This is a genomic window from Ruegeria sp. C2 (assembly GCF_056537765.1).
Genome location: NZ_JBQFRZ010000012.1, coordinates 1 through 55,431 on the forward strand (window position 1 = coordinate 1; position 55,431 = coordinate 55,431).

Consider the following 55,431-nt stretch of genomic DNA (forward strand, 5'->3'; position numbering starts at 1 on the left):
GCTCAACCAGAAAAGATCAGACATGTTCACCGCTCGTTTTGAACGCGATGAATCACGCAGCCAAACGGAAATCAATGGGTCCTGAGCCTAGAATTTCTTTTATTAAGATTTGGTTAACCTCAACTCGCACTGGTATTGAAGCCTTGTACAATAGACGGCCAAGAGCCACCTACTCAGATAACTCATTTGGTATTTTGAGAGGCAATCGAGATGGGCAAAGTATCATTAGTCTGCGCGTTTGGAATTTCACTGTCTCTGGCTGCATGTGGAGCACCGACGACGCCAACTCAGGCACAGGTACAGCATGATGCTCGCTGTGCTGCAGGTATCCTTGGTGGCGCTGCACTCGGGGGAGTGGTTGGGAACAGGTTCGGTGGGGGATCAGGCAAAACACTTGCGACCGCAGCGGGCGCGGGCGTAGGGATGTATGCAGGGCAATCAGCCTGTAACTAACAATCTCCCAACAGTTGCTTGCTCGGATCTTCGAGGCACTGGATGACTAAGGGCGGACTCCAGAATTCAAAAAAACCTGACCTGTGTAACGTACATCACTGACTGCCCCACTGAATCTAGCCACATTGGAAACAGTTGAAGAGTTAGCGCTCATGTTGTGTTGAGAGCGCAGGTTTATTCACTTTCCCCTCTGTTCCTGGGGCGCGCCTGTGGTGGGTGCGCCCCTTTTCTTTTTGGCGGCTCCTAAATCTTGAAGTAGGCTTTCCATACATACTACTAAATTTCAGACGCCTTTCGAATTACTGAGCTATGTCGATCAAACCATTTCTTCTCGAAATTCTTGCACTGCTTGCATATCTTTGCCTGCTCGTTTTCGGAAGAGACATGACGAAAGAATGGAGAGGGCGGGGGTCTATCTTCATAGCTGTGTCAGGATTCTTCATTGTCATCGGGCTTACATCGCTCGGTGAGTATTTGTGGGACAGGTTATTAAATCGAGACGATCCGACCATAACTGAGCTACAAAAACAGGTAAGTGAATTATCTGAGCAAATGGAGAAACTGCGCCAATTTGAACAACAAGCAAGCAAGGCGATAGAACAGGCTCCTGATGTGACCCGAACCCAAACAGAAGTGGTTGTTCCATCTTCCGAAGAAGCCGAGCTTCGAACGAGCCCTCAAAAAGAAAGCGCGGTAATCTTCGATGTTAACGCTAGGGGTCAACTGCCAGAGTTGACAAGGCAATTATGGGACGAATTGCAAGAAAAACGTCTCCATATTCCCAAGTTCGCGGTTCAGGAGTATTTCCCCGTTCCACATGTTGATCTCACCGCTCTAAAGCGGGCTGCCGAGAGAGAATATGGTAATGTTGTTACAGTTACCGACGATGCTGGGGGCAGCTACCGAGGGACCCTACTAGACGACAAACGACAGGGATACGGGGAATACGTACTGCCAAATGGCTACAAGTACTCAGGGCAGTGGCAAGAAGGTGAAATCACTGGGCTGGGGCGTGCAGAGTTTCCAAATGGTTCCATATATGAAGGGCAGTTCTTGGACGGGGTGCCTGACGGATATGGCCAAATCGTGTTTGCAGATGGCGCTAAGTATCAAGGCGAATGGGTAGATGGTGTTATCTCCGGCAAGGGCAAATCGACTTATGCAGATGGGAGTCGGTATGTTGGTCAATTCGCAAATGGTGAGCCCGAAGGGTTAGGTCGGCTAACGTCGACCAGTGGCTATATCTACGAAGGTAGTTGGGTGAACGGGCAATCTTCAGGATTGGCGCATGCTATCTATAGCGATGGCGCTGAATACTACGGTGAAATCAAATCAGGCGAGCGAGATGGTGAAGGCACATATTGGGCCCCGGATGGTCTGATTTACGATGGTGGCTGGTCAGGAGGCCAGATCAACGGTCTAGGTTCGTTGATTCAGCCGACTGGCGACCTGTACGTTGGTGAACTAAAGGACGCCATAAGAGATGGGGAAGGACGTGCTCTTTATCCCGATGGAAGCTTTTATGAGGGGACATTCTCAAACGATAAGAGACAGGGTGAAGGGACATTCACTAGCACGGACGGGTTCAGCTACACGGGGGAATGGAAGGACGGAAAAATCGATGGCGAAGGTCGCGTCCAATATCCAGACGGCGCTGTCTATATCGGTAGATTTCAGAACGACCAGCCAGAAGGACACGGAAAGATAACCTACCCGGATGGTTCCACCTACGAAGGCGATTGGTCTAACGGAGAGATAGAAGGCAACGGAACGTCCTCATATCCAAACGGTTATAGTTATTCCGGAGCATATAAAGCCGCGGAATTCGACGGATTTGGCATTATGACGAATAGCGCTGGATATCGTTACGAGGGCAATTGGCTCAAAGGGAAGCGTCACGGTGAAGGTTCTGCGTACTACCCTGATGGGTCGATATATTCTGGGCTATTCTTTGAAGGAAAACGACATGGAACCGGAACAATCACGGTAGCTAACGGATTCGAGTATTCGGGAAACTGGGTCAACGGGGAGATTGAGGGATTTGGAGCGGCGACATACAATAGCGGCGATAGATATGTTGGAGAGTTTTTAGATGGGAAACGCCATGGCAAAGGTACAATGACCTATGCCAATGGAGCTATTGAAGACGGACTTTGGGAGAATGGCATCCTGGTCGAACGCGCAGACTAGGTGCAGCAATCAACGTACCGTTTCTGTGCCTTGGAATATGACAATTCTGAACACTGCTGCGGAAACCTGGGTAATCTAAGCCGCGGCCTTTACAGGCGGTGTGCCGATGTCCATGTTGTGGGTATGACTGTCGCGAATCTGACTATTTTCCAACTGTATTGCGTGGTTGCGGCTTCCGGCCTGATATTCACGTTTATTGCTTGGGCTTTGTGGAGTGTAGTTTCAAATGTCGACAATCAGCTTTCGTTGCTCGGATATGCCTTTGTTGGGCTGGGGACCCTTGGGGGTATAGTTGGCCCCGCGCTGTACGGGGCCTATATCCTTTACTCAGGGCTTAATTGAGGCCCGGTGAAGTTCATCATCAAGGCGCGGATAATTATCTGCTTGGTCTTGTCAGGTGCTTTTTGAATAGCCCCTTGAAGATTGGCAGGCACACCCGCCCGTGTCAGCATTTCAGCGATGACGGAGCCAACCTTGGCCTCTTTGCCAGCCGACATATGCCGTAGAGCCGCAGCACCTCCTTTGCGGGCGATCAGTGCTGCAGCCACGCCACCACCGGCCCCGGTTAAGTCACCTGTGGCTGCAAACCCTGCACCGCCGCCAGCGCCACCTATCAGGCTTTGCTCAATCAACTGGCGGGCAGTAGTGGAATTGCCGGTAAGCGCCCTATGGGTGTCTGCAAAGGTGCGTTCATTGGCAATCTGATTGCGAACCGTGTTTGCGCCTTCCGGCCCCAGAGCGGCTTGCATGGCGTCCTGCTGGCGACGTGGCCCGAATAAGGTATCAACAGCGCCGGGGGTGTCTCTGCGGTTCTGAAGGGCGTCAATCTTGCCCGAGGCGTAGCCCTGAGCAACTTCGTCAGGGTGTGCAATTGCTGCTTTCTCAGCGCGTCGGGCATAGTCAGCCGATACGCGGGGCTTAGCGCCCTCCGCGCCGATATTGACGGCGCGCATTCGATTATGAGCGCTTGCGGCCAACTCACGTGCGCCACCATATTCCGGCATCAAGTCATCGATGCGTTGACGCACCTGCTTGGAAAGCATTCCCGCGATAGACTGCTCATTGTTTTGACTCTGGCCCAGAGGGGCGCGCGCCATGTCGTCCAATGCCTTCTTGGCTTCATCCAGCACCGCCAGCGTGGACGGCTCCCCGGTAACGCCCTCCGCAATCATCCGGTCACGCGCGAGACGCTGACCCTCTTGCAGCGCCTTTTTCCCCATATCGCTCTGGAACAAATCATCAAAGGCAGACATATCGATATCGTGCCCCAAAGACCGGGCCTCGTCATAAGCGGCGTTGATACCGGGCCGGGTGCGTTTGCGAATGGCGCTCACCAAGTCATCAACAGACTGCGGCTGATCCATGCGTGAATGGTGCGACCGGCGCGCACGAGCGGGGTTCTTGACTACAAGAGAATGCCAATTCTGGGCTACGCGGACTTGATGTTGGCCGACCGAAACGTTGCCAGGACGTTAAGATGCTTGATCCCCACCTCGAATGGCGACACGATGACTAAGCGGGGGCCAAAACGAGGAATCCCGAATGAAGAAAAACAATGATATTTGAAGGATGGATCAAGACAGATGAGTGCCGGAATAGTTGAGAGAATTTCCAGTAAAGTTGGTACAATTAGTAGTATTGCAAAGTTTTCTAGATTACCTGAGGCGAAACAGCATGGTATTAGCATGCGCCAAATGCTGTCTTTGGCGATGAAGATCAGAAAAGCAAGTCGCGTACCTGAATGTGCTTCGACCTTTGCAGAGCAGCTTGTGCTGGCTCGGGAGGTCATAAGAATTCCACGTTCGGAAACTGGAGATGTGGCGGAATTTGGGTGCTTTAAAGGGTTGTCTACCGCAAGTCTTTCGCTCGCATGTAAGTTGGTAGGTCGTAGATTGATTGTGTTTGATTCGTTTGAGGGTTTGCCTGAAAATGAAGATAATATTACTCAAATCTCAACTGGTATGCCCGTTGTGTATGAGAAAGGTGAATTATTAGCTGGGCTTGAAGAGGTAAAGAAAAACGTTGAAACATATGGGGAAATATCTGTTTGTGAATTTGTCAAAGGATACTTTGATGATACGTTGCCGCACAGAGCTGATGACAGTTATTCATTGATATTTGAAGATGCAGACCTTCCCTCATCTGTTCGGACAGTGTTGATTCACGCGTGGCCAAAGTTAATGCAAGGCGGCAAGTTTTTTTGCCATGAATCAAGGGACTTGGAAGTTGTTAGTATTTTCTTTGATGAGAGTTTTTGGTCCGAAAATCTCAGGCAATCTGCGCCAGGAGTGGTCGGTTCGGGCACTGGATTGGCATTGGACCGGGACAATCATTCGACAGTAGTCGAGTGGGGGTCATGTTTATGCTATACTGAGAAGAGAATGCATACCGCAGAGTGTTGAATCGTAAGCGTAACCTACGCCCCACATTGCTGATCTACCGTAAAGGTTCGGCATCTGGTCTGGGTAAACTCCAATCGACGGCACCCTTTGCGAAAGTCGAGCTAGCCAAGTAAGCAACAAGCTCTCTGCTAAACCTCGTCGTCGACGAGCCGCTCCAAAGCGCGTGCCAGACGCACATGTTCGATGATGTCTTTCCTCATCTCCTGAGCCACTCTGGTGCGCATACCGTGCTTGTAAGCCGGGTTGGCCTTGCCAGGACCATGACCGCCACGAGCGCCGTGCATCCGGCAAACTGTCCAGCCTTTCACCGCCGGGTTCTTACAAGGCAGGCCTGTGCGTTTGGACTTCGCTGTGCATCGAGGCGCTGCGTGAGCCTTGTGCATGGGGTTGGAGGCATGTTTCATTTTTTACCTCCCCCCGTCTCGACGTTGCCGACAATAGCCTGACCGCCGTCTTCAACGTTCACGTGCTGAACGGTGACCGTCTGTTTGCCACCGTTACGGTGCTTACGCAGCGTCTCAACCTGGGCAGCAAATGTGCGTGCCAGCTTGTTGAAGCTGTTGCCGCGCCCGTCGAACTGCATCTGGTTTTGTGATTGCGCGAACCAGCTCGCCAACCGGATTGCAGCGACGTGCGTAGCAGCCATCTGTACCGCCATCATTCGCTCGATTGCGTCTTTCGGAGCAATGTCGGCGACAATTGACATCATGAAGGCACGTTCGTCGTTTCCTTCGGGACCGTCACCGGATTCAGCATCGCTCAAGACCTTAAGGCAATGGCCGGTAAGGGACGCTGCTAACTCGCTATCTTCTGTACCGAAAACCTTAGATAGCGCGTCTTCAAGATGAGAGATGACCTGTCCATCCTTTTTAGACCCTGAGAATTTGACACCAACATCCGGCATGTCCGTGACCAATGTTTTTGAGCTGTCTGATCTTGTCATTTCACTACTCGATTTCGATGGGTATCTCTTTACTGATTCATCCGTCATGCTCGTTCCTCACTGTGTTTGATTGTTGGTGCAGAAGGTGTCCGTTTCCCCCAGACCCCCTGGTAGATTAAGGATGTCTCAAATATTGCGACGTGCGAGCGCTGAAAGTGGCCGTTTACGTCTTCAAAATTGCGACGGCAGGTCTTCATTTTTGCGACGTCCTTTCCTTACACGTCTCAAAATTTAAGACGGTCACGTCTTCAAAATTGCGACAGGGTTTTGTTTTTGAGCTTCTGCCAGTGGGGTTGTGCGCGGCAGCTTTGTGGACGCGGAAATCATTACCGAGCGCCCACTTGCGATAGAGCATTCGTCCGCCTCTGCGGTCAGCATGGGGTAACTCGATTTCCGTCAGTTCGTAGAGGGGTGAGCGTGCTTCACCACCCAAGCCGAGCTGAGCGGGTTTTGTAACAACGAGGAAACCTTTGGCTTGTAGGTCGTGGAAACCGCGCGCTGCGGTATTGAGCGAGGCCACCCCCAAAGCCTCTGCGGCTTGCCTGACGCTGAACTGAATCTTGCCGTTATTATTCGCCTGTGGGTCGCGCCACTCCAGCTTAAGCCAAGGATACAGCGCCTGAGCAACGGGTGAGAGAGCCCGCCAAGCGGGCTCCTCCATCATGTTGCGCACGAGCTTAGTGAAATGCTCTCCGCGCCTTTCGTTGCGCCGATCCCGTCCCATCTACGCAACCTCCGCCTTGCTGAGCGCGTCAATAAACTCGGGCAGCAACTCAGCCTTGAAGGCGACGCCTTGCTTGCCCGGCAGCATTTCTCCGTCTTTCGATATGAAGAACACACGGATGTTGATGAGGTCATGCCCTTGAAAGTCATCCCGGCTGACGCGGAACTCTTCGCGGCTGTTTTTGGGGATCTGGGTGATGAGGGCCATTAGCGGCCCTCCCCGTAATACAGCGTTGCGACAATGCGAGCAGCGGCCTCAGTAAGGCCATGCTTGCGACGAAGCGCGGATACTTGCAGGTCAACGGTCCTCATGCCGCCACCTCGTTCGCCTGGATCAGCTCAACTTTGCTGACGAGGAAGTAGATGCCGAACTTCTGGCGTCCGGTGTCTGAATCATTGCGATACAGCTTGCACTCGATGTTCACGCCATCATCGCGGCGTAGGGGCAGCACCTGATCCGACAGGCGGCAGTAGCTGGCCGCATAGAGTGGCGACCGCATCAGGCCCTCAAGAACTTGGCGCTTGTGCTTAGATGTATAGATTTCGCGTGGTTCTTGGCGTGGATCAGTGACCCGATAAAGCGCAGGCGCTGTTAGGTTGGGAAGGTCTGCCCAGTGATATACGCGCAGTGCGTTTGATGGTGGGAGTTCGACACTTATTGTTTTGCTGTCTCTGATAATGTCCATGGATTACCTTTCTTTTGTTGAAAGGCATCGGGCCATCGGCTATACTTTCAGTACCACCTAAAAGAATTTGCCTCCGCCCGTGCCTCGGGTGGGGGGTTTCTTTTAGGCAGCAATTGCCTGCTCTAATGCGGCATCAATATCAGCTTCGTTCCAATACAAACGAGAACCAAGTTTTACTGGCTTCGGAAGGCGTCCATTCTCAACGTCACGATAAATAGAGGTACGGCCTCGACCGCCTAGTTTGTCCTGCAGTTCGCGAAACGAAAGATACTTCATTTGCGTCCCCTTGGATTGGGGTGCGCGGCCTTGTGAATCACCACTATGCGCACCGGAGAGCCGTGGTGCACACAAACTGATGTGTCTTTAGTCAGAAGTCGTTTGCAATTAAATGTCTCCTATTTTTTCACAAACTTCTGAGTTCCAGAATTCGTCTATTCCGTGCTTTGTTTTGCCTCGTGAAACGGACTGCTCCAGGTTGTTTGAATGCGGAAACGCCCTTTCTTGCAATGGCAGTTCTTGGATCTCTTCAAGTTGCCTCGCAATCGAAATCAACTCTCGGTTTGAAAACTTGGCGCGTTTTTCTGTTGGAAAGTTCTGTGCAATTGCCCAGAGTGTATAGGCTCTCCATCCATCTTTGTCCGCGCCAGTTTTTGGCCGCCCTCTCGGCTTTTTTGTTTCAGCCTGCCGAAGGAGGCCTTGTTCAGTCAGGTAGCCAAGAACCATCCAGCGTGTTTGATTGTCTTTTATTTCTAAAAGCTGCTCCGCAAGCTTTCGGATTTTCTTATTGCTCATTTTACCAACCTCACAACCGGGGTCGATTCAGTCGCTAGAAGCAACGCCCATCGTTCCATCAATGCTCGTCGCTGATCCAAGAAATCTGTCCGCTTGTATGAACGTACTACAGCACCTCCGACCATGTGTCCGAGGCATGTCTCAGCAACCTCAAATGGCACACTCTGCGTCTCCGCCACCCAATCCCAGAACGACGACCTGAACCCATGCGGACGCTCGACCAGTTTGCGCCGTTTCATAAACGACCCCATGGTCATGTCCGATATCACTCCGCGCCGAACGCCAGGGAAGAGCATTCCGTCTCGCGCCATCGGTTTGGCTTTCTCGATAACGGTGAGAGCTTCGGCTGATAGAGGCACTCGAAATTCCTCTGTCGCATCTCTGCGCCCTTTCATCGCCTCTGCGGGTATAGTCCAAACGTCCCCATCAATCTGATCCAAGTGAAGATTGCGCAATGGATAAGAACGAACCGCAGTGAGTATGAGCAAGCGAAGCGCTAGCTCCGCTGTCGTCCCGCCGTCTAGGCTTTCGTAGAATGCCGGAACGTGTTTCCACGACATTGCCGGGATATTCTTCGCTTTGTGGCGCTGCTTACCCAATAGTGCTTTCGCTTTGTCTGTAGCCTGCAGATCCACATCAAGCCCAAGGGCAGCAGCGTGGCGCATTACGATAGACAGTCGGTTCATAGCCTTTCGTGCGGTGTCGGCCTTATCGTGCCAAATAGGAGCAAGGGTGTCCCGGATGTCCTTTTGGTCAAGCTCAACAACTGGCACCTTGCCGAGCTTGGGCAACACATGCAGTTCTAGTGGCGAATACCAGCGACCTGCTTTGCCATCGCCCTTCAACTCGGCCTTACGGCTTTCAAAAGCGTCTTGAGCTACGTCTTTCAACAGATGCAACTTGCTCGCTTCCTCTCGCTTGAGGCGTTCCCGCTCCTTGATCGGATCAGTACCTTTCCGAGCAACAGCGCGCCAGTTCTCGGCCTCCTGACGAACTTCCTTGAGCGACACCTCAGGAAATGAGCCCAGTCCCATTTCACGCCTGCGACCGTGGACAGTGACACGCAGGAACCATTGCGCCCCACCATCCTCACGGCGATGGAACCACAGCCCGCCACCGTCAGAGTATTTCCCCGGCGGGGCAGCCTTTAGCGTCGAAGCGCTGAGCTTGTTCAAAGGGCGTGACACTCGTCCACCTCTCTATCCACCCTCTATATATAGTATACGGTGGGGCATAGTGGAACACGGTGGTACAGTTAAATTACTGAAAAACAATCAATCAGTAGTTTTCTGGGGCATGTTGAAACGTCCTGAAACAAGTATTAGATGCCCTCTTGAGGCACCACTCTTCTCAATCCAACCAAGTATCGCCGGATTCGTCGGGTACAGATCCCGGTATTCTATTGTAACTGTCAGGAAATGGTACGGGCGGTGGGACTCGAACCCACACGGCACTAAGGCCTTCGGATTTTAAGTCCGATATGTCTACCATTCCATCACGCCCGCAGACCTGTTTGCGCGGCAGGTAAGGCCGAAACCAACAGGATCGCCACACACTTACAGCCAACCATTTGGATTGAAAAGACGCTCATTCGGATGAGCTGCAGCGAAAGGGAAAGCAGGACACGCTTGACAGTGCTTTCCGGTTTCGGTCACGTCGGCGCATCAAGAAAGGGAGCGTGCGATGAAGACGGTCAGAAACCCGTATCGGAATGGGGCAAAGCTAGCGGATCAGGCGCCATATCCGTCGGTAGATATATCTGGCCTTGGGCGGCATCGTCTGTTTTGCCCTGAATTCGAGGAAACTCCACTGGTGGATGCAACGGCTCTGGCACCGGTTGCAAAGCTCTGGATCAAGGATGAACGGCCCCGCATGGGGCTTGGGTCCTTCAAGGCGCTGGGCGCGGCCTATGTCATTGCCTGTCAGGCGGATGAAGCGCCCGATGCGAACCTCAAGGGACGTACATTTGTCACCGCCAGTGCGGGCAATCACGGGATGAGCATGGCTGCAGGCGCGCGAGTCTTCGGGGCCGATGCGGTGGTCTACATCGCCGAGACTGTGCCTGAAAGCTTTGCCGACCGTCTGCGGGCGCAAGATGCGCAGGTGGTGCGGGAAGGGGTCGACTATGCTGCCAGCATGGAGGCCGCCGCGCAGGCGGCGCAGCAGAATGGCTGGACCCTGCTGTCTGACAGCTCGTGGGAGGGGTATACCGACCTGCCTCATCTGCTGATGGAAGGCTACCTGCAAATGGCGTTGGAGGCGGCCGGGCAATGCCCCGAAACGCCGACACACATCCTGCTGCAGGCTGGCGTTGGCGGTATGGCGGGGGCGGTGGCTGCCTATGCGCGCGAGGTCTGGGAAGACGCGCCGCAGATCGTCGTGGTCGAGCCCGACGCGGCCCCGGCCTTGCAAGCCAGCATCGAGGCTGGCCACTGCGTTTTCGCTGATGGCCCGGACAGCATCATGGGACGACTCGATTGTAAGGAGCCTTCACTGATCGCCCTGAATGGATTGGCGCGGGATGCGGATCTGTTTCTGACGATCAGCGATGACGAGGTTGCCGCGCAATTGCCCGCGATGGCCGAAGCCGGGTTAGAGACCAGCGCTTCGGGCGGAGCAGGCATAGCGGCGGTGATGAATGAGGCGGCACGTCAGGCCATGGGAATCGGGCCGCAATCCCGTGTCCTCTGCATGTTGAGCGAGCAGCCCGCATGACCGGCTTCGCGCCGCAGGAATTCGAGGCACGGGTTTCCCGCGCACAAGCGCGAATGGCCGAAACAGGTCTTTCAGCCCTGCTGCTGACCACCGAACCTGAGCTGCGTTATTTCACCGGCTATCTGACCCGGTTCTGGGAAAGCCCGACGCGCCCCTGGTTCCTGATCGTGCCTGCCTCGGGCAAGCCGGTGGTCGTGATCCCGTCGATCGGGGCGGCCCTGATGGCGCAGACATGGATCGACGACATTCGCACTTGGAGTGCGCCGGATCTGGAAGATGACGGCGTTTCGCTGTTGGCCGATACGTTGACCGAGCTGACGTCGGACGGGTCCGCGATCGGTTGTCCGGATGGGCATGAGACACATATCAGGATGCCTCTGGCCGATTTCAGACGCCTTCAGGACGGGCTCGGCGCTCGTCGACTGACCGGTGATCACGGCATCCTGCGCGCCCTGCGCATGGTGAAGTCCGAGGCCGAGGTCGCCAAGATTCGCACCGCCTGTCAGATCGGTGCCCGCGCCTTTGCGCGTGTGCCGGAAATCGCCGCAGCCGGAACGCCGCTCGATCAGGTCTTCCGACGGTTCCAGATGCTCTGCCTTGAGGAAGGGGCCGATTGGGTGCCCTATCTGGCCGGAGCGGCCGAGCAGGGCGGGTACACGGATGTGATCTCACCGGCAACGCAGACCCCTCTTGCGCAGGGCGATGTTCTGATGCTGGATACCGGCCTCGTTCGCGACGGGTATTTCTGCGACTATGACCGCAACTGGTCGGTCGGGCCCGCCAGCACCCCGGTCCGCGCCGCCCATGCGCGGCTGATCGAGGCCTCGGATGCCGCCTTTGAGCAGGCCCGGCCCGGCACCACCGCAGCGCAGCTGTTTCACACCATGAGCGCGGTGCTGACGGATGGTGGCGAAGGCACGGATGCCGGGCGGCTGGGCCACGGGCTGGGGATGTCGCTGACCGAATGGCCCTCGCTCATCCCCGGTGATCACACCGAGCTGCAGCCCGGCATGGTGCTGACGCTGGAACCGGGTATCGCCGTCGATGGCAAGATCCTTGTACATGAGGAAAACATCCTGATCACCGAGGGCGCGCCCGAATTCCTGAGCCCGCGTATCGGACCGGAGATACCGACGCTATGACGACACTGCCCTATTCGCTCGACCCCGACGATCCCGCCGCCGCGCCGATGGGTCTGATAGTTCTGCAAACTGATGAGACCATCGAGCCCGAGTTCCGTCGCCTTTTCGCCGATGATCCCAGCCCTCTCTATATCAGCCGCATCCCCAGCGGGGCCGAAGTCAACACTGATACGCTGGCGCAGATGGAAACCGATCTGCCCGCCGCCGCCGACCTGCTGCCCAAAGCGCGGCCCTATAAGGTGGTGGGCTATGGCTGCACCTCGGCCAGCTCGGTGATCGGTTCGGATCGGGTTGAACAGATGGTGAAACGGACCTGCGATGTTCAGACCGTGACCAACCCGTTGCGCGCCGCCGCAGCCTGCGCCGCAGATCAGGGCGTGTCGAAATTCGCGCTGCTTTCGCCCTATATCGAAGAGGTGAACACACCGCTGCGAAGGGCCTTTGCGGAACAAGGTATTTCGATGGATGTGTTCGGCACCTTTGGCGAGGCGGAAGAGGCCAAGGTTGTACGTATTTCGGCCGATTCCGTGGTTAATGCGGCCATACGTCTGGGCGCTGACAGGGCTGTTGAAGCGGTGTTTCTCAGCTGTACGAACCTGCGCACACTGGCCGCCATCCCCCGGATCGAGGCGCAGATCGGAAAGCCGGTTCTGTCAAGCAATCAAAGCCTGGCTTGGCACATGAATCACCTGAATGTGTCGCAAATTTAGGCAAAAGTGACGTAATAGCGGGTTCATTTGCTTTACGGGCTTGCGACCATTTGTTAGCCTCGGCTTCATTGCACGAGAAGATCAATGAAATCCGGACCAACCGGGTAATCATTTGACGCAACAGGGGGTCTTGTGACCGACACAAATACTGACGCCGCGTTTGTCGAATTTGAACGCGTTCAAAAATCTTATGATGGCGAGAATCTCGTTGTCAAAGATCTCAACTTGGCGATGCCAAAGGGCGAATTCCTGACCATGCTCGGACCGTCCGGATCAGGCAAGACAACCTGTCTGATGATGCTCGCCGGATTCGAAACAGCCACCCACGGTGAAATTTTGTTGGATGGGAAACCCATCAACAACATCCCTCCGCATAAACGTGGCATCGGGATGGTGTTCCAGAACTACGCCCTGTTCCCGCATATGACCGTGGCCGAGAACCTGTCGTTCCCGCTGGAAGTCCGCAAGCTGGGCAAGTCAGAGCGCGAGGAGAAAGTCAAACGCGCGCTGGACATGGTTCAGATGGGCGCCTTCGGTAATCGCCGCCCGGCGCAGCTTTCGGGTGGTCAGCAGCAGCGAATCGCGCTGGCCCGCGCGCTGGTGTTCGAGCCCGAGCTGGTGCTGATGGACGAACCGCTGGGCGCGCTCGACAAGCAGCTGCGCGAACACATGCAGTTCGAAATCACCCGACTGGCGCATGAACTGGGCATCACCACCGTCTACGTGACCCACGATCAGACCGAGGCATTGACCATGTCCGACCGTGTTGCGGTGTTCGACGATGGCCGCATCCAGCAGCTTGCGCCGCCGGATCAACTTTATGAAGAGCCCGACAACAGCTTCGTCGCGCAATTCATCGGCGAGAACAACACGCTGGAAGGTGTGGTCAAATCCATCGACGGCGACAGTTGTGTGGTGCAGCTGGATGACGGTTCGGAAATCGACGCGGTGCCGATCAACGTGCACAATCCGGGCGAACGCACCAAGGTTTCGATCCGGCCCGAGAGGGTCGAGTTCAACAAGGACCGCCTGCATGCCGATGCGCATACGCTGAAGGCCACGGTCAAGGAGTTCATCTATATGGGCGATGTGTTCCGCTTCCGCATGTCGGTCGCGGGCAATGACGAATTCATCGTCAAGACACGTAACGCCCCCGATGCCATCCGTCTGCAACCCGGCCAAGAGATCGATATTGGCTGGCTGGCAAAAGATTGTCGTGCGCTCGACGCATAGACCAAGCTGCGCGGTACAAGTGCGGCTTTATTGAGGGACCGGCTGGTGAAAACCCGTGCGCCAGCTGACCATACAACAAACGGGAAGTACTGGGAGTAACACATGAAACCAACCAAAACACTACTGACCGCTGCTGCTCTGGCGACCGCGGCTGGTGGCGTGTCCGCGCAAGAGATGACCATCGTCTCGTGGGGCGGCGCCTATTCCAAATCGCAATTGAAAGCGTATCACGAGCCCTATTCGGAGAAGACCGGCATCACCATCCTGAACGACGACAGCTCGGCCGAAGCGGTTGCAAAGCTGCGCGCGATGAACGAAGCGGGCAACATCACATGGGATGTGGTCGACGTTGTTGCCTCGGACGCGATTCGTCTGTGCGACGAAGGTCTGGCGATGGAAATCGACCCTGACACCATGCTGGCTCCGGCGCCGGATGGCACATCGGCAGCGGATGACTTCGGCGATCTGCTGGTCAGCGATTGCTTCATCCCGCAGATCGTGTATTCGACCACCTTTGGCTATCGCACTGATCTGGTCGGTGACACACCGCCCAGCGATGTCTGCGCCGTGTTCGATCTGGAAGCCTATCCTGGCAAGCGTTCGCTGGAAAAACGCCCGATCAACAACATGGAATGGGCGCTGATCTGTGACGGCGTTGCCAAGGATGACGTCTATGACGTTCTGGCCACCGCAGAAGGTCAGGATCAGGCGTTGGCCAAGCTGGGCACCATCAAGGACAGCGTTGTCTGGTGGTCCGCAGGTGCCGACACGCCGCAGCTACTGGCTGATGGCGAAGTTGTCATGGGTTCGACCTATAACGGTCGACTGTTCAGCCTGATCGAAGAGCAGAACCAGCCCGTTGGCATGCTGTGGGACGCGCAGGTGTTCGACCTGGACGGTTGGATCATTCCCGCCGGTCTGAGCGAAGAGCGTAAGCAGCGCGCGCTGGACTACATCATGTTCGCAACCGACACGCAGCGTCTGGCGGATCAGGCCAAGTACATCTCCTACGGTCCGGCCCGTGCCTCGTCGGCTCCGCTGGTGGGTCAGCACGCCGATCTGGGCATCGACATGGCACCGCACATGCCGACCGATCCGGAAAACGCCAAGAACACGTTCCTGTATAACTACGAGTTCTGGGCGGACTACCGCGACGACATCGACGCCAAATTCCAGGCGTGGCTGGCGCAATAAGCGTCTGATTTCCTGAGATCGTCGGGGGCGGCCACTCGCCCCCGGCCCCAAAAGTACCCAAGGGGCACCGATGACTGACGCCACCCAACAAAATTCCGGCCCGATGCTGGCCGCTGACGGAACGCCGCTCAAGCAATCACTGGCGCGGTCACTGCGACGGCAAAAGCTGCGGGCGCTGATGCTGGTGGCCCCGTTGCTGCTGTTCGTGATGTTCTCTTTCATCGTGCCCATTGCCGCGATGCTATTCCGGTCGGTGGAAAATAGCATCGTGCAAGACACGCTGCCTCAGACGGTGCAAGCCCTGCAAAGCTGGGACGAGGCGAGCGGTGAATTGCCGGATGAGGCCGTCTATGACGCCTTTGTCCGCGACATGATTGTCGCCATCGACAACAAGACCCATACCCGTCTGGGCTCGCGTTTGAACTACGAAGAAACCGGTATGTCTTCGATGTTCCGCCGGTCCGGCCGTCAGATCAAAAAGCTGGATCCCGAAACAGACGGTCCGTTCAAGGACCAGGTCATCGAGATTCACGATGGCTGGGGCGACCCCAAGACATGGGCGGTCATCAAAACCCACGCGCCCGCCGTCACCAACGGTTACTTCCTGAACGCGATCGACATGCGCCGCACGCCCGAAGGGGCGCAGTCTCAACCCGAAGACAAGCAAATCCTGATCAAGCTGTTCGGGCGCACCCTGTTCATGTCGCTGGTCATCACCGGGGCCTGTATTCTGCTGGCTTATCCGGTCAGCTATCTGCTGGCGACCTTGCCGATGCGGGTTTCAAACCTGCTGATGATCCTTGTTTTGTTACCCTTCTGGACCTCGCTTCTGGTGCGCACCTCGGCATGGAAGGTGATGCTGCAGCAGCAAGGGGTGATCAACGAAACGCTGGTCTGGCTGGGGCTGGTGGCCGATGACGCAAGGCTGGTGATCATCAACAACCAGATCGGTACCATCGTTGCGATGACGCATATCCTGCTGCCGTTCATGATCCTGCCGATGTATTCGGTGATGCAGACGATCCCGCCGTCCTACACCCGCGCCGCGAAATCCATGGGTGCGACCAACTGGACGACCTTCTGGCGCATCTATTTCCCGCAATCCATTCCGGGCATCGGCGCGGGCTCGATCCTCGTGTTCATTCTGGCGATCGGCTACTACATCACGCCCGAGATCGTCGGCGGCACCAAAGGTGTCTTCATCTCGAACCGGATCGCCTATCACATCTCGTCCTCGCTGAACTGGGGACTGGCCGCGGCACTGGGGACGATCCTGCTGGGCGTCGTTCTGTTGCTCTACTGGGTCTACGACAAGATCGTGGGCATTGATAACGTGAAGCTGGGATAATCGAAATGGCCGCACTTACTCCGATATCCCGCAAACCCCTGTCCATGGTCCTGCCCAGCGTCGCGCTGGCAGGTGCCTTCGCCGGTATCTTTGTCGGCGCGGGCAACGGCTCGGTCTTTCTTGGCATCATTGCCGGGGCTGCCCTGATCGCCGCTCTGGCCTGGGTCTACATCACGGTCGTCAAGAACGAGAAACTGGCCCGCTGGATCAACATCGCAGGCTTCGGCGTCGTGGGCTTTCTGGTCGCCGGCCCGATGGGCGGCGTGCTGGGCCTGCTGGGCGGATGGTTCTTCGTCTGGTTCATCTACTGGCTTTATGAGGGCCGCTATCGCCGGAAGCTGCTGCCCTATCTGACCGCAAAGCAGGTGTTTTATCACTACTTGTTCCGGGTGATCTGCGGTGCGATCTTCGTGTTCCTGATCACGCCAATCCTCGTGGTTCTGCCGCTCTCGTTCAACGCGCAGGACTTCTTTACCTTCACGCCGGAAATGCTGCGGCTCGACCCGGAGGGGTACTCGCTGAAGCATTACCGCGACTTCTTCACCAACAATGAATGGCAGCGCAGCTTCAAGAACTCGCTGATCATCGCACCGATTGCGACGATCATCTCGGTCTCGCTGGGCACGTTGGCGGCCATCGGCCTCAGCCAGAGCCACGTTCCCGGCCGCCGCGCCATCATGGGCATCCTGATCTCGCCCATGATCGTGCCGCTGATCATCTCGGCCACCGGCATGTTCTTCTTCTACAGCGATATCGGTCGCTTCATGGAAGGCACGCTGGGCATGAACAAGAATTTCGTGGGCTATGTGAAAGTCATCCTAGCGCACGCTGTTCTGGGCATCCCCTTCGTCATCATCACCGTGACCGCAACGCTGGTGGGCTTTGACCGCTCGCTGACGCGGGCGGCGGCGAATATGGGCGCGGGTCCGGTGCGGACGTTCTTCAAGATCCAGATGCCTCTGATCCTGCCGGGCGTGATCTCGGGTGGCCTGTTTGCCTTCATCACCTCGTTTGACGAGGTGGTCGTTGTGCTGTTCGTCGGCTCGGCCAGCCAGAAGACTCTGCCATGGCAGATGTTCACCGGCCTGCGCGAACAGATCAGCCCGACCATTCTGGCGGTGGCCACGATCCTCGTGGTGATCTCCATCGCGCTGCTGACCACGGTTGAGCTGCTGCGCCGCCGGTCCGAGCGTCTGCGGGGTCTCTCCCCCGCTTGACGCAAGCGCAGGTCTGATCTAACGATCTATCCGTTCATCCCAGCCGCGATGGCGTCGCGGACGCACTGGGATGATCGGCTCTCGGACCCCGAGACCGCCTGTCCTGAACGCCGGGACAAGTGGCCGGGTTTGCCGCCCGGCAAAGATGAGAGACCTAGTCATGACAGACACAACAAAACGCCCAGAATTCTTCACCTGCCACAATGGCGACAAAGCGCCCCTGCCGTTCAGCAAGGGTGAATACGACCGCCGCCTTGGCGCCCTGCGCGCTATCATGGCCAAGCATGACATCCCCGCCGTCCTGCTGACCTCGATGCAGAACATCGCCTATTATTCCGGCTTTCTGTATTGCTCCTTCGGTCGGCCCTATGGCTGCGTCGTCACGCAGGATGCCTGCACCACCGTCTCGGCCAATATCGACGCGGGCCAGCCCTGGCGCCGCTCGGTCGAGGATAACGTCATCTACACCGACTGGAAGCGCGACAATTACTGGCGCGCCGTGGCCAGCCTGATCGGCGGGGCCAAGCGGATCGGGATCGAAGGCGACCACATGACACTGGCGGCGCGCAACACGGCGCTGGACATGCTGGGCGGACCGGAACTGATCGATATCGCACCAGACACGATGTTCGCTCGCATGGTGAAATCCGCGGAAGAGATCGAACTGATCAAAGGCGGCGCGCACACCGCTGACGTGGGTGGGGCCGCCATCCACGCCGCCATCCGCGAAGGTGCAACCGAGATCGAGATCGCCATGGCCGGTCGCGACGCGATGGAAGAGGAAATCGCCCGCGCATATCCGGATGCCGAATACCGCGACACATGGGTCTGGTTCCAGTCGGCGCTCAACACCGACGGCGCCCATAACCCGGTCACCAAACGCGCGCTGCAAAAGGGCGATATCCTGTCGCTGAACACCTTCCCGATGATCTCGGGCTATTACACCGCGCTGGAACGCACCCTGTTCCTGGGAGAGCCCGACGCAGACAGCCTGCGCCTCTGGAAGGCCAACGTGGCCGCACACGAACTGGGCCTGAGCCTGATCAAACCCGGCGCGACCTGTTCCGGCATCACGGCTGAGATCAACCGCTTCTTCGCGGATGAGGGCCTGCTTCAATACCGTTCGTTCGGATACGGCCATTCCTTCGGCATCCTCAGCCACTACTACGGGCGCGAGGCCGGTCTGGAACTGCGCGAAGATATCGATACGGTACTGGAACCCGGCATGGTCGTCTCGATCGAGCCGATGCTGTGGATCCCCGAAGGCCAGCCCGGCGCGGGCGGCTATCGTGAGCACGATATCCTCGTGGTGGGCGAAGACGGGGCCGAGAACATCACCGGCTTCCCCTATGGTCCCGGCCACAACATCATCGGGGCGTAAGAAAACGGGTGGGGCTGATGGCCCCACCTTCTACCGCCGTGGGCTCATCCCAAAGACCCGGCTCAGATCACCATCTCAACCCGCGCGTCCGGGAAACGGGTCAGAGCTTGCGGGATGTCACTTGAAGGCATCACGCACAGCGCCGTCGACAGCCCGTCCGCAAGGACCGCCTTCGGGGCCGAGACGGATACCGCCTGATGCGTCGGTCCCGCGCCCAATGGGTTCAGGATATGGCCCAATTCAGCGTTCAGCCGCGTGCCGTCCGGGGCCGAGGTGGCAACGGCTCGGTCTTGCAGGGTGATCCGTTTGGCGACCGTTCCATTCGGCCCGGCCAGCCCGACGCGCCAAGGCTCGCCTGTCCTGTGCCGACCCAAGGCAGCAACCTCGCCCATATCCACCAGCACATCGCGCAGGTCGAATGACCGCAACAACACTGCAATCCGGTCCGTAATCGCCCCTTGCGCAATTCCGTTCAAGGTGATCGCCGAGCGTCCGGGATGTGGTAGCCGGATCTCATCCGCGCCGACATGAACCTTGTCCCAGCCAATCACCTGCCGCGCGCGCTCCAGCTTCGGCTGTGCCGCACCGCTGGCAAGCGCCAGCCACAAAGGCTGAATCGTCGGATCAAACGCACCGCCCGAGGCGTCGTGAAGTGTCGAACACAGACTCAGCACCTCCAGCAGCTCGGGCGCGGGGGCGTTCAGATGACCCGTGCGGTTCAACTGGCTGATCTGCGAGTGGGTTCGATAGAGGCTGAAGATATCCTCAAGCCGATTCAGTTCAGCCTCAACCGCGGTAAAGATCGGGGCGGCTTGCGTATCCGTCAGGCCATCAAGCCGCAGGCTGGCCGGCGCACCCAGCGCGATGCCGCGCCATTGGGCAAAACTCCCGGCGGTTGCGGGCAGGGCGGCGCAGGCGGCCGAGATGGTCAGGAAACGGCGGCGGGTTAGAATGGTCATGCGGGTGTCTCCAGCACGAGGTCCAGATCGACAGGGCCCAGAACCTCGGTATCGGGTATGTCGGACAGAGGCAGAGCCGCGCCGCCATATTCGGCGATGAACGCCTCTGCCGCGGTGGGGTCGCCAAAGGGCACGACTTCGCGCGCGCCCATGCCGCCAGCGACATTGGCCCCGACGACAAAGCTGGCGCCATCTGCGTCGATCCAGTTGGAAACCCCCGGTTGCTGCCAGCTGGGCGCGACGCTCATGTCGCTGACATAAACGGCCGTAATCTTGGCATCGCGCTCAGGGCTTTTCAGATAGGCCACCATGTCGCGCACCTGTGCAAAGAACAGCGGCGCAGGGTAGCCTTCCAGATGGATCTGCCCCTTGGGCCCGCCATGTTCGGCGATGTTCATCTGGCAGAAAAAGCTCAGCGCATCCGGGGTCAGGTCCACCGGGTCGGGGGCTTCGGCCACCTCCTCCTTGCAGGCCGCCAACGCGACCAGTGCGATCAGGGCGAGGTGCTTCATGGCTCAACCCTCCGAAAGGCCAGCCGCGCAAGGGCAAAGCCCAGCACCGGCCAGAGCAGCAGTGAGGCAGGCGCGGCCCAAACCGGCAGAGCCTGCGCCGCCCCGGTCATACCGGATGCCATCGCAACGCCCTCGGTCGCGGCGATGTTCCATAGTCGGAAAGCGTCGGCCGGGTTGGCCACCATCACCCAAGGAAAGACGGATTGGGTGAAATTGCCGCCCTTATCCATGACGACGGCCCCCAACAGGCCCAGATCATAGAGGACGACAAAAACCAGCCAGAGCCCGGCCGACAAGCCTGCTGCCGCCGTGGCCCCCTTTGCCAAAGCGGACAGCAGGTATCCAAGCGCCAGAAAAACAGCGCCCAGCAGGATGGATGTGAGGATGAGGCGGACCAGCGCCATCAGGCTCTCTGCCCCCGCGCCGCCAAAGAAGGCGGCCACCGCGCCTGCGGTGCCGAAACCGATGGTCATGGCAAAACCCAGCGCGGCGAGATGGGCGGTGAACTTGCCCAACAGGATTTCTCCGCGCCCCGCCGGATAAGACAGCAGCAGCGACAGGCTACCGCGATCCACGTCGCCCGCGATGGCATCAAAGGCGATCATCAGCGCCAGCAGCGGCGCAAGATAAACCGACAGCGTGGTCATCGACGCGACCGAAACGGTCAGCATGTCGACGCCCAAAGTGCCGGTGGGCGCGCTGCCTGCAAAGGTCAGCGCCAGTGCAAACAGCACCATGATCAGCGTTGCGACCAGCAGCCAGCGGTTCCGGCGCAGGATCAACATTTCAGTGCGGGTGATGGCGAGGAAGCGGGTCATTGCAAATCCTCCTGTGCGTAATGGCGATAAAGGTCTTCCAGCTTGGGCGGGGTCATTTCCACATCCGCTACCGCGTCGCCCAGCCCGGCGATCCGGCGCAGCGCCTCCATCTTGTCTTCGGGTGTGCAGAGCAATTCAACGGATGCGCCGTTGATCCGGTTGCCGCCCAGTTCAGCGGCCAGCGCATCGGCATTGGCACTGGCGCGCACCTTCAGGCGGATCGGCAGACCAGCCAGAGCCGACAGGTTGTTCAACGTGTCATCTGCCACCATCCGACCCTTGCGCATGATGGCGATCCGGTCGGTGCGCGCCTCGACCTCGGTCAGCGCGTGGGATGCGATCAGAACGGCTGTGCCTTGGGCAGCCAGCTCGTCGATAATGGCATAAAGATCTTGCCGCGAGATCGGGTCCAGCCCGCTTGTTGGCTCATCCAGCAAGGCTACTTTCGGTTGGCCCAACAGCACCTGCGCCAGACCCAGACGTTGCCGCATCCCTTTGGAATAGGTGCCGATCCGACGGTCCAGAGCGTCGCTCAGGCCGACACGATCCAGCAAACCGGACACATCGGCTTTTGCGCCCGAAAGCTGCGCAAACAGGGTCAATTGCTCGCGGCCCGTCAAAGCGGGATGAAACGACACCGCCTCAGGCAGATACGCCGTCTCGCGCCGCGCCTGAGCACTACCGGGGGTGGCGTCTCCGATCCGAATGGCTCCGCCATGGATCGGCGTCAGACCGAGGATGGATTTGATCAGGGTCGACTTGCCCGCGCCGTTATGGCCCAGCAGCGCGACGCGCTGGCCGGGGGCAAGAGACAGGGTGATATCGTCAAGAACGCGGGTTTTTCCACGGTCCTTGAGAACATGGGCGATTGACAGGGCCTTATCCGTCATGAGGCACCTTTTTCATTGCTGGAGGTTCAGGGGCTTGCATCAGTGGGTTGCTGTCCATCACGCCGCCCGGCAACAGCGCCGGGAAGGCCGATTGCGACCAGCGCACCAGCTGCACGGCAGGGGAGCCGAGCAGTAACTTGGCTGCGGGTTGGGTCCACAGCACATGGTCCATTGAATCGTTGGGGCGATAGGGGGCATCGGCCACGCCGTTGCCATCCACATCATAGGCGGCAAAATCGGACCAATAGTTGCCGCGCCCGTCTTCGGACCACTCGACCCATTTGGTCGAGACGTATTTCACCTGGGTCCGGTTACCGACAAAGGCGTTTCCGACGATCCGGTTGCGCTCGGACCCGGCGGTAAAGTGGATGCCGATGCCGCATCCCTGGAACCAGTTGTCGGTGAATTCGTTCTTATTCGAATTATAGAGGAAAGTGCATTTTTCCTTGGCACCTTTCACCACGTTTCCGGTGATAGTGCTTTTGTTGGCGTAGTTTAGCATTACGCCATGTTCGCGGTCACCAATCGAGACATTGTTGGCCACGGTCACATTGGTCGTGAACATCACCGCATAACCCAGATCGTTGCCGATTGAGACGTTGTCGCTGACGACCGAGTCATCGGCGTACATATAATGCACCGCAAAGCGCAAATCGCGGAACAGGTTGCCGGTGAAGGTGTTCTTTTTCGACGAGTTCACAAAGATCCCGTCGCGGCCATAGCGGATATCGTTGTCTTCAACCCGCGCACCCGGCGCGTTCCAGACATAGACACCATTGCCACGGTCATTCATCCGCTGGTCCAAACGGCCTTCGATCCGGTTGCCACGCACGATGCTGTCCTTGGACCCGTGAATGTCGACGCCATAGAGGTTGCCCAGCAGCACGTTATCCTCGACCACCGGCGCTTTGGCTGTTTTGGTCAGTTGGATGCCACTATCGATCCCCTCATGGCTTGAGCCCGAGCCGATCACCGTCAGACCGCGCACGGTCACGCCGGGCCCAGTTACGGTGATGACACTGCCCGCCCCTTGTCCGTCAATCGTGGCCTGTCCCAGCCCGTCGATAGTGACGGGCCGGTCCAGCACCAGTGTTTCGGTATAAACACCGGGGCTCAGGCGGAGGGTGTCCCCATCCGCCGCCTGCGCCAATGTTTCATTGATGGCCCCCGCCCGGTTGGGCACATCCCAGTCCGCCGCCCAAAGGGGCGAGCCGAGCAGGAGCGGTATGAGCAGGGACCAACGCATGGGTTATGCTCCCTGCGGCTCGACCAGCATCCGGCCGCGCATTTCCATGTGCAGCGCGTGGCAGAACCACTGGCAATAGAACCAATGGACGCCCGGACGGTCGGCAGTGAAGGTGATCGACGCGGTTGCCATCGGTCCGATCTCGAAGGCGATGCCGTAGTTGCCCAGGCAGAAGCCGTGGGTCACGTCATCCACGTCATCCAGGTTGGTGACGAAGATTGTCACCTCGTCGCCCTGTTTGACAGTGAACTTCTCAAGGCTGAATGTCGGCGCCTGCGAGGTCATGTAGACCCGCACCTTGTTGCCATCCCGGATCGGTTCCTCGGCACCTTCTTCCAGATCGATGCCATCGGCTTCGGCCTGTTTGCGGGCGTCTTCCCATGTGACGTCGTTGCGCTCCCATACGTTGACCGGGTTGACGATGTCGCTGCGAACGATGATCGAGTCATGCGGTTCGGCAAAGGTCGGCCCGTCGTGAACCACCTTCATCTCATCCGATGAGATGTCGATCAGCTGTTCGTTCTCCGGCTTCAGCGGACCTACGTTCAGGAAGCGGTCCTTTGAGAACTTGTTCATCGAAATCAGCCACTTGCCATCTGCATCCTTGGTCTCACCCATGGAAGTCGAGTTGTGACCCGGCTGATAGTGAACATCGACCTTCGAGATGATCGGATCGACATCCTCACCCGCATAGGCGCGGATCGCCTTGTCCATGTTCCACTTCACGATCTGGCTGTCGAGGAACAGCGTGGTGAACGCATTGCCCTGACCGTCATACGCGGTGTGAAGCGGGCCAAGACCCAGCTGCGGCTCACCCACGATGCAGGATCGCGGATCGGCATCGCTTTCGAACAGGGCGTCCAGCTTGGTCACATCCATGATCGACACTGTCGGAGACAGCTTACCGTTTATGCAGACGTGCTTGCCATCAGGCGCGGTGTTGATGCCGTGCGGCGAGTTCGGGATCGGAATGTAGCGGGTGTATTTCTTGTTTTGACCCTTACGTCCGTCCAGAACCTTGACGCCTTTCAGCTCCTGATAATCGCCAGCTTCGATGCCTTTTTCGATTTCCGCGAGGTTGAAAACAACAACGTGGTCCAGCTCGTTCTCGGTCATCTCGGCCAGGTTCATACCCATTTCCGAGTTGTACGATGTCGAATACGCGTATTTACCCTGATAATCGCAGTCGGTGTTGTCGAGGTTACCCGACACGATCACCTGCCATGCCACTTCCATGGTGTCACCGTCCAGCGCGGTGAAGATGTTCACGTATTGCGACGGATCGTCCAGCACGGTGCCATCATTGACCAGCGGAGTTTCATCTTCGCCATTGGCAAAGACATAACCGGTGCGCGGGAATTTCTGCGGACGCAGACCGTGGATCGCCTTGGCATTCGGGATCTCGGTGATCTTGTCGCATTTCATCACATCGCAACGCACACGGGCAACGCGGGTGTTGGCCTTGTCGTTCATGAACAGGTAACGGCCGTCATAGGTGCCGTCGGTGAACGACATGTGCGGGTGGTGCAGGTCGCCGTTGTCATAGGTTTTCATGCCGCGCTTGGCGAGGAATTCCTTGGTTTCCGGCAGCAGACCGTCGGTCATGATCTTCAGCGACTCGTTGGTCTGGCCCCAGCCGGTTGCAGAGCAACGGTTAAACACCGGCACCCGCATCAGCTCGCGCATGGACGGGAAGCCCAGGATGCGCAATTCGCCGGTCTGTCCCGAGGACCAGAAGCCGTAATACTCGTCCAGCTCACCGGGCTCCAGGTTGGCATTGGCCGCAGCGCTGGCCTGTTTTGCGGTCATCAGGGTCGAACCCAGACCGGTCCCGGCCAGCACGGCACCGGTGGCGGTTGCCCCCAGCATCCCGCGGCGGGTGATGTTCAGTTTGTTGTCTTGTTCCGACATGATCGTTCCTCCTTTTTAGGAAACGGATTGCGGTTTGGCGTTCGGATGGTTCGCCGGTGGTTGCCCGAGGGGGGTCTTGAGGTTGACCGACCCTGTCTTGGCCCGCCGTTTAAGCTGGCGGATAACGACGGGACATTTGTCCTCGGACTGGTAGAGCACCTGACAATGCAGGCAGGTGACGCACTCGTTCGGGTTGATCTCACCAGTTGGGTGGATTGCCTGAACGGGGCATTCGTTGGCGCAGGTCTGACATGGGCTGCCGCATTCCTTGTAGCGGCGCAGCCAGTCGAACATGCGAATTCGGGCGGGGATCGCCAACGCACCGCCCAGCGGGCAGAGGTAGCGGCAATAGAACCGTTCGATGAACAGCCCGATCCCCAGCAGGGTCAGCGCAAAGACCACGAATGGCCAGTCGCGCATGAACTTCAGAATGATCGCGGTCTTGAACGGTTCGATCTCGGCGTAGGTCTCAGCCAGCGGGATCGAGACAAAGCTGAGCCCGAAGAGACCAAGGAAGATCATGTATTTCGCAGGCCACAGGCGCTCGTTCAGACCCCAGGGCAGGGTCCATTGCGGCACCTTGAACGCCCGCGCGATCTTGTTTGTCAGCTCCTGCAGCGCGCCAAACGGACACAGCCAGCCGCAATAGGCACCCCGGCCCCAGAACAGCAGCGCGGCGGCGACGGCGAACCATTGGATAAAGACCAGCGGATCCAGCAGGAACGCATCCCATGAGAAGCCGGTGCGCAGGCTGCCCGCCAGCGCCATCAGGTTCACCACGCTCAGCTGTGCATTGGCGTACCAGCCGATGAAGAACAGCGTCATGGTCAGGAACCCGATGCGGAACCAGTAGAAGACGCGCGCGTTCATCGTGGCGTGGAACTGGAAGAAGAAGGTGGCCGTCAGCACCAGCAGCATGGCACCCAGAACCGCGATCTCGACCACGCGGTCTTTCCAGATGCGCTGCCACAGGGCGGCCTTTGCAGCGGCCTCGCCAGTTGCGTCATCGACCACCACAGGGGCGGCAATCGGCAGCAGATAACGCTCGGGCAGTTTGTAGCCCAGATCGAAGGTCAGGAAGGTCTTCTCAACCGCGCCCACTGCACGCTGCACCAGCAGCTGCAGGCGGAAGGGTTCGGCCGGGTCGAACTCGGCATCAGCGGGGATTTTGAAGATATCCAGCTCGGTGAAGCTTGGCGCATCCGATGCGGCAACCGTGCCCAGACGGCGCTGTTGTTTGTCGAAGAACCGCACCGAACTGTCGCCCTGGATCAGCTGTATCCGGTCAAAGATGCCACCGCGAACATAGCCCGAGCCCTTGAAGCTGTAAGCGCCACGACCCAGCACCAGAATGGCCTGTTCGCCTTCGTCCAGCCAGTTGACCAGGTTCTGGTATTCGGCCTCACCCAGCAGCGACTTGCCGATGGACGGCACCGATACCAGCGCCATGTGCATGTCAATGAAGGTGTCATCGGGCTCACCCGGCTCTGGCCGCTTGATCGCGCGCTGATCGCCGGTGGCCTCAAACGCGGCGTTGACCTGTCCGACGTCCAGCGTCAGCCGCCGAATTGATCCGTCGCCCGACAAGGTGGTCCAGTCATAGACCGCATCCTGCGCCATATCGACTTCGCGCTTTGGTCCATCGGCCTGCAGCGGAGACAACCCCCCCAGCCCCAATGCCCGCGCCACTTTGATGCCGCCGCGCACAAGGCTGTCGTCAATCACCATGATCGTGACAGTGGCCCCTGAGATGATGTCGAGGTCATGCCCCTCACCCCCGGTCTCGGCCTCAACTTTCAGGTCCAGACCTGTGTAGCCTTCGGTCAACTCGACCATGCGCGAATTGGGGATGCCGATCAGCACGATGGGTTCCGAGTGTTTGACCAGCTGCACACCGGTCAGCACCGCATCACCATCAATCGCGGCGACCACATGGATCGGCTTGCCGGAATAACCGGTCGTGCCGACAAAGTCGGAGGTCAGGAATGCCCAGGCGACGGTTTCGCCCCCCTTCAGGACGGGCGCAACGGGCACATCCTCGCGCACCGGGCCAAAGGCATCGGCACCGGGGGCCAGATCGGCGGGCTCAATTTCAGGCAGGAAGCTGGCAAGGCTGTCGGCATGGGCACTGATCGCCATCAGGCAGGACAGGGCAAGGGCCAGCATAAAGTGGAATGCGCGACTTACGACCACGGCGCACCTCCGATACTTAGGGTAAACGCCATGGACGCGCGCGGGGCGCGTTCAGTTATTTCTTGGGCCGGGCGCGGGGGTCCGCGGGTTTCGGGCCAGAGCCAATTCGAGTTGTACAACTCGAAAGATGGGCCCTGTTCGCAACGTACAACACGAACAAAACCGGTTTGCCGCAGCTCCGGCAGCTCAGGCACAGGTGCAGCGCCGGTGACGGCGCACAGCGCGCAATCGGCGCATTTCGGGCAGTACGCGGTCGGGTCTTCGGTGTCCTCCTCAAGATCAACCTCGACCCAGACCGCGCCGCCTTCCGAGCAGATCTCCACCCAGACACTTTCACCGGGACTCGCCAGCGCCGGCGCAAAGGTCTGCAACAACAGAAGGAATATGCCCGCCAACCCAACCGCCGCGCGAACCGCGCGGGCAGGGAGATTGTGCAATGGGGTCAGGGCAGGCATGGAGACTCCGACTCGGGAAGCTGAGCCTGATTTCTAGGGGATTCGGTTTGGGCGATACTTGACTTAGGTTAGGTGTAGTGAATTTCTGAATTTCACTATAAAAATCAACCGCCTGCCTCATCCATCAGGCCGCGCACCCAGCGCCCGGCCAGCCACGTCGCCGGTATGCCCAGAGGGATCGACCACAGGATCGCAGGCACGGGTGCAATGGCGCTGAATCCTGCGCTGTGCAGGATCAAACCGGCCAGAAACAGGTTGATGGCCACGGTCAAAGCCGTGGCCGGATAGAGCAGGATGGCCAGTTTCCAGACCGGCCATTTGCCGTCAGTGGCTGGTGCCTTCCGAGAAGGTGATTTTGTTCCAGACATTGTACTTTCCAGACGGTTTGCGCATCGGCAGGCGGCGAACCTCTTCCAGCGTCTGCGCGTCATAAACAATCACCGCGCCATCATCTTCCCAGATCGAAACCAGCGCGTGACTGCCATCCTTGGTGAACTCGACATGGGCCACGGTCTTGCCCGGCGCAGGGCGCAAAGTCCTTACGATTTCAAGGCTTTGCTTGTCAATCACATGCATCGCATCCTTGTTCGGGCCAAAGAACACATCGGCCCAGACGTAAGGCGAATTCTCATGGCTGCGCATGAAGAACCCGGGTCCCTCGGTCTTGATCCGCTTGACGGTTTCCCAGCTTCCCATGTCGATCACCGACACGGTGCCATCGGTCAGATGCGGCGTCGCCATCACGGTTGTATCGCCGCGTTTCCACGTGATACCCGAACCTAAGTGAGGCATCCCCGGCAGGTCTAGATCAGCCACTTTATGCCCGATCACCAGATCGATCACCTGCCCGCCCTTGCCATCGCGCGAGGCTCCCATGACGTATTCATAGCTCTGGTCGAAAAAGAAATCGTCCAGATAGTCGGGTGTTGTGATCTTGCGCACCGGGAAGGGATCGGGGTTCTTGAACTGGCCCTCAATGCGGAAATCATGCCCCAGCCCGAATTGCGGCGGGTTGGCCCCGTAGAAGACCTCCCAAATCTCGGGCACGTCTTTCAGCGCCAACACAAAGCTCTCGCGCGGTGGTGCCTGATAGACGGCCGAGACGCGGCTTGGTTTTCCTTTTTTGCTTTTTACATCAATGACTTTCGCCACCGACAGGTCTTCGGTGGACAGCAGTGTCAGAGAGTTCGGCAGATAGTTCGCCACGGCCACCCATTTGCCATCCCCTGACATGGCGATGTTGCGGCTGTTCAGGCCTGCGCGCACGCGGCCTACCTGCTTCAGCGCCCAGATATCGTATTTCTGAACCCAGCCATCGCGTGACATGATGAAGACATAGCGCCCGTCGGGGCTGAACTTCGGCCCGCCATGCACGGCAAAAGGCGTCTCGAACCGATCCAGAACTTCGAATGTGTCCCCATCCAGAACGCTCACATGATGATCGCCGGTCTCAACGGCCAGCGTGATGTTCATCGGGTCGCTGTCCCAGACAGGCGCGTCAACCGATACGTACTCATCATCCAGAGTCCGGCTGGCCATGATATCGGCCTCACCCCATTCGGGGTTGGTCTCCAGCGGAGATTTCAGCCAACCTGCCAGTTCCTCGATCTGCAACGCATCGAGCTCATGCGAAAACGCAGGCATCTGCGTGGCCGTGCGCCCCTCGGCAATCACGGCAGCTACACGGGGACCGCGCATCCGTTTCAAAGTCTCGGGGATCAGGGCCGGACCAACCCCGCCCAGGCGGTTCTCACCATGGCATGAGGCGCAGTGCTCGGCATAATCCGAAGAGGCTTCCGCCCAAGCGGTGCTGGCCAACAGCAGCGAACAGAGGGTTCCGATTTTCAGGGTGTCAAAAGAACTGATGCGCCGGATCATGGCTTTTCCCCCGGAACGGTGTGACCTGCAGGCGCTCACCCGCGTCCTGCACACCGATTTCTTGGTTTGACAGGTAGCAGGCCGGGTCTTCGGCCCACGGATCTCCGGTAAGCTGCAGAGCACGAATGCGGGTGTTACCACCGCACACATCCTTCAACTGGCACGCCCCGCAACGCCCTTTCAACGGGCGTGGACGAGTGCGCAGCATGGCGAGCATTGGGTCGTCGCTGGTCCAAAGGTCCGAGAACGATTTGGTCTTCACGTTGCCGACCGTGTAATCGGACCAATAGGTGTCGGGATGCACCCGACCCAGATTGTCGATATTGGCCACACCCAACCCGCTGGAGTTCCCTCCCCAGGCAGCCAGATGCTCCCGCACATGCGCGGCTTTGGCATCGTCGAAATGTGCCCGAACCCAGTTCAGGAAGTACCCCGCATCGGCGTCGTTATTGCCGGTTACGATATCCAGCGGACGACCGCCAGACGCAGCCTCCCACGCGCGTTCCAGCAACAAATCCAGACCCTTACGGGTGCGCAGATGCTCGGCATCCTCGCCCCGGTTTTTATCGCCGCGCCCGGCATAGACGAGGTGAGACAGGTAGAACTTGTCGACCCCCTCATCATCGCACAACTGCAGCAGGTCAGGCAGGTGATGCTGCGTGCCCTCTGTCAGGCAAAACCGCAGACCTACCTTGATGCCGCGTTTCTTGCATTCGCGAACGCCGCGCAGGGCGTCGGCAAAGGCGCCTTCGACCCCACGGAACCAGTCATTTGTGGCCCCGATCCCGTCTAGCGAGATGCCGACATAGTTGAAGCCCACGTCGGCAATCATGTCGGCGGTTTCGTCGTAAATCCGCGTGCCGTTGGTCGACAGCGCCAGCATGGGCACCAGTTCTCGGGCGCGTTTGGCGATGTCGAAGAAATCGAAGCGATCCAGCGGTTCCCCACCCGAGAGGATCAGGGCCGGGACGCGAAATTGGCCCAGATCCTCAAGGGTTACCATGGCTTGCTCGTGGCTGAGCTCACCGGGGAACGCGACATCCGCTGAAACGGTATAGCAATGGCGGCATTTCAGATTGCAACGCCGTGTCAGGTTCCAGATCACCACTGGTTTCACCGGTCCGGGGCGGCGTTTGCGCACCGGGGTCGGTTTGACCAGTTGGTGCATGTATTCGGTCAGGCGGAACATTTCTCAGCCTTTCTTTTTCAGGCGCAGCCCGGTCTTTTTCAGGATGCGTGTTGAATAGAGGATGTCTTTGGCCCCGCAGGCCTCACCCAGAATGGCCGTGATCTCGGCGCGTTTCTCCTCGACCTCCTCGCGATCTGCACCATGAACCATGGCGAACAGGTTGTAAGGCCAGTCGGGCAGGGCGCGCGGACGCTCGTAGCAGTGGGTGACGAAGGGCAGAGCACCTATCCGAGCCCCCAGCTCGGCCACGCGGTTGTCGGCGACATCCCAGACGGTCATGCCGTTCGAGGTCATCCCCAGTTTGTAGTGGTTGGGGGCCGCAGCAATGCGCCGGATGACACCACGCGATTTCATGTCGGCCAGACGGAACAGCAGGGTCTCTTCATCCAGGCCCAGTTCGTTAGCAACCTGCGCATAAGGGGCGGGCACTAGCGGCAGGCCGCCTTGCAACGCCTCGATAATCTCTCTGTCCTTTGCGTCGATCATGCCGCTACCCGGAAGCCGATGAAGAATTCCTGAAGTTTGGGAAACTGCAGGACCGCGATCCCGGTTTCCCGTTCGATCGCCTCGGCTGTGGTTGCGATGCCCTCGGGCGTTTCGGTTGCCAGAACGAACCACATGTTCAGTCGATGCGTGCGTTCATAATTATGCGCGACCTCTGGATGCGCATTGACTTTGGTCAGGACGGTTTCAAAATCCTCGGGCGGCACGGCCATGGCACACAGGCAGAAGGCACCCCCCATTGCAGCTGCGTCGAAGAAGGGGCCAAAGCGGGTGATGACGCGTGCGTCCTTCATCCGTGCCAGACGGCTCAACAGGTCGGATTCCGTGATCCCCAAGTCCTCGGCAATCGCCGCGTAGGGGTGCGAGTTCAAAGGCAGATCATCCTGCATCCGGTTCAGGATCGCGCGGTCGGTGTCGTCCAGCGTCATGCGGCGGCCTCCTTCGGTTGGATCAATGCACCGGTCTGTTTGAAGCAGCGGGTCGAGAACAATACTTTGCGCTGCGCACCAAAAAGTTCAGGCAGGGCGGCGGCCCCGGCCAGGACTTCCATCGCCTCGGGGCGCGAGCGTGCGTGGATCATCGAATAGAGGCGATAGGGCCAGACATCCTCGACCGGATTGCGCTCATAGCACAGCGTCACGCCTGGATGGGCCGCCAGCGCTGGCCCGGCAGTGTCGACCTGCTCTGGCGGCATGTCCCAGACCACCATCGCATTGGCGGACCAGCCGAGGGCGCGGTGGCGCACAATGACGCCGAGGCGTGAGATGATCCCGGCTTGGTGCAAAGCAGCGATGCGTTCCATTACGTCATCTGGGCTGCGGTTCAGGGTCCGGGCCAGAGCAGCATAAGGCTCAGCAACCAGCGACAGCCCGGAACTTAAGGCTTGTAACAGCGGCCGGTCGCCTTCCCGCATGGCCGAACGATCAACTTTCCGAGGGCCAAGAGTATTGCGGGTCTCGCCTGACATACGAAAGCCCAGATCAATGTTGAACGGCCGAACCAGCCGCAAATCCAGAACTCGCAGTCCCGAGCGCTGCGAGATCCTTGCGAGGGTGTCGTTCACATGCGCCCGGTCTGGACCGGTGGCCACAAACCAAAGGTTCCAGTCATCCTCGCGCTGGTAATTGTGGTTCACGCCGGGCTCTGAATCGATCAGGGCCGCAACCTCTTCCAATCGCGCCTCGGGGGCGGCGACGGCGGCCAGAGTGCTGGCCGAAACCGCGCCGGGTGCAATCGTTGCGCCAACCCGCGTGATACGCCCGGTCTTGCGCATCCGGGCCAGACGGTCGAGCACTTCGGCCTCGTCCAGACCCAGCGCGTCCGCCAGAACCTGAAACGGGCGCTCGGTTATGGGGAAATCGCGCTGAAACTCGTCCAGCAGACGGCGGTCGATGGGATCGGTGATGTGCTGCATGTCAAAGCCCCGTTCTGTGCGCACGGGCGGTGAAGAAGATGCCGGATGGGCTGTCGGCCTCAATCTCACGCAGCTTTTCAAACGTTTGCGTGTCGTAGACCATGACCTTGTTCGCGTCGCGCACGCTGATCCAGACCTCATGCCCGCGCGGGGTGAATTCCATGTGCAGTACGGCGGGGCCCGGTTTGAATTCGTGGATGATTTCCTTACTGACGCTGTCGATGACCTGAATCGTATCGTTCAGCGGGTGGGCAAAATTCACCCAGACCTGCCGCCCATCGGGCCGGGCCATGGCAAAGACCGGCTGGCCATGGGTTTTGGTGCGCCCGGTCTCGGTCAGGGTGTCGGCGTCGATCCACAGAACCTCGTGATGGCCGACGGCGGGCAGAACGAACTCACGACCCGTCAACGCCCAGCCTTCGAGGTGAGGCATTTTGTAGACCGGCATTTCCTCTTGCCCGCGCCCGTAATCAGGCAGCACGCGGATGGGTTCGGGCGTCTCAGCCCACAGGTCCAGCGCGGTCAGGCCGTCTTCACCAAACAGACCGGTGATATAGGTGCGGCCATTTGCGGTGATCAGCGCATCATAAGGGTTTTTGCCCATATCGGGGATCTTGGTGATCGCTGGATCGCCTTTGGTGAAATCGGCAATCCAGGTCTCGCCCATGTCCCACATGGTAAAGACAAACCGACGGCCCGGTGCGTCGACCAGACCGATGGTTTTGCTGTCAGTTGGGATGTCGGCGACCATCTCTAACGTGTCCGCATCGAACACGCGCACGCCGCCGGGTTCATAGTTTGACACCGCGACCAGCTTGCCATCGTCCGAAATCGCGCCGCCAATGGCATTGCCCGCCTGTACGACGCGATTCACGATCTGACGGGTGACGATGTCTACTTTGGTCAGCCCACCGTCACGCCCGAAAACATAGGCAAAGCGTTCATCGGGTGAGTAGACCAGCGAGGCATGGGACAGGTCGCCCAGCCCTTCGATCCGGGCCAGTGCAGCACGGTCGGATTGATCCACCAGCAAGACCGAGCCTTTGGCCCGTTCGATCACAAGGCCGAGGTCCCCGGTCGCGGTGGGCTCAGCCTGCGCGGTGGTCATCAGCAGGGTGGCGGCAAGGGTAAGGACGAGCTGTTTCATTGTGTCTCCTGTGCCAGCAGGTAACGTGCGATCCATTCGGCCTCTTCTTCACTGATCAGAGGCCGCCAGGGGGGCATCGCGGTGTCGGGGATGCCGTCGAGGATCACGCCGGTCAGAACCTCTGCGTCGTAGTGGTCCAGCGTTTCGGACCGCAGATCGGGGCCAAGGCCGCCTTTCAATGACAGGCCATGGCATGAGCCGCAGTCTTGATGGACAAGACGCTTCAGCGCGTTCGGATCGAGCGTGTCTGCGGCGAAAGCCGTGGTGGCCACAAGGACGGCTGTAGAAAGGACAGCGCGCGCGGTCCAACCCTTGCGCCCTCCCGCAGACGGTCGCCGCGTAGGCCTTCTGGAACCCAGCTTAGCCATGCGCCTGCTCCAGCAATTCAGCCAGGGGCCGTTCAGCGTAAAGCGATACAACCTTGCCGATGATAAACAGCGTGGGCGCGCTCAACTCTGCCTCGCGGACGTCCGCCGCCAGCCGATCCAGTCGGGATACCATGCGGCGCTCGTCCGACGTGGTCGCTTTGCCAACCGCCAGAACGGGGGTCGAGCCGGGCAGGTTTTCGGTCATCAGCCCCATGGCAATCTGGCCGATATTGGCGACGCCCATATAGACGACCAGCGTCGAGTCTGGATCGGCCAGACGTTTCCAATCCAGGTCCAGCACCTTGTCGGCCTGCCGGTGTCCGGTGACATATTGCACCGAGGTCGCCAGCCCACGATGGGTCAGTGGCACGCCGGTGGAACAGGATGCGCCCTGTGCAGCGGTGATGCCGGGCGCGTATTCGACCGGGATGCCGTTTGCCATCAGATGCGCAGCCTCTTCCGAGCCGCGCCCGAAGATCATCGGATCACCCCCCTTGAGGCGGGCAACGGTGTGACCGGCGCTGGCTTCTTCGACGAGGATTTCGTTGATGCGATCCTGCGGCACCGTATGACATTTGGGCGCCTTCCCAACCGGGATCAGCCGTGCGCCATCAGCGTGCAGATTGAGAATATCGGCCGAGACCAGACGGTCATAAACCACCACATCCGCTTCTTGCAGCATCCGCAGCGCGCGCAGGGTCATCAGTTCGGGGTCGCCGGGGCCTGCGCCAATCAGAAAAACCTTACCGCTCATGTGCAAACTCGCTTGGTCTGAATGTCTTCGGAACCCGGAGTTCCTGCGCGATCAGGTGACGTTGCTGGGTGAGCCGGGCGTGTCATGGGGCCAGACTGCCGCAATCGAAAAGGAACCTCCTTGACTAAAGTTAAGGAGCGCGGGAATTGCCCCGCGCTCCTTTTTGCTTGCCTGTATGATTGCCTCGGCTCAGGGTTCGACAGTGATCATGCCGATCATGTTCTGTGTCTCCCAATGTGGCCCGCACAGGTATTCCTGCGGGCCGGGGGTGAGGAAGGTCAGGTCAACCGACTCCTCAGGAAACAGCCGGTCGCTTTCGGGTTCGCTGCCGTCTTTCAGCAGGACCGAGTGACTGGTGCGTTTGTCCACGTTCACCCAGCGCACTGTTGTGCCCGGTTTCACGGTCAATTCGACCGGGCAGAACGTGTATTTGTACATCAGAACAACCTCGGCATCCTCAACGGCGGATGAGGGCTCACCAAACAGCTCGACATAGCGCTCTTCTGCTTCCGCACACAGCTCGGCGGTTTCGTCCGCCCAGGCGGGTGTGGCCAGAAGCAGCAGCGCGGGAAGAAGGTGTTGGGATTTCATCGTCCAAGTCTCCTCTTCTAAGCGGAAGGGGCCGGATCGCCCGGCCCCTGTCCCTTATTGTTTGACCACGTTGATGAAGGCACTGTCGTCGTCCAGCGCCAGGCTGGTATCCAGCGTCACATGGTGGAACCGTGCGGCGGCAAAGTCATCGTGGATGGCAAAGCCGACGGTATAGGTCTGACCTACCTCAAGCGGCACATCGCCGGCTGCGCCCGAGTTCAGCGGGCGGGTGAAGACCACGGTCCACATGCCCGCATCCAGGCTGGCCGAGGCAGCGATTTCACCGTCATTGACCACGCGCTGTTCCAGCAGATAGCCGTTGGTGGCGCTGCCGTCCGCATAGACACGCATCAGGTCCAGATAGGTGCCGTCAGCCAGATACTGCTCGATCTGATCGGCGGCGTGCAGCTTGTCCCAGCCACCCAGCGCCTTGCTGCGACGGCCTTTGATTTCGACTTCGGTCCGGCTTTCGCTGATGTATTTGGTCACCGTATCTTGCGTGCTCAGACGGCCAGAGACATCGCCATTCGCGGCAATCGCATCGGCACCCGGATCAAAGGGCATATAGGAGTTGTCCGCGTGGCACGAGGCCCAGCAACCCACTTGATCACCCAATTCGATCCCTGTGCCAGTGATCATCATGGCCACCTTGATCTGGTTGTCGGGGTCCATCTTGCCGCCATCGACGAAGGGGGCGGGGTTGTGGCCCGCATCCGGCCATTGCAGGCGGATGTACAGGTTCTCATCATCATGAGCGGCCTGCACGGATGCATCGATCACACCGCGTTTGCCCGGGATTGGGGTGGGTTCCAGATCACCGCCAGCCACGATTTTGTTGCCGATCGCATCCAGTTCGGCAGCGTGACAGGTCGTGCATTGGTCTCCGCCCTTGGTCAACGGACGCGCACCACCGTGGGATCTGCCGTTCTGAACCCACTCGAACGAGGCCTGACCGGGGTAGAACAGTTTCATATCTGCACCTGGGACAGCGGCCCAATCGATATTTGTGCCAACATCGCTTCCGCCACCTGCAGCGGCTGCAGCTTCTTCGCCAGAGGCTTTGGCACGCTCTTCCGCGACAGCTGCGTCAACTGCCGCTGCGATCTGGGCCTGTACGGCCTCTTGCTGGGCAACACGCGCGGCTTTCTCAGCCTCAGCATCGGCGGCTTCCTTAGCTTCGATCCGCTCCAGACTGGCCAGATATTCGGTAGGGATTTCGCGAATGAAATCGGGATTCGGCGCTTCAAGTTTTTCCAGATATTCTTCATCGGCCCGGTCGCGGGCATCCGAGTGTGCGATCCCCTTGTGGCAGTCAATACAGGTCTGACCAACGGTCATCGCGTTCAGGTGCTGCTGACGGGCGCGGGGTTTCTGGAACTCGGGCATCATCGACTCGAAGTCATGGCAGTTGCGGCACTCGCGGGAGTCGGTGGCCTTCATCCGTTCCCATTCATTCATAGCCAGATGCACACGCTTGGCTTCAAACTTTTCGCGGGTGTTGATGGTGCCGACCATCTTGCCATACAGCTCTTTGGACGCCTTGATCTTGCGAATGATCTTGTGGGTCCAATCCTTGGGCACGTGGCAGTCCGAACAGACCGCGCCCACACCTGAACGGTTCACGTCGTGGATCGTGCCGGTGTATTCTTCATAGACGAAATCACGCATCTCGTGGCACGAGACGCAGAATTCCTTGGTGTTGGTGGCTTCCATGGCGGTGTTGAACCCGCCCCAGAAGATGATGCCTGCGGCAAAGGCCGCAGCGATCCCGGCCACGGGCATTCCCCACAGGAAATACCGGCGCCAGATTGGTTTTTTCTTTTCCGGTTCGGAGGTCATATCCGGTCTCCGTTTTGGCTTCTTTCTCTGGCCCTGGATGTCAGGCCTGTGGATTTGGCTGATGAGTCAAACGAGGAAAGGGCGGGCGAGGGGCCCGCCCTTTCCGGTGCTGAGTACAAACCCGTCAGGTGACGTGGTTCGACCGGTTGTAGACGTTGAACTTACCGGTCGGGGCAAACAGACCCTTCACACGGCCGATCTCTTCCAGCGTCTTGGCGTCGAAGATCACGATCTCACCATTGGCCTCTTTCGAGGTCGAGCGGTTCCATTTGGAAACCCAAACCTCAGAACCGTCCTGGTTGAACTCGAAGTGGACGGCGACGTTGCCTTCCTCTTCGGTGATCTGGATCGTTTTCACGATCTCACCGGTTGCCTTGTCGATGACCTGCACCGATTGCTGAATCTCAGGCTCGGGATGCTTGGTCTGGTCGGCCCAGATGTAATCCGATTCCGGGTGCGTCCGGATGAACAGACCGGGTCCGTCGGTTTCCACCTCATAGCAGACCTTCCAGGCGTCGTCCGGGCGACCTTCGGGGTCGTTGCCCCAAACGGTGACCGTGCCTTCACCCAGGTGGGTCGTACCGGCAACAGGACCGCAATTCGGGTCATCCCAGTTGGCGCCCGGGCCGGGGTGCGGCAGCGGCGCGGTGTCGATCAGAGCTTCCAGCTTGTGGGTCTCGGTATCGACCACGACCATTTTGTTCGACGCGTTCGCGGCGATCTGGAAGTAACGGCCGGTCGGATCAAAGAACCCGTCATGTAGGAACTTGGCACTGTCGATCTTGTCGATCCGCAGGTTGTCCAGGTCGGAGTAATCGACCTGCCAGAGCTGACCGAGTTCCTTGACGGCCACGATCCATGTGGGCTCGTTCGGGGTGGTGTAGATAGCGGCCACGCGGGCCTCTTCCACATAATCCCCGTCCACGTTGTAGCCGCGGGTCGAGACGACCTTTTTCGGCTCCATGGTTTCGGCGTCGACGATGGCGAAGTGCGGCGGCCAATAAGCCCCACCGATCACGTATTTACCGTCACCCGAAACGGCCACGTCGCGGGCGTCATAACCAATGGTGACCTCGGCCACAAGCATGTTCTCGGGGTTCTGCCACAGGTCGATCTTGGTCATCTTGCCGTCGCGGCCCATGGTGTACCAGAAGCGACCCGGGTTTTCCGGCTCTTCCAGTTTGTGGTGCTCGGACGCTTTCAGGACGTGCACGGCATAACCGGTCGGGATATGCGCCAGCACTTCCTTGGTGTCGCCGTCGATCACGGCCACCTTGCCCACGTCACGTTCGATGACCACGAAGAAGTTTTCCCAGTTGCGGCCATGCAGAGGCTCGGTCGGGTAATCCTGCGGTTCGACGTACACTTTGCGGGTCGCCATCATCTGCTCAAGCGACATCTCCGGCGGTTTGGGCGGTTCCATCTGGATGTAGGTCGCCATATCGCGGATTTCTTCTTCGGACATCACATCCGAGAAGTTGTTCATACCGCCCTCGGTGCCCCATGCGATGATCTTCTCAAGCCGGTCCTGTCCCAGTTTCAGGGTGCCCGACTCGGTCACGGTGCCATCGTCGTTCTTTGTTTCAACCAAAGGCTCAAGGCTTTTACCTGTCGCCCCTTTGCGCAGCACGCCGTGGCAACCGGCGCAGCGTTCAAAGTAAAGTTGTTTTGATGATTCAAAGGCTTCCTTGCTCAGGGTTGGCTCTTCTGCAAAGGCTGGCGCAGCGACGCTGCCCAGCAGCATCGCCAAACCGACCCCGAAGGCGCGGCCAGTTCTGTTGTAGCTGATTCCAAGTGACATGATCACTCTCCATTTGCTGGTGAGGCAGGTCCAAGGGTGAGACATCACGCGTTTGTCATCCTTGACGAAAGTCAACGGAAGGCCTGCAAACTGCGTTCAAAGGCAATATTTCCGCCAATAAAATAAGGGTTTCGGAGGCATCTTTTCGCCTGCTTGATTTCTGTTAAGTGAGCTGGAACTGAAGCTCGCTAGGCTCTCACCCAGAGGGCATCAGAGCCGAGGAGAGCAGACATGTCGGCAGTCATCGCGCGGGTTTTTGGCGAAGGATTTCGGGTCTTTTTCCTGTCAGCCGGTTTATACGGTCTGTTCGTTGGCGGTGTTTGGGGTGTCTGGTTGATGGTCCAGACCGGCGCGGTTTCTTATTCGGGCACGAGCTATGCGATGACCCCACCGATGTGGCACGCGCATGAGATGATTTTCGGCTATGCCACCGCCGCGCTGGGCGGCTTCTTTCTGACCGCGGTGCCGAACTGGACTGGCGCACCCGACGCGCGGGCGCGGTTCATAATGCTGGCGGCGGGTCTTTGGCTTCTGGGGCGTCTGGCCATGTGGTATTCGGCTGCGCTGTCGCCTGTTCTGGTTGCCGTGCTTGATCTCGCCTTTGTGCCGATCCTGGCCGCGAAGATCGCGACTCAGCTGATCCGACGCCCTAAACCACAGAACATGGTGTTTCTGCTGCTGCTCAGCCTGATCTGGATCGCCAACCTGCTGACTCACCTGCAATGGATCGGGATCACCAATGACACGCTCGATACCGGCCTGCGTGTTGGACTGCTGACCTTATGTTCCATGATCGCGATTCTGGGGGGGCGGATCACGCCGGCTTTCACCCGTAACGCGATGAAGCGCGAGGGTGCGCCGGAAGAGGCGTGGCCGGTTTCTGTTGCCGCGCTCGATAAGACAGGCATGATCGTCGCTTTGCTCCTGCCAATCAGTGCTCTGATCCTTGGGATCAGCATGGTGACCGGGTTGGTGGCGCTGATCCTTGGCGTTGTGCAGATCCTTCGCATGGCGCGCTGGCGGTCGCTCTGGGCCATGCGGCAGCCGATTCTCATAGCCTTGCATGTTGGGCTTGGAATGCTTGCGCTTGGCCTGATCTTGTGGGGCCTGTCCCTGTTGGGCATCGGCAATGAGATTGCGGCGCTGCATGTGCTGGGCATCGGTTGTGTCGGCGGCATGACCCTGGCGGTCATGAGCCGCGCCGCGCTCGGTCATAGCGGGCGGGCGTTGGTTGCGCCAACGCCGATGGCGGTGGCCTACGGGTTGATGGCACTGGCCGCGATTCTCAGATGGGTTGGATCGGATCTGAGCACCGGCTACCTGACGGCGATGCTGGTTGTCGATGGGCTATGGATCGGAGCGTTTGCGCTCTATCTGATCGCCATGTGGTCGGCACTGACCGGTCCGCGCGCGGCCTGAAAAATAAAGTTATTCAAATAGCTTACTCTTTCCTGCGAACTGTCTTGACTTTCGTTAAGGCAGCCCCGCCACCCAGCCGCCATTGTCGTCACACTAGCTAATCTGCGCAAAGGAGAGCGCAATGCGAGAAGTCATGACAAAGAGCATGGCTCGCAACATATTCTATGGCGGGTCACTGTTCTTCATCCTCATTTTCCTGGCCCTGTCGGCCCATTCGCACTGGTACATCGTCAATTCCGAGAATTCGGCGAAACTGGATGAGAGTGTGGTCCGCGGTAAGCACATCTGGGAAAAACACGCCTGTATCAACTGTCACTCGATCCTGGGTGAAGGTGCCTATTTCGCCCCCGAAGTCGGCAATGTAATGACCCGCTGGGGCGTCCTCGACGACCCGGAATCAGCCTTTGAATCGCTCAAGGGCTGGATGGAGGCGCAACCCACCGGCATTCCCGGCCGTCGGCAGATGCCCAATTTCAACCTCAGCGACGAAGAGCTTCGCGACCTGACCAACTTCCTGATCTGGACCGACAATATCGATGCTCAGGACTGGCCACCGAACGAAGCCGGTTAAGGAAGGAACAGAGCAATGAAATACGAATCCCAAAAAATTGCGCTGGCCTACTTTGCCGTGGCCATGGCGCTGTTTGCGATCCAGGTGCTGGGCGGACTGCTGGCGGGCTGGGTCTATGTCATGCCCAACACGCTCAGCGAGTTGTTGCCGTTCAACATCATCCGCATGTTGCACACCAACGCGCTGATCGTCTGGCTGATCACAGGCTTCTTTGGAGCGGCCTATTTTCTGGTTCCGGAAGAAACCGAACGCGAGATCCACTCGACCAAGCTGGCTTATCTGCAGCTGCTGATCCTTGTGGTCGGTACGCTGGGTGCGGTGCTGACCTATACCTTCAACCTGTTCGAAGGTAACTGGCTGCTGGGCAAAGAGGGGCGCGAGTTCCTTGAACAGCCCAAATGGGTCAAGGCGGGCATCGTCGTGGCGGCGCTGATCTTCCTTTACAACATCTCGATGACGGTGCTGAAGGGTAAGAAAACCGCGATTTCGAACATCCTTGTTCTGGGCCTTTGGGGTCTGGCGCTGCTGTTCCTGTTCGCCTTCTACAATCCGGGCAACCTGTCTCTGGACAAGCAATACTGGTGGTATGTCGTCCACCTGTGGGTCGAAGGTGTGTGGGAGCTGATCATGGCCTCGATCCTGGCCTACCTGATGCTGAAGCTGACGGGTGTGGACCGTGAGATCGTCGAGAAATGGCTTTATGTCATCGTCGCCGCCGCTCTGTTCTCGGGCATCCTTGGCACAGGGCACCACTACTACTGGATCGGTACGCCCGCGTATTGGCAGTGGATCGGCTCGATCTTCTCAAGCCTCGAGGTGATCCCGTTCTTCGCAATGATGGCCTTTGCCTTCGTCATGGTCTGGAAAGGCCGTCGTGACCATCCCAACAAGGCCGCGCTGCTGTGGTCGCTGGGCTGTGCCACGCTTGCCTTCTTCGGTGCCGGTGTCTGGGGCTTCCTGCACACGCTGCACGGGGTGAACTACTATACCCACGGTACGCAGATCACAGCGGCCCACGGTCACCTGGCCTTCTACGGTGCTTATGTCGCCCTGAACTGCGCCATCTTCAGCTATGCCATGCCGATCCTGAAAAACCGTGATCCGTATAATCAGGTGCTGAACATGGCTTCGTTCTGGCTGATGACCGGCGGCATGGTGTTCATGACCTTCGTTCTGACCTTTGCCGGAACCGTGCAGACGCATATGCAGCGTGTGGTGGGCGACTACTACATGGACGTGCAGGACCAGATCGCCATCTTCTACTGGATGCGCTTCGGTTCGGGTGTCGTCGTGGTGCTTGGTGCGCTGTTGTTCATCTACTCGATCTGGGTGCCCCGGAAAGAGGTGATTGAACCCGGCAAGATCGAAACCCCTGCGGAGTGATGAATATGGACGGCTCCATGAAACTGAATGAGGGGGCGGCAAACGCCCCCTTCTACCTCGCCCAAGGCGATGAATGTGATGTGTTCTGCGCCGCTTACAACAATGATCTGCCGGTTCTGCTGAAAGGCCCGACAGGCTGCGGCAAGACCCGATTTGTGGCCCATATGGCTGCGCGTCTTGGCCGCCCGCTTTATACCGTGGCCTGCCACGATGACCTGGCCGCCGCTGATCTGATCGGGCGTTACCTGTTGAAAGGTGGTGAAACCGTCTGGGTCGATGGCCCCCTGACCCGGGCGGTACGCGAAGGTGCGATTTGCTATCTCGACGAGGTGGTCGAGGCCCGCAAGGACGTCACCGTCGTGCTGCACCCGCTGACAGACGACCGGCGCATTTTGCCGATCGACCGCACGGGTGAAGAACTTGAGGCCGCGCCCGGCTTCATGCTGGTCGCATCCTATAACCCCGGATATCAGAATATCCTGAAAACCCTGAAACCCTCGACCCGGCAGCGGTTCATCTCGCTGGAGTTCGACTTCCCGTCACCTGAAATGGAGGCCGAAGTTGTCTCCCAGGAAAGCGGACTGCCGCTGGAGCGCTGCAAGCCGCTGATCCGTCTGGCGAACAAACTGCGAGGGCTCAAGGGTCAGGACCTTGAGGAAGGCGTTTCCACCCGTCTGGTCGTCTATGCCGCGACATTGATCGCACAAGGCATGTCCACCGACCGCGCCATCCTTGCCGCTATGATTGAACCTCTGACTGATGACGAGGATATCAAACGCGGGCTCCTCGATCTTGTCACGGCTGTCTTTGGGTGAGGCCGGCCGATGGTCAGGATCGATTTTGAGCCATGGGAACCCGAAGAAACGATCGGGAAACTGTGGCACACCCTTGCCAGCCGCCTCGATGCACCTGAGGTGCATGATGGAGCCGCGGTCGACCTCTCAGAGGTCGCGGGGCGGCTGGCTGTCCTCTTCCGAGGACTTGGGGGTAGTCCGGGCGTAGAATTGCGCCCGGTCTCACCCGAGGTTTCACGCCACCGTCTGGGGTGGCGCCGCCGTCTGGCGACCGAGGCCGAGCTGATACCGCGCGCGTCCTTTGACGGTGAAGTTCTGCGCCTGCCGGACCGGCTGGCCGTTTTTCCTGCACGTGAAGCAAATGGTGCGCTTTACGTCTGGCTGGCCGCCGCCGCGGCCCATGCCAGCACCCGCATCGACGAAGACGACCCGCTGCGCGCCGATTTGCACGCGCTAATCGCCGCCCGACACATGGTCGAAGCGACATTGGACAATGCCCCCGGTTTGCGCGCACTTTACACCGAACTCTGCAAAGGCGTTCTGCATTACCGCGACATCCCCGGTTTGCCACCCGTGGAGGCGGCAGTTGAAGAGATCATCCGCCACTTGCTGGGCGACCCAGCGCCCCTGTCACCGCAGGCCGCGCAGCTTCTGACACTGGATGACGACCTTTCTGCCCCGCGCGGATATCAGCATTTCCGCCCTATCCCGTTGTGGCCCGCGCTGCGTCCCGTCGGACTTTCCGAACATAACGAGGTCGAAAACCCCGACACAGAAGGCCCGCCCGAGGAAACCGGAGAGAAAACCCATCGTGCCCGCCGCCGCAAATCGGATCAGGCATCCCGCAGCGACAGTTTCATTCTGCACAAGTTCGAAGCGATCCTCAGCTGGGCCGAGTTTCTGAATATCAACCGCCGCATCGACGACGACGATCCCGACAACGCCAAGAAAGCGGCCGACGATCAGGAAGAGATTGGCCTTGGGCAGATCTCGAAGGCGCCGCCGACCAAGCTGAAACTGCATCTGGATCTGGCTCCGGAGGATGTGAACCGCGAGCGTCTGTCCGGTCGGGTTCTCTATCCCGAATGGGATGTGCGCACAGGGCAATACCTTCCCGATCATGTCAACGTTCTGACTTCGGATGCCGACATCCGCGAAGATTCTGCCGAGTTTGGCAAGGACCCCGCCACTGCCCGCCGCATCCGCGCCGTGAAACGCCAGTTCGAGGCGTTGCGTCCGGGCCGTGTGATGACGCGCGGCCATCTGGATGGCGATCAGCTGGACATCGAGGCCGCCGTCCGGGCGCAGGTGGATCGCTGCGCCAATGGCGAAGGCACCGAACGCATCTGGATGCAATCCCGCCCCGAGGCGCGCGATCTGGCGGTATCGATCCTGCTGGATGTCAGTCGCTCGACCGAAAGCGCAGTCACAGGCCGCGCCGTGATCGACATCGAACGCGAGGCGCTGGCCGCGCTCGCCTGGGGTCTGAATGCCTGCGGCGACGATTTCGCCATTCACGCCTTCAGCTCGCTGAAACGCCACCGTGTTTATGTGCAGCGGTGCAAACGGTTCGATGAGCCGATGGGGGGATTGGTCGAACAACGCATCGCTTCCCTGCGCCCCGGTCACTATACCAGACTCGGCGCTGCGATCCGGCATTGCTCGGCCGATCTGGCCGGTCAATCGCGCAAACGCCGGTTGTTGCTGGTCATCACCGATGGCAAGCCCAACGATCTGGACCACTATGAGGGTCGCCACGGCATCGAAGACACACGGCAAGCCATCCGCGAGGCGCGCCGCGCAGGGCAATCGGTATTCGGCGTCACCATCGACAAAACCGGCAAAAGCTGGTTCCCGCGCATGTTCGGCCAAGGTGGCTTCGCTGTCATCCCCGACCCGCACCGTTTAACCATGGCCCTGCCGCAGATCTACCGCCAGCTGGTCGGCGCATGACCGACACCTCTCTGATCGACGAGCTTCCGGGCGAGTTGCTGATGTGGGTGCTGATCATCTCGGAACTGCTGGTGTTCGGCGCAGGCTTGATTGCCTTCATGGGTGTGCGCCTGACCGATCCCGCCGGATTTGCCGAAGCGCAATCGCATCTCTACCGCACCGGAGCGGCGCTTAATACGGCGGTGCTGGTCACCTCAGGTTATCTGGCCGCGCAGGCGCTGCATTGGCGGAAGGTCGCGCGTCGCAGTGCGGCTCGAATAGCGCTGATCGCCGCCGCCGCGCTGGGCGTCGTGTTTCTGATCATCAAAGGTGTGGAATATGCAGGTAAAGCCGCGCAGGGGATCACCTACGAGACCCACCCGTTCTTCCTGTTCTACTACCTGTTGACCGGATTTCATGCCGCGCATGTTCTTGCAGGCGTCGGCGTCCTGTTGCTGGTCGCCTGGCGCGATGACCCACGCAATATCGAGGCAGGCGCACAGTTCTGGCACATGGTCGATCTGGTCTGGATCATGCTCTTCCCTGTGATCTACCTGCTGGGGTGACGACGATGCCTGCACCTTCATCTTCTCCCAGAATCTCCCGCCGGGCGCGCTTGAACGCGCTCACACGTGCCTGGCTCGCTCTTTTGGCGCTCAGCGTCACATCCGCGATACTGACGGTGCTGCCCATCCCACCCGCGCTGTTGGGCGGCGGCATCCTTGTTTTTGCGCTTGCAAAATCCCGGGTCATCCTTGCCCGTTATCTGGACCTTGCAACCAGCCCGACATGGCTGCGCGGCTTCACGATGGTGCTGACCGGCTTTGCGGTCGTCATCTTTGCCCTCTACTTGATCTGAAAAAACGCCGCCTCCGGAGAGACGGCGAGGTATCACGCAAGGGGGCGCTTTTTGATTACTGGGCCGCCATCGGCATCCGCGCGATCTGGCAGCGTTGCCACAGGGCCGACAGCGCGCTGACCAGATGGTCGATATCCTCATCGGTATGAACCGGAGACGGCGTGATCCGCAGGCGCTCGGTCCCTTTCGGAACAGTGGGGTAGTTGATCGGCTGGATGTAGATGCCGAACTCCTCCAGCAGCGTGTCCGAGATGAACTTGCATTTCACCGGATCGCCGACCATCACCGGGATGATGTGGCTGGGGTTGGGGATATGGGGAATACCTTCCGCATCCAAGCGCGCGCGCACCTGCGCCACGCGGGCCTTTTGCAGGTCGCGCTCGGCATTGGACTGTTTCAGATGCCGGATCGAAGCTGCAGCACCGGCGGCAATCGAAGGCGGCAGGGCGGTGGTAAATATGAAGCCACTGGCAAAGCTGCGCACGAAGTCGCACAGCGCAGCCGAGGCAGCGATATAGCCCCCAACCACACCAAAGGCTTTGCCAAGCGTCCCTTCGATCACCGTCAGGCGATCCATCAGGCCTTCACGCTCGGCGATGCCGCCGCCGCGCGGGCCATAAAGACCAACGGCGTGGACCTCATCCAGATAGGTCATCGCACCGTATTTGTCGGCCAGATTGCAGATCTCTTTGATGGGGGCGATGTCACCGTCCATCGAATAGACCGACTCGAATGCTATCATCTTGGGCGCATCGGGATCGGCCGCGGCCAGTTTCGCCTCAAGATCTTCCAGGTCATTGTGCTTCCAGATCATCTTCTGCGCCCGCGAATGGCGGATGCCTTCGATCATCGACGCGTGGTTCAGGGCATCAGAAAATACGATCAGGCCTGGGATTTTTGCGGCGAGGGTGCCAAGGGCCGCCCAATTCGAAACATATCCGGAAGTAAAGAGAAGCGCGGCTTCTTTACCGTGCAGATCGGCCAGTTCGGCCTCAAGCAGCACGTGGTCGTGAGTGGTGCCCGATATGTTCCGCGTACCCCCGGCCCCCGCACCGCAGCGGTCCAATGCGTCGTGCATCGCACCGATAACTGATGGGTGTTGACCCATGCCGAGATAGTCGTTTGAACACCAGATCCGCACGTCCCGCTGCACAGGACCGTCTGTTTGACGCGCGTTGGGGAAAGACCCGCAGCGACGTTGCAAGTCGATGAAAACACGATAGTTCCCTTCGTTCTGAAGGTCCTCAAGACTTTGGCTGAAGAAACGCTCGTAATTCATCTTGCTTGCTCCCCGGCATACTGGCTATGGGCTGAGTTTATGGCAGCCTCGGTGCCTCAGACATGACTATTGTCAAGTTCGTACCGGTAAAAAAGGATGGTGCAAGCTGGCGGGCTTTGGCATAGCGTGGGGTTGGGATGGACCGACCGAACCAACGTGTCGGCAGGAATAAACGGGGGTGTTTTCATGTCTCATGAAACACAAAAGGCAATCGCACGTCAGTCGCTGTTGCTGCGCAGTCTGCCGGATCAGCATGTCGAGACATTGCTGAGCCACGCGATCTGGCGTCGGTACGACCGGGGCGAGACGATCTTCCTGCAGGAAGAAGAGGCTCAGGCGGTTCACGTGGTTCTGGAAGGCTGGGTTAAACTCTTCCGCATGACGCCCACTGGGGCCGAGGCCGTGGTAAGCGTCTTTAAGCGCGGCGATAGCTTTGGCGAGGCGGTGGCACTGCGCAACGTGCCCTATCCCGTCTCAGCCGAGGCTGTATCGGCCTGCGAAGTGATGCATATCCCCAGCCCGATCCTGATCTCTTTGATGAAGGAAGACCCGGAAATCGGGATCTCGATTCTGGCCGCGACCTTTACCCATCTGCATTCTCTGGTCGCTCAGCTTGAGCAACTCAAGGCGCAAACCGGCGCGCAGCGCGTGGCCGAGTTTCTGCTGAACCTCTGTGACAGCGATGCAGGCGAGTGCGAAGTGTCCCTGCCTTACGACAAGATGCTGATCGCGGGTCGTCTGGGGATGAAGCCCGAAAGCCTGAGTCGGGCATTCTCACGGCTCAAAGCAGTGGGTGTAAAGATCAACCGCAACCATGCCGAGATTTCAGATATCGCACTGCTGCGGGATTACGCCGAGAGCGATCCGGCGGAGAACTGGGGGCGGTAACCCGGCATTGCTGCCGGGTCAGGTCGCTCAGACTGTTGCGCCTTTGCGGCGAATGGCGGTGCCGAGGCTGCCGGCGCAGACCCCGACAATAATCGCAATCACGAGCGCCATCGTCCCGACATGGGAAAACTGCCACCCGGCAAAAAGCAGGGGCGCGATCAGGCCAACTACGCCACCCAGCAGGGCGCCAAGCCACAACTGGCGGGTCATCATGCCCAGTGCCAGGCCCAGAATGCCGGGCAGGCCCAATACGTTGCCGCCGATGGTTCCAAGTATCTCTAACATCTCTGTCCCCGCCTTAATCCGAGCTTTTGTTCAGGAACGAGCGGATATCGTCCCCTGATGCCGCTGCGTGTTTCTGCAGAACTTCGCCATCCACCGCGTCCGCGATCTCCTGATATGCTTCCAGATAGTTGGGAGGCAGGCTATGCGCGATACCCTGGTGGCAATCAATGCAAGTCATACCGGTATCAATCGCGCGCTGGTGTTCGCTAGCAGCACGGGTTTCCTGAATCGTGAAGTCCATATAGTCGAAGTTGTGACAGTTGCGGCATTCGCGGCTGTCGGACGCTTTCATCTTCTTCCAAACGGCTGTCGCCATGGCGAGACGATGGTCCTCGTATTTCTCAGGTGTGCTGATCGTGCCTGCCAGCTCGTGATAGACATCCTTCACCGCCATGATCTTGGCTTTGATCTTGTGGTTCCACTCATCCGGGACGTGACAGTCCGAACAGATCGCACGGACGCCCGAGTGGTTGTTGTAGTGGATCGTTTCACGGTATTCGCCGAGATTAACCTCCATCGTGTGGCACGAGGTGCAGAATTCTTCAGTATTCGTCAGCTCCAGTGCCCAGTGGAAACCACCCCAGAACAGGATGCCCGCCAGAAACCCGGCCAGCAAAGTGAAACCAACGCTGAGGACGGCGATCGGGCTCCAGAACCAGGTCCAGAGGCGTCGGATGAGCCCTTGTTTTTCTTGGGAGTCGGACATATCGCGCTCTCCTTTTTGACCTGAGTTCAGTTGCCGGAGGAAGGTTCAAAAGTGTTGTCAACCAGCGGCAACGCATCCGCTTGCGGCACATGACACTGGTTGCAGAAATACCGGGTACCTGCGATCTGATCCAACTCGCGGCCTTCGCGGTCCAGATAGTGGGTCATCGACAATGTTGGTGCGTTGCGCTCACCCGCTTTGGTCCAGTCATGGCAGGACAGGCACTGGTTGGTGCGCAGATCGATCTGATATTGCTCGATCGAATGCGGGATCAGCGGTGGCTGCTGGCGGTAATTGCGCTGCATACGGCCTTCGACTGTCCGATGCACCTGATCCAGAACAGCAGGTTCATCAACCTCGGCACCGCGCAGGCTGTTGACCCCGGCAGATTGCGCAAGGGCCAGGCCACCGAGGAGTAGCGGCGGGATCAGGGCAAGGCCCACTAGGATCGGCTTTTTCATCTTCTCACTCCTTCAAAAAGGTCTTGAGGCGCGCGGCTGCGGCGCGGCGGTTGGTTCCGGTGGCGCGACGGTCAGGTCGTCGAACCGATGGGTGAATTTGAATACGTCTTCGGCGCAGATATCGATGCAGCGACCGCAATTGGTGCAGTCGGGCGACAGGATCAGCGGGGTGTCTTTGCCTTTCAGCGCCGGAGAGATGACTTGGTTTTCCGGGCAGACCGCGTAGCAATCCATACAGTCGTCACAGGCGGCGCGATTGGTGGCGCTGACCCGCAGCATCGCTTTATTGCCCACCAGTCCGTAGAACGCGCCAACGGGACAAACATGGCCGCACCATCCATGGCGTGAGACAAACAGATCGAACAGGAAGATCGCGGCGATCATCGCCCAGACGAAGCCCATGCCAAAGATCAGCCCGCGATGCAGCATGGTGATCGGGTTAACCAGCTCCCACGCGATTGTGCCGGTCAGGCCGGTCACGATCAGAACGGTTGCCATGATCCACAACCGTGTGCGGCGCTTGGGCTGCCAGCCCTTTTGCAGGCCCAGCTTGCGGTGCAACCAATGCGCGCCGTCGGTGACCGGATTGATCGGGCAAACCCAGGAACAATAGACGCGACCTCCGATCAGGGCGTAAGCAACTAGAACGATGGCGGCACCGATGGCGGCGGTCAGCTCGGGCCAGTGCCCGGCGATCAGGCTTTGCAGAAAGACAAACGGGTCGGTCAGGGGCAGCACGCCCAACGTCAGCGACCCGGCCAGTGTGCCCTGCACGATCCAGATCCCGAACCAAGGGCCCAGCAGGAACAGGACCAGAAAAAACAGCTGGCTGACGCGACGCAGCAGCAGGTATTTATGGGCACCCAGCCAGCCTTTGGTGGCGATGGCCTCTTGCCCCAGTGGCATATGTGTGCGGGCGGTCATGGGGTGACCTCCGGCAATTTGAAGCTAGGCTCAAACCCGCCCGGCGCGGCGAGGTTATCTGTGCCCGGTCCCGGCAGACGGTCGGGCAAGTCGATGATGCCTTCTACGACCGGCGCGCCCTTTGCCTCTTTCTCTTCCCAGCCCTTGCGGTAGTGATCGGCGCTGCTGCCACGGGCTAGCCGGGCGGGAAGAACCTTGATCGCGGCTTCGGGCAGAACGCAGCTCTTCTCGCACATGCCACAGCCGGTGCAGTGATCGGCATGAACGGTTGGAATGAAGATTGCATGACTGCCTGAGCGGGCATTGTGTTCAGTTTCCAGCGTGATGGCTTCGTCGATGACGGGGCAGACGCGATAGCAAACATCGCAGCGCAGGCCGAGGAAATTCAGGCAATTCTCCTGATCGACCAGAACGGCCACGCCCATTTCGGCGTCGTCGATATTTTCCAGCGCAGGATCTAACGCCCCGGTCGGGCAGGCTGCGACGCAGGGGATGTCGTCACACATCTCGCAAGGCACATCGCGGGCGGTGAAATAGGGCGTGCCGGTGGCCACGGCATCGACACCCAGCTCGGCCAGTTTCAGCGTGTCATAGGGACAGTCCCGCACGCACAATCCACAGCGGATACAGGCCGACAAGAAGTCTTTTTCCGGCAAGGCTCCGGGGGGTCGTAATGCTTCGGCCGGCAACGCCCGTGCGTCCCGCGCCAGCCAGGCCAGCAAGGACCCGGCGGCGACGCAGCCGCCCGCCGCGCGCGCCGAGTCCTGCAGGAACCGGCGCCGCTGCGGCGATAAGGGGGAGCCAACACGAGACATGGGTCTTACCTTTGCCTTGCCAGCCCGTTATGCGCGCTCGACCTTACAGGCGCATTTCTTGAAGTCGGTCTCTTTCGACAGCGGGCAGGTCGCGTCCAAGGTCAGCTTGTTGGTTAGCTGGCCTTCGTCGAACCACGGCATGAACACCAGACCACGCGGCACTTTATTCCGGCCGCGGGTTTCGACCCGACTGTTGACCTCGCCGCGGCGGGTAGAAAGAACGATCTCCTGCCCGCGCCGCAGACCACGCTCGCGCGCGTCGTCGGGGTGCATGTAGACAACGGCGGCGGGATAGGCGCGGTGCAGTTCGGGCACACGGCGAGTCATCGAACCTGAATGCCAGTGCTCCAGCACACGGCCCGTGCAGAGCCACAGGTTGAACTCTTCATCCGGTACCTCGGGGGCGGGCTCGTATGGTGCAAAGATGATCTTGGCCTTGCCATCCTTGTGGCCATAGAACTTCACATCCGCACCTTCGGGCACGTAAGGATCATAACCCTCACGGAAGCGATAAAGCGTCTCTTTGCCGTCCACGACTGGCCAGCGTAAGCCGCGGGCTTGGTGGTATGTTTCGAACGGCGCCAGATCGTGCGCATGTCCGCGACCGAAATTGGCATATTCTTCGAACAGGCCCTTCTGGACGTAGTAACCAAAGTGCTCGGATTCGTCGTTGTCGAACCCTTCGGCGGTTTCAGACAGCGGGAACTGGTCGATCGTGCCATTTGCGAACAGCACCTCATACATGGTCTTGCCGCGATGTTCGGGCATGGTGGCCAGCAGTTCCTCGCCCCAAACCTCTTCGACGGTGAAGCGCTTGGAGAACTCCATCAGCTGCCAGAGGTCCGATTTCGCCTCTCCCGGAGCCTTAACCTGTTGCCGCCAGAATTGCGTGCGACGCTCGGCGTTGCCATAGGCGCCTTCCTTCTCGACCCACATGGCGGTGGGCAGGATCAGGTCAGCGGACAGAGCCGTTACGGTCGGGTAGGGATCGGATACGGCAATGAAGTTCTCCGGGTTGCGATAGCCGGGATAGCCTTCTTCGTTGATATTGGGCGCGGCCTGCATGTTGTTGGTGCATTGCACCCAATAGGCGTTCAGATCACCGTCCTTCAGCTTGCGGTGCTGCAATACGGCGTGGAAGCCGGGTTTGGGCGGGATGGTGCCCGCAGGAATTTTCCATGCAGTCTCACAAATCTCGCGGTGCTTGTCGTTTGCCACGACCATATCGGCGGGCAGACGGTGAGCGAAGGTACCGACCTCACGCGCTGTGCCACAGGCCGAGGGCTGACCGGTAAGCGAGAAGGGCGAGTTGCCGGGCTCGGAAATCTTACCCACCAGCAGGTGCACATTGTACATCAGCGAGTTCACCCACGATCCGCGTGTGTGCTGGTTGAAGCCCATGGTCCACAGGCTCATCACTTTGCGATTGGGGTCTGCATATTGCTGCGCCAGACGTTCGAGCTGAGAGGCAGGAACGCCGGACAGTTCAGAGGTATATTCCAGCGTGTATTCCGAAACGGCTTCGGCATATTCCTCGAAACTGATCGGTTCCAATTTTCCCGAGTTCGGGTTTTCAGCCTCTTGCTGCAACGGGTTGTTGTCACGCAGGCCATAGCCGATATCGGTGGCGGTCTTGGTGATGTTCACATGGTTCCGGACGAAGTCTTCGTTCACAGCGCCGTTCTGGATGATGTAATTGGCGATGTAGTTCAGGATCGCCAGATCGGTTTGTGGCGCGAAGACCATGCCGTTATCGGCCAGCTCGAACGAGCGGTGTTCATAAGTCGACAGCACATGCACTTCAGATCCCGGCTTGGTCAGGCGCGTATCGGTCAGGCGTGACCACAGGATCGGGTGCATCTCGGCCATGTTCGAGCCCCAGAGCACGAAAGTGTCTGCGTGCTCGAAATCGTCATAGCAGCCCATCGGCTCATCAATGCCAAATGTGCGCATGAAGCCGACAACCGCCGAGGCCATGCAGTGGCGCGCGTTGGGGTCGATGTTGTTGGACCGAAAACCGGCTTTCATCATTTTGGCGGCGGCGTAGCCCTCCCAAACGGTCCACTGACCCGAGCCGAACATACCGACGCTGGTTGGCCCTTTCTTGGCTAGGGCCTCTTTCCACTTGGCAGCCATGACGTCGAAGGCTTCGTCCCAGCTGACGGGCTCGAATTCACCGTTCTTGTCGTATTCGCCGTTGGTTTTGCGCAGCATCGGCGTGGTCAGACGGTCTTTGCCGTACATGATCTTGGACAGGAAATAGCCTTTGATGCAGTTCAGGCCGCGGTTCACCGGCGCGTCCGGGTCGCCCTGCGTGGCAACTACGCGCCCGTCTTTGGTGCCAACCAGGACCGAGCAGCCAGTGCCACAGAACCGGCAGGCGGCTTTGTCCCAGCGGATGTCCGGGGTGGCGGCCTGAGCGTTGGCTTGTCCGGTCGCCAATGGCAGACCTGCGGCTGATGCAGTCGCAGCGGCGGCGGTTGATTTCAGAAAGGTCCGGCGGGATTCAGAGATGGTCATGACATGGGTCTCCGGCTTTAGATCTGGCGAGAAGCGTTAAGGTGCGGACGGGTCTCCGCGAGGTCTTCGAAATGGTGATAAGTCAGGGTCAGAGAGATCACACCCGGGATCTGATGCAGATCCATGATCGTCTCGGACGCCAGTTTTTCCGACGTATCCTCGACCACAACAACAATGCGGCCATCCTCGGATGCCGCGTGAACCTCTGCCCCGTTTGTACCCGCAATCGTGGCCTGCGCGCTTTGGGTGGTTTCCGGGGTTACATGGACGAGGCAACCACAGATGTTCATAAGGCAACCTCCTGAGTGGGCGGGGTGTGGCGTTCAAAGCTGACGGAACCGGCGGGACAAGCGCTGGCGCAGGCGCCGCAGCCGGTGCAAATATCAGTGTCGAGTTGGGGTTCAGCGCGACCGCAAAGCTGCAGTTTGAAACGAATCGCGTTGTGGTCGCAGACATCCTGACAGACCCGACAGCTGACACCGTTCATCGACAAGCACGATGCAGACACCGCAGCGCGCCAGGGCCAATCAGCCACGTGTTCAGGATTCAGTGCCCCGGTCGGGCAGGCATTGGCACACTCACCGCAGAAGGTGCAGGGGCCTGCATCCAATTGCACAACGGGCCAGCCTTGTGCGTCGAACTTGATGATATCTTCAGGGCAGGTCTCGCGGCATTCGTCGCACTGTGTGCACAGATCAAGAAACTCTGCCACCGCACCCGGTGGGTGGATGGCTGATGTATCCTCGCGCAGCACCTTCCCTTTCAGGAATGCGCGTCGGCTGGCTAGCTTGTTCATTCGCTCCCGACCTTTGAGTGATCGGCAGGGGTTGGCCTGCCTGACTCGGGTGTTAGCGTAGCACAGAGCGCAGGAAATTGACCTAGATCATTTCCGAAATGTTTATTCTTTAGCCGGATTTAGAAAATCTTGAGTGGATTATGCATAATTCCATTTTGCTCGATGATCCACTTCGAATTGGGAGCTGGCCTACGCGCCCGG

General features: G+C 59.0%; 57 protein-coding genes and 1 tRNA gene. 19 read left to right on the plus strand and 39 right to left on the minus strand.

What is annotated here, in order from left to right; genetic code table 11:
* Positions 1–210: 210 nt before the first annotated feature.
* Positions 211–453: a glycine zipper 2TM domain-containing protein gene (locus tag ACR0IV_RS19980; protein ID WP_480660816.1), complete on the plus strand. Its 243-nt coding sequence runs from the start codon at positions 211–213 to the stop codon at positions 451–453.
* A 309-nt stretch (positions 454–762) separates the two neighbouring features.
* On the plus strand, positions 763–2,643 hold the full coding sequence (locus tag ACR0IV_RS19985) for an MORN repeat-containing protein (protein ID WP_480660814.1): 1,881 nt from the start codon (positions 763–765) through the stop codon (positions 2,641–2,643).
* 323 nt (positions 2,644–2,966) lie between these two features.
* On the opposite strand, the gene ACR0IV_RS19990 is transcribed toward ACR0IV_RS19985, so the two are convergent.
* A complete protein-coding gene (locus ACR0IV_RS19990) occupies positions 2,967–4,007 on the minus strand; it encodes a hypothetical protein (RefSeq protein WP_480660812.1) in 1,041 nt (346 codons plus the stop codon).
* Positions 4,008–4,226: 219 nt separating this feature from the next.
* Between ACR0IV_RS19990 and ACR0IV_RS19995 the strand changes: the two genes are divergently transcribed.
* Positions 4,227–5,045: a TylF/MycF/NovP-related O-methyltransferase gene (locus tag ACR0IV_RS19995; protein ID WP_480692836.1), complete on the plus strand. Its 819-nt coding sequence runs from the start codon at positions 4,227–4,229 to the stop codon at positions 5,043–5,045.
* 128 nt (positions 5,046–5,173) lie between these two features.
* On the opposite strand, the gene ACR0IV_RS20000 is transcribed toward ACR0IV_RS19995, so the two are convergent.
* From ACR0IV_RS20000 to ACR0IV_RS20040, 9 genes are all read right to left on the minus strand, one after another.
* Positions 5,174–5,449, minus strand: coding sequence for a hypothetical protein (locus ACR0IV_RS20000; protein ID WP_480660808.1), 276 nt, complete (start codon positions 5,447–5,449; stop codon positions 5,174–5,176).
* Positions 5,446–6,036: a hypothetical protein gene (locus tag ACR0IV_RS20005; protein ID WP_480660806.1), complete on the minus strand. Its 591-nt coding sequence runs from the start codon at positions 6,034–6,036 to the stop codon at positions 5,446–5,448. The genes ACR0IV_RS20000 and ACR0IV_RS20005 overlap by 4 nt, the downstream gene beginning before the upstream one ends.
* Positions 6,037–6,181: 145 nt before the next feature.
* A complete protein-coding gene (locus ACR0IV_RS20010; RefSeq protein ID WP_480660804.1) occupies positions 6,182–6,712 on the minus strand; it encodes a hypothetical protein in 531 nt (176 codons plus the stop codon).
* Entirely contained in the window at positions 6,713–6,919 is a 207-nt protein-coding gene (locus tag ACR0IV_RS20015) for a transcriptional coactivator p15/PC4 family protein (RefSeq protein ID WP_480660802.1), read from the minus strand.
* A gap of 100 nt (positions 6,920–7,019) precedes the next feature.
* Positions 7,020–7,397: a hypothetical protein gene (locus ACR0IV_RS20020; protein ID WP_480660800.1), complete on the minus strand. Its 378-nt coding sequence runs from the start codon at positions 7,395–7,397 to the stop codon at positions 7,020–7,022.
* 102 nt (positions 7,398–7,499) lie between these two features.
* On the minus strand, positions 7,500–7,673 hold the full coding sequence (locus ACR0IV_RS20025) for a helix-turn-helix transcriptional regulator (RefSeq protein ID WP_480660798.1): 174 nt from the start codon (positions 7,671–7,673) through the stop codon (positions 7,500–7,502).
* A gap of 108 nt (positions 7,674–7,781) precedes the next feature.
* Positions 7,782–8,189 (minus strand): hypothetical protein, encoded by a 408-nt coding sequence (locus ACR0IV_RS20030; RefSeq protein ID WP_480660796.1) that lies wholly within the window; start codon positions 8,187–8,189, stop codon positions 7,782–7,784.
* Positions 8,186–9,376, minus strand: coding sequence for a tyrosine-type recombinase/integrase (locus ACR0IV_RS20035; RefSeq protein WP_480660794.1), 1,191 nt, complete (start codon positions 9,374–9,376; stop codon positions 8,186–8,188). The genes ACR0IV_RS20030 and ACR0IV_RS20035 overlap by 4 nt, the downstream gene beginning before the upstream one ends.
* Positions 9,377–9,608: 232 nt before the next feature.
* A tRNA-Leu gene (locus ACR0IV_RS20040) sits at positions 9,609–9,694 on the minus strand.
* Between the two features lie 178 nt (positions 9,695–9,872).
* On the opposite strand from ACR0IV_RS20040, the gene ACR0IV_RS20045 reads away from it, so the two are divergent.
* From ACR0IV_RS20045 to ACR0IV_RS20080, 8 genes are all read left to right on the plus strand, one after another.
* The gene (locus ACR0IV_RS20045) at positions 9,873–10,904 is read left to right on the plus strand and encodes a pyridoxal-phosphate dependent enzyme (protein ID WP_480660792.1); all 1,032 of its coding nucleotides are present in this window, start codon (positions 9,873–9,875) and stop codon (positions 10,902–10,904) included.
* On the plus strand, positions 10,901–12,046 hold the full coding sequence (locus ACR0IV_RS20050; protein ID WP_480660790.1) for a M24 family metallopeptidase: 1,146 nt from the start codon (positions 10,901–10,903) through the stop codon (positions 12,044–12,046). Before ACR0IV_RS20045 ends, ACR0IV_RS20050 begins: the two co-directional genes overlap by 4 nt.
* A complete protein-coding gene (locus ACR0IV_RS20055) occupies positions 12,043–12,756 on the plus strand; it encodes a maleate cis-trans isomerase family protein (RefSeq protein WP_480660788.1) in 714 nt (237 codons plus the stop codon). Before ACR0IV_RS20050 ends, ACR0IV_RS20055 begins: the two co-directional genes overlap by 4 nt.
* A gap of 132 nt (positions 12,757–12,888) precedes the next feature.
* Positions 12,889–13,989: an ABC transporter ATP-binding protein gene (locus ACR0IV_RS20060; protein WP_480660786.1), complete on the plus strand. Its 1,101-nt coding sequence runs from the start codon at positions 12,889–12,891 to the stop codon at positions 13,987–13,989.
* 102 nt (positions 13,990–14,091) lie between these two features.
* Positions 14,092–15,183 (plus strand): extracellular solute-binding protein, encoded by a 1,092-nt coding sequence (locus tag ACR0IV_RS20065; protein ID WP_480471430.1) that lies wholly within the window; start codon positions 14,092–14,094, stop codon positions 15,181–15,183.
* A gap of 70 nt (positions 15,184–15,253) precedes the next feature.
* On the plus strand, positions 15,254–16,531 hold the full coding sequence (locus ACR0IV_RS20070) for an ABC transporter permease (RefSeq protein ID WP_480471431.1): 1,278 nt from the start codon (positions 15,254–15,256) through the stop codon (positions 16,529–16,531).
* Between the two features lie 5 nt (positions 16,532–16,536).
* A complete protein-coding gene (locus ACR0IV_RS20075; protein ID WP_480471432.1) occupies positions 16,537–17,748 on the plus strand; it encodes an ABC transporter permease in 1,212 nt (403 codons plus the stop codon).
* A 160-nt stretch (positions 17,749–17,908) separates the two neighbouring features.
* Positions 17,909–19,129: an aminopeptidase P family protein gene (locus tag ACR0IV_RS20080; protein WP_480660783.1), complete on the plus strand. Its 1,221-nt coding sequence runs from the start codon at positions 17,909–17,911 to the stop codon at positions 19,127–19,129.
* Between the two features lie 62 nt (positions 19,130–19,191).
* Here ACR0IV_RS20080 and ACR0IV_RS20085 read toward each other — a convergent pair whose 3' ends face one another.
* The 20 genes from ACR0IV_RS20085 to ACR0IV_RS20180 all read right to left on the minus strand — a co-directional run bounded on the left by ACR0IV_RS20085 (position 19,192) and on the right by ACR0IV_RS20180 (position 39,598).
* Entirely contained in the window at positions 19,192–20,088 is an 897-nt protein-coding gene (locus ACR0IV_RS20085) for an FAD:protein FMN transferase (protein ID WP_480660781.1), read from the minus strand.
* On the minus strand, positions 20,085–20,600 hold the full coding sequence (locus ACR0IV_RS20090; protein WP_480660779.1) for a nitrous oxide reductase accessory protein NosL: 516 nt from the start codon (positions 20,598–20,600) through the stop codon (positions 20,085–20,087). Before ACR0IV_RS20090 ends, ACR0IV_RS20085 begins: the two co-directional genes overlap by 4 nt.
* Complete coding sequence (locus ACR0IV_RS20095; RefSeq protein WP_480660777.1) at positions 20,597–21,418, minus strand: ABC transporter permease; 822 nt, start codon at positions 21,416–21,418, stop codon at positions 20,597–20,599. The genes ACR0IV_RS20090 and ACR0IV_RS20095 overlap by 4 nt, the downstream gene beginning before the upstream one ends.
* The gene (locus tag ACR0IV_RS20100) at positions 21,415–22,308 is read right to left on the minus strand and encodes an ABC transporter ATP-binding protein (protein WP_480660775.1); all 894 of its coding nucleotides are present in this window, start codon (positions 22,306–22,308) and stop codon (positions 21,415–21,417) included. Before ACR0IV_RS20100 ends, ACR0IV_RS20095 begins: the two co-directional genes overlap by 4 nt.
* Positions 22,298–23,554: a nitrous oxide reductase family maturation protein NosD gene (locus tag ACR0IV_RS20105; RefSeq protein WP_480660774.1), complete on the minus strand. Its 1,257-nt coding sequence runs from the start codon at positions 23,552–23,554 to the stop codon at positions 22,298–22,300. The genes ACR0IV_RS20100 and ACR0IV_RS20105 overlap by 11 nt, the downstream gene beginning before the upstream one ends.
* A 3-nt stretch (positions 23,555–23,557) precedes the next feature.
* The gene (nosZ, locus tag ACR0IV_RS20110; RefSeq protein ID WP_480660772.1) at positions 23,558–25,465 is read right to left on the minus strand and encodes a TAT-dependent nitrous-oxide reductase; all 1,908 of its coding nucleotides are present in this window, start codon (positions 25,463–25,465) and stop codon (positions 23,558–23,560) included.
* Between the two features lie 15 nt (positions 25,466–25,480).
* Positions 25,481–27,604, minus strand: a complete 2,124-nt coding sequence (locus ACR0IV_RS20115; RefSeq protein ID WP_480660819.1) for a 4Fe-4S binding protein — start codon at positions 27,602–27,604, stop codon at positions 25,481–25,483.
* A gap of 44 nt (positions 27,605–27,648) precedes the next feature.
* On the minus strand, positions 27,649–28,113 hold the full coding sequence (locus ACR0IV_RS20120) for a DUF2946 family protein (RefSeq protein WP_480660770.1): 465 nt from the start codon (positions 28,111–28,113) through the stop codon (positions 27,649–27,651).
* A 104-nt stretch (positions 28,114–28,217) separates the two neighbouring features.
* Positions 28,218–28,481, minus strand: coding sequence for a hypothetical protein (locus ACR0IV_RS20125; protein ID WP_480660768.1), 264 nt, complete (start codon positions 28,479–28,481; stop codon positions 28,218–28,220).
* Positions 28,438–29,991: a cytochrome D1 domain-containing protein gene (locus tag ACR0IV_RS20130; protein ID WP_480660766.1), complete on the minus strand. Its 1,554-nt coding sequence runs from the start codon at positions 29,989–29,991 to the stop codon at positions 28,438–28,440. Before ACR0IV_RS20130 ends, ACR0IV_RS20125 begins: the two co-directional genes overlap by 44 nt.
* The gene (nirJ, locus tag ACR0IV_RS20135) at positions 29,966–31,180 is read right to left on the minus strand and encodes a heme d1 biosynthesis radical SAM protein NirJ (RefSeq protein ID WP_480471442.1); all 1,215 of its coding nucleotides are present in this window, start codon (positions 31,178–31,180) and stop codon (positions 29,966–29,968) included. Before nirJ ends, ACR0IV_RS20130 begins: the two co-directional genes overlap by 26 nt.
* A gap of 3 nt (positions 31,181–31,183) precedes the next feature.
* On the minus strand, positions 31,184–31,666 hold the full coding sequence (ahbB, locus tag ACR0IV_RS20140; protein WP_480660764.1) for a siroheme decarboxylase subunit beta: 483 nt from the start codon (positions 31,664–31,666) through the stop codon (positions 31,184–31,186).
* Positions 31,663–32,112, minus strand: a complete 450-nt coding sequence (locus tag ACR0IV_RS20145) for an Lrp/AsnC family transcriptional regulator (RefSeq protein ID WP_480660762.1) — start codon at positions 32,110–32,112, stop codon at positions 31,663–31,665. Before ACR0IV_RS20145 ends, ahbB (ACR0IV_RS20140) begins: the two co-directional genes overlap by 4 nt.
* On the minus strand, positions 32,109–33,098 hold the full coding sequence (gene ahbB, locus ACR0IV_RS20150; protein ID WP_480660760.1) for a siroheme decarboxylase subunit beta: 990 nt from the start codon (positions 33,096–33,098) through the stop codon (positions 32,109–32,111). The genes ACR0IV_RS20145 and ahbB (ACR0IV_RS20150) overlap by 4 nt, the downstream gene beginning before the upstream one ends.
* 1 nt (position 33,099) lies before the next feature.
* Positions 33,100–34,245 (minus strand): cytochrome D1 domain-containing protein, encoded by a 1,146-nt coding sequence (locus tag ACR0IV_RS20155; protein ID WP_480660758.1) that lies wholly within the window; start codon positions 34,243–34,245, stop codon positions 33,100–33,102.
* On the minus strand, positions 34,242–34,613 hold the full coding sequence (locus ACR0IV_RS20160) for a c-type cytochrome (protein WP_480471447.1): 372 nt from the start codon (positions 34,611–34,613) through the stop codon (positions 34,242–34,244). Before ACR0IV_RS20160 ends, ACR0IV_RS20155 begins: the two co-directional genes overlap by 4 nt.
* Positions 34,606–35,367, minus strand: coding sequence for a uroporphyrinogen-III C-methyltransferase (cobA, locus tag ACR0IV_RS20165; protein ID WP_480660756.1), 762 nt, complete (start codon positions 35,365–35,367; stop codon positions 34,606–34,608). Before cobA ends, ACR0IV_RS20160 begins: the two co-directional genes overlap by 8 nt.
* 189 nt (positions 35,368–35,556) lie before the next feature.
* Entirely contained in the window at positions 35,557–35,958 is a 402-nt protein-coding gene (locus tag ACR0IV_RS20170) for a cupredoxin domain-containing protein (RefSeq protein ID WP_480660754.1), read from the minus strand.
* Between the two features lie 54 nt (positions 35,959–36,012).
* Positions 36,013–37,797, minus strand: a complete 1,785-nt coding sequence (locus ACR0IV_RS20175) for a NapC/NirT family cytochrome c (RefSeq protein ID WP_480660752.1) — start codon at positions 37,795–37,797, stop codon at positions 36,013–36,015.
* Between the two features lie 124 nt (positions 37,798–37,921).
* Entirely contained in the window at positions 37,922–39,598 is a 1,677-nt protein-coding gene (locus ACR0IV_RS20180) for a cytochrome D1 domain-containing protein (protein WP_480471451.1), read from the minus strand.
* A gap of 231 nt (positions 39,599–39,829) precedes the next feature.
* Between ACR0IV_RS20180 and ACR0IV_RS20185 the strand changes: the two genes are divergently transcribed.
* The 7 genes from ACR0IV_RS20185 (at position 39,830) to ACR0IV_RS20215 (ending at position 46,556) form a co-directional block, all read left to right on the plus strand.
* Entirely contained in the window at positions 39,830–41,017 is a 1,188-nt protein-coding gene (locus ACR0IV_RS20185) for an NnrS family protein (protein ID WP_480660750.1), read from the plus strand.
* 121 nt (positions 41,018–41,138) lie between these two features.
* Positions 41,139–41,588 (plus strand): c-type cytochrome, encoded by a 450-nt coding sequence (locus ACR0IV_RS20190; RefSeq protein WP_480471453.1) that lies wholly within the window; start codon positions 41,139–41,141, stop codon positions 41,586–41,588.
* A 15-nt stretch (positions 41,589–41,603) separates the two neighbouring features.
* Positions 41,604–42,971 carry a cbb3-type cytochrome c oxidase subunit I gene (locus ACR0IV_RS20195; protein WP_480471454.1) on the plus strand — a complete coding sequence of 456 codons (1,368 nt, stop codon included), beginning with the start codon at positions 41,604–41,606 and terminating at the stop codon, positions 42,969–42,971.
* Positions 42,971–43,786, plus strand: a complete 816-nt coding sequence (locus ACR0IV_RS20200; protein WP_480471455.1) for an AAA family ATPase — start codon at positions 42,971–42,973, stop codon at positions 43,784–43,786. Before ACR0IV_RS20195 ends, ACR0IV_RS20200 begins: the two co-directional genes overlap by 1 nt.
* Positions 43,787–43,795: 9 nt before the next feature.
* Positions 43,796–45,718, plus strand: coding sequence for a nitric oxide reductase activation protein NorD (locus ACR0IV_RS20205; RefSeq protein ID WP_480660747.1), 1,923 nt, complete (start codon positions 43,796–43,798; stop codon positions 45,716–45,718).
* Positions 45,715–46,263 carry a cytochrome c oxidase subunit 3 gene (locus tag ACR0IV_RS20210; RefSeq protein WP_480660745.1) on the plus strand — a complete coding sequence of 183 codons (549 nt, stop codon included), beginning with the start codon at positions 45,715–45,717 and terminating at the stop codon, positions 46,261–46,263. The genes ACR0IV_RS20205 and ACR0IV_RS20210 overlap by 4 nt, the downstream gene beginning before the upstream one ends.
* 5 nt (positions 46,264–46,268) lie before the next feature.
* A complete protein-coding gene (locus tag ACR0IV_RS20215; RefSeq protein WP_480660743.1) occupies positions 46,269–46,556 on the plus strand; it encodes a cytochrome C oxidase subunit IV family protein in 288 nt (95 codons plus the stop codon).
* 55 nt (positions 46,557–46,611) lie between these two features.
* Here the strand turns inward: ACR0IV_RS20215 and hemA are convergent, their stop codons facing one another.
* Positions 46,612–47,835, minus strand: coding sequence for a 5-aminolevulinate synthase (hemA, locus tag ACR0IV_RS20220; protein ID WP_480660741.1), 1,224 nt, complete (start codon positions 47,833–47,835; stop codon positions 46,612–46,614).
* Between the two features lie 186 nt (positions 47,836–48,021).
* On the opposite strand from hemA, the gene ACR0IV_RS20225 reads away from it, so the two are divergent.
* Positions 48,022–48,723 carry a Crp/Fnr family transcriptional regulator gene (locus tag ACR0IV_RS20225; RefSeq protein WP_480471460.1) on the plus strand — a complete coding sequence of 234 codons (702 nt, stop codon included), beginning with the start codon at positions 48,022–48,024 and terminating at the stop codon, positions 48,721–48,723.
* Positions 48,724–48,750: 27 nt separating this feature from the next.
* On the opposite strand, the gene ACR0IV_RS20230 is transcribed toward ACR0IV_RS20225, so the two are convergent.
* From ACR0IV_RS20230 to napF, 8 genes are read right to left on the minus strand one after another with little or no spacing between them, the layout of a single operon-like run.
* On the minus strand, positions 48,751–49,008 hold the full coding sequence (locus ACR0IV_RS20230) for a hypothetical protein (protein WP_480660738.1): 258 nt from the start codon (positions 49,006–49,008) through the stop codon (positions 48,751–48,753).
* 13 nt (positions 49,009–49,021) lie between these two features.
* Positions 49,022–49,714: a NapC/NirT family cytochrome c gene (locus ACR0IV_RS20235; protein WP_480471462.1), complete on the minus strand. Its 693-nt coding sequence runs from the start codon at positions 49,712–49,714 to the stop codon at positions 49,022–49,024.
* A gap of 26 nt (positions 49,715–49,740) precedes the next feature.
* Complete coding sequence (locus ACR0IV_RS20240; protein ID WP_170398181.1) at positions 49,741–50,175, minus strand: nitrate reductase cytochrome c-type subunit; 435 nt, start codon at positions 50,173–50,175, stop codon at positions 49,741–49,743.
* 12 nt (positions 50,176–50,187) lie between these two features.
* On the minus strand, positions 50,188–51,099 hold the full coding sequence (gene napH / locus ACR0IV_RS20245; protein ID WP_480660736.1) for a quinol dehydrogenase ferredoxin subunit NapH: 912 nt from the start codon (positions 51,097–51,099) through the stop codon (positions 50,188–50,190).
* The gene (gene napG / locus ACR0IV_RS20250; protein ID WP_480660734.1) at positions 51,096–51,914 is read right to left on the minus strand and encodes a ferredoxin-type protein NapG; all 819 of its coding nucleotides are present in this window, start codon (positions 51,912–51,914) and stop codon (positions 51,096–51,098) included. Before napG ends, napH begins: the two co-directional genes overlap by 4 nt.
* A gap of 27 nt (positions 51,915–51,941) precedes the next feature.
* Entirely contained in the window at positions 51,942–54,434 is a 2,493-nt protein-coding gene (napA, locus tag ACR0IV_RS20255) for a nitrate reductase catalytic subunit NapA (protein WP_480660732.1), read from the minus strand.
* A gap of 17 nt (positions 54,435–54,451) precedes the next feature.
* On the minus strand, positions 54,452–54,724 hold the full coding sequence (locus ACR0IV_RS20260; RefSeq protein WP_480660730.1) for a chaperone NapD: 273 nt from the start codon (positions 54,722–54,724) through the stop codon (positions 54,452–54,454).
* Positions 54,721–55,230 (minus strand): ferredoxin-type protein NapF, encoded by a 510-nt coding sequence (gene napF / locus ACR0IV_RS20265; RefSeq protein WP_480660728.1) that lies wholly within the window; start codon positions 55,228–55,230, stop codon positions 54,721–54,723. The genes ACR0IV_RS20260 and napF overlap by 4 nt, the downstream gene beginning before the upstream one ends.
* Positions 55,231–55,431 lie beyond the last annotated feature (201 nt).

What these genes read in the sequence shown, in the direction of transcription:
- napA (WP_480660732.1), bottom strand. Translation starts at nt 54,434, where the DNA reads ATGACCATCTCTGAATCCCGCCGGACCTTTCTGAAATCAACCGCCGCC.
- ACR0IV_RS20045 (WP_480660792.1), top strand. Translation starts at nt 9,873, where the DNA reads ATGAAGACGGTCAGAAACCCGTATCGGAATGGGGCAAAGCTAGCGGAT.
- ACR0IV_RS20065 (WP_480471430.1), top strand. Translation starts at nt 14,092, where the DNA reads ATGAAACCAACCAAAACACTACTGACCGCTGCTGCTCTGGCGACCGCG.
- ACR0IV_RS20000 (WP_480660808.1), bottom strand. Translation starts at nt 5,449, where the DNA reads ATGAAACATGCCTCCAACCCCATGCACAAGGCTCACGCAGCGCCTCGA.
- ACR0IV_RS20260 (WP_480660730.1), bottom strand. Translation starts at nt 54,724, where the DNA reads ATGAACATCTGTGGTTGCCTCGTCCATGTAACCCCGGAAACCACCCAA.
- ACR0IV_RS20095 (WP_480660777.1), bottom strand. Translation starts at nt 21,418, where the DNA reads ATGACCCGCTTCCTCGCCATCACCCGCACTGAAATGTTGATCCTGCGC.
- napF (WP_480660728.1), bottom strand. Translation starts at nt 55,230, where the DNA reads ATGAACAAGCTAGCCAGCCGACGCGCATTCCTGAAAGGGAAGGTGCTG.
- nirJ (WP_480471442.1), bottom strand. Translation starts at nt 31,180, where the DNA reads ATGTTCCGCCTGACCGAATACATGCACCAACTGGTCAAACCGACCCCG.
- ACR0IV_RS20105 (WP_480660774.1), bottom strand. Translation starts at nt 23,554, where the DNA reads ATGCGTTGGTCCCTGCTCATACCGCTCCTGCTCGGCTCGCCCCTTTGG.
- ACR0IV_RS20055 (WP_480660788.1), top strand. Translation starts at nt 12,043, where the DNA reads ATGACGACACTGCCCTATTCGCTCGACCCCGACGATCCCGCCGCCGCG.
- cobA (WP_480660756.1), bottom strand. Translation starts at nt 35,367, where the DNA reads ATGAGCGGTAAGGTTTTTCTGATTGGCGCAGGCCCCGGCGACCCCGAA.
- ACR0IV_RS19995 (WP_480692836.1), top strand. Translation starts at nt 4,227, where the DNA reads ATGAGTGCCGGAATAGTTGAGAGAATTTCCAGTAAAGTTGGTACAATT.
- ACR0IV_RS20075 (WP_480471432.1), top strand. Translation starts at nt 16,537, where the DNA reads ATGGCCGCACTTACTCCGATATCCCGCAAACCCCTGTCCATGGTCCTG.
- ACR0IV_RS20120 (WP_480660770.1), bottom strand. Translation starts at nt 28,113, where the DNA reads ATGCCTGCCCTGACCCCATTGCACAATCTCCCTGCCCGCGCGGTTCGC.
- ACR0IV_RS20125 (WP_480660768.1), bottom strand. Translation starts at nt 28,481, where the DNA reads ATGTCTGGAACAAAATCACCTTCTCGGAAGGCACCAGCCACTGACGGC.
- nosZ (WP_480660772.1), bottom strand. Translation starts at nt 25,465, where the DNA reads ATGTCGGAACAAGACAACAAACTGAACATCACCCGCCGCGGGATGCTG.
- ACR0IV_RS19980 (WP_480660816.1), top strand. Translation starts at nt 211, where the DNA reads ATGGGCAAAGTATCATTAGTCTGCGCGTTTGGAATTTCACTGTCTCTG.
- ACR0IV_RS20010 (WP_480660804.1), bottom strand. Translation starts at nt 6,712, where the DNA reads ATGGGACGGGATCGGCGCAACGAAAGGCGCGGAGAGCATTTCACTAAG.
- ACR0IV_RS20025 (WP_480660798.1), bottom strand. Translation starts at nt 7,673, where the DNA reads ATGAAGTATCTTTCGTTTCGCGAACTGCAGGACAAACTAGGCGGTCGA.
- ACR0IV_RS20160 (WP_480471447.1), bottom strand. Translation starts at nt 34,613, where the DNA reads ATGGCTAAGCTGGGTTCCAGAAGGCCTACGCGGCGACCGTCTGCGGGA.
- ACR0IV_RS20230 (WP_480660738.1), bottom strand. Translation starts at nt 49,008, where the DNA reads ATGTTAGAGATACTTGGAACCATCGGCGGCAACGTATTGGGCCTGCCC.
- ACR0IV_RS20145 (WP_480660762.1), bottom strand. Translation starts at nt 32,112, where the DNA reads ATGACGCTGGACGACACCGACCGCGCGATCCTGAACCGGATGCAGGAT.
- ACR0IV_RS19985 (WP_480660814.1), top strand. Translation starts at nt 763, where the DNA reads ATGTCGATCAAACCATTTCTTCTCGAAATTCTTGCACTGCTTGCATAT.
- ACR0IV_RS20090 (WP_480660779.1), bottom strand. Translation starts at nt 20,600, where the DNA reads ATGAAGCACCTCGCCCTGATCGCACTGGTCGCGTTGGCGGCCTGCAAG.
- ACR0IV_RS20225 (WP_480471460.1), top strand. Translation starts at nt 48,022, where the DNA reads ATGTCTCATGAAACACAAAAGGCAATCGCACGTCAGTCGCTGTTGCTG.
- ACR0IV_RS20210 (WP_480660745.1), top strand. Translation starts at nt 45,715, where the DNA reads ATGACCGACACCTCTCTGATCGACGAGCTTCCGGGCGAGTTGCTGATG.
- ACR0IV_RS20070 (WP_480471431.1), top strand. Translation starts at nt 15,254, where the DNA reads ATGACTGACGCCACCCAACAAAATTCCGGCCCGATGCTGGCCGCTGAC.
- ACR0IV_RS20175 (WP_480660752.1), bottom strand. Translation starts at nt 37,797, where the DNA reads ATGACCTCCGAACCGGAAAAGAAAAAACCAATCTGGCGCCGGTATTTC.
- ahbB (WP_480660764.1), bottom strand. Translation starts at nt 31,666, where the DNA reads ATGATCGACGCAAAGGACAGAGAGATTATCGAGGCGTTGCAAGGCGGC.
- napG (WP_480660734.1), bottom strand. Translation starts at nt 51,914, where the DNA reads ATGTCTCGTGTTGGCTCCCCCTTATCGCCGCAGCGGCGCCGGTTCCTG.
- napH (WP_480660736.1), bottom strand. Translation starts at nt 51,099, where the DNA reads ATGACCGCCCGCACACATATGCCACTGGGGCAAGAGGCCATCGCCACC.
- ACR0IV_RS20020 (WP_480660800.1), bottom strand. Translation starts at nt 7,397, where the DNA reads ATGGACATTATCAGAGACAGCAAAACAATAAGTGTCGAACTCCCACCA.
- ACR0IV_RS20205 (WP_480660747.1), top strand. Translation starts at nt 43,796, where the DNA reads ATGGTCAGGATCGATTTTGAGCCATGGGAACCCGAAGAAACGATCGGG.
- ACR0IV_RS20115 (WP_480660819.1), bottom strand. Translation starts at nt 27,604, where the DNA reads ATGGCGATCAGTGCCCATGCCGACAGCCTTGCCAGCTTCCTGCCTGAA.
- ahbB (WP_480660760.1), bottom strand. Translation starts at nt 33,098, where the DNA reads ATGCAGCACATCACCGATCCCATCGACCGCCGTCTGCTGGACGAGTTT.
- ACR0IV_RS20155 (WP_480660758.1), bottom strand. Translation starts at nt 34,245, where the DNA reads ATGAAACAGCTCGTCCTTACCCTTGCCGCCACCCTGCTGATGACCACC.
- ACR0IV_RS20190 (WP_480471453.1), top strand. Translation starts at nt 41,139, where the DNA reads ATGCGAGAAGTCATGACAAAGAGCATGGCTCGCAACATATTCTATGGC.
- ACR0IV_RS20080 (WP_480660783.1), top strand. Translation starts at nt 17,909, where the DNA reads ATGACAGACACAACAAAACGCCCAGAATTCTTCACCTGCCACAATGGC.
- ACR0IV_RS20200 (WP_480471455.1), top strand. Translation starts at nt 42,971, where the DNA reads ATGAATATGGACGGCTCCATGAAACTGAATGAGGGGGCGGCAAACGCC.
- ACR0IV_RS20100 (WP_480660775.1), bottom strand. Translation starts at nt 22,308, where the DNA reads ATGACGGATAAGGCCCTGTCAATCGCCCATGTTCTCAAGGACCGTGGA.
- hemA (WP_480660741.1), bottom strand. Translation starts at nt 47,835, where the DNA reads ATGAATTACGAGCGTTTCTTCAGCCAAAGTCTTGAGGACCTTCAGAAC.
- ACR0IV_RS20170 (WP_480660754.1), bottom strand. Translation starts at nt 35,958, where the DNA reads ATGAAATCCCAACACCTTCTTCCCGCGCTGCTGCTTCTGGCCACACCC.
- ACR0IV_RS20195 (WP_480471454.1), top strand. Translation starts at nt 41,604, where the DNA reads ATGAAATACGAATCCCAAAAAATTGCGCTGGCCTACTTTGCCGTGGCC.
- ACR0IV_RS20085 (WP_480660781.1), bottom strand. Translation starts at nt 20,088, where the DNA reads ATGACCATTCTAACCCGCCGCCGTTTCCTGACCATCTCGGCCGCCTGC.
- ACR0IV_RS20050 (WP_480660790.1), top strand. Translation starts at nt 10,901, where the DNA reads ATGACCGGCTTCGCGCCGCAGGAATTCGAGGCACGGGTTTCCCGCGCA.
- ACR0IV_RS20130 (WP_480660766.1), bottom strand. Translation starts at nt 29,991, where the DNA reads ATGATCCGGCGCATCAGTTCTTTTGACACCCTGAAAATCGGAACCCTC.
- ACR0IV_RS20240 (WP_170398181.1), bottom strand. Translation starts at nt 50,175, where the DNA reads ATGAAAAAGCCGATCCTAGTGGGCCTTGCCCTGATCCCGCCGCTACTC.
- ACR0IV_RS20030 (WP_480660796.1), bottom strand. Translation starts at nt 8,189, where the DNA reads ATGAGCAATAAGAAAATCCGAAAGCTTGCGGAGCAGCTTTTAGAAATA.
- ACR0IV_RS20180 (WP_480471451.1), bottom strand. Translation starts at nt 39,598, where the DNA reads ATGTCACTTGGAATCAGCTACAACAGAACTGGCCGCGCCTTCGGGGTC.
- ACR0IV_RS20185 (WP_480660750.1), top strand. Translation starts at nt 39,830, where the DNA reads ATGTCGGCAGTCATCGCGCGGGTTTTTGGCGAAGGATTTCGGGTCTTT.
- ACR0IV_RS20235 (WP_480471462.1), bottom strand. Translation starts at nt 49,714, where the DNA reads ATGTCCGACTCCCAAGAAAAACAAGGGCTCATCCGACGCCTCTGGACC.
- ACR0IV_RS19990 (WP_480660812.1), bottom strand. Translation starts at nt 4,007, where the DNA reads ATGGATCAGCCGCAGTCTGTTGATGACTTGGTGAGCGCCATTCGCAAA.
- ACR0IV_RS20215 (WP_480660743.1), top strand. Translation starts at nt 46,269, where the DNA reads ATGCCTGCACCTTCATCTTCTCCCAGAATCTCCCGCCGGGCGCGCTTG.
- ACR0IV_RS20015 (WP_480660802.1), bottom strand. Translation starts at nt 6,919, where the DNA reads ATGGCCCTCATCACCCAGATCCCCAAAAACAGCCGCGAAGAGTTCCGC.
- ACR0IV_RS20005 (WP_480660806.1), bottom strand. Translation starts at nt 6,036, where the DNA reads ATGACGGATGAATCAGTAAAGAGATACCCATCGAAATCGAGTAGTGAA.